At 38.0% G+C, this 57,671-nt stretch carries 54 protein-coding genes and 1 riboswitch (1 of these 55 running past the window's edge); of the genes, 42 read left to right on the top strand and 12 right to left on the bottom strand.

Features of this window, described 5'->3' with window-relative positions:
- A protein-coding gene (locus GYA49_02420; GenBank protein NMC35878.1) for a hypothetical protein crosses the window boundary here: on the top strand, positions 1-2,044 show its final stretch. 3,314 nt of this gene lie to the left of the window's left edge; the window shows 2,044 of its 5,358 coding nt (coding positions 3,315-5,358); the start codon falls outside the window, past its left edge; its stop codon occupies positions 2,042-2,044.
- Positions 2,045-2,104: 60 nt separating this feature from the next.
- On the opposite strand, the gene GYA49_02415 is transcribed toward GYA49_02420, so the two are convergent.
- Positions 2,105-3,364: a hypothetical protein gene (locus GYA49_02415; protein NMC35877.1), complete on the bottom strand. Its 1,260-nt coding sequence runs from the start codon at positions 3,362-3,364 to the stop codon at positions 2,105-2,107.
- Positions 3,365-3,395: 31 nt separating this feature from the next.
- A riboswitch (cobalamin riboswitch) is annotated at positions 3,396-3,551 on the bottom strand.
- Between the two features lie 113 nt (positions 3,552-3,664).
- Here GYA49_02415 and GYA49_02410 point away from each other — a divergent pair.
- Positions 3,665-6,619, top strand: coding sequence for a hypothetical protein (locus tag GYA49_02410; GenBank protein NMC35876.1), 2,955 nt, complete (start codon positions 3,665-3,667; stop codon positions 6,617-6,619).
- Between the two features lie 66 nt (positions 6,620-6,685).
- Here GYA49_02410 and GYA49_02405 read toward each other — a convergent pair whose 3' ends face one another.
- From GYA49_02405 to GYA49_02365, 9 genes are all read right to left on the bottom strand, one after another.
- Complete coding sequence (locus GYA49_02405; GenBank protein ID NMC35875.1) at positions 6,686-8,587, bottom strand: hypothetical protein; 1,902 nt, start codon at positions 8,585-8,587, stop codon at positions 6,686-6,688.
- Positions 8,588-8,647: 60 nt separating this feature from the next.
- Complete coding sequence (locus GYA49_02400) at positions 8,648-11,893, bottom strand: hypothetical protein (GenBank protein NMC35874.1); 3,246 nt, start codon at positions 11,891-11,893, stop codon at positions 8,648-8,650.
- 202 nt (positions 11,894-12,095) lie between these two features.
- Entirely contained in the window at positions 12,096-12,521 is a 426-nt protein-coding gene (locus tag GYA49_02395; protein NMC35873.1) for a hypothetical protein, read from the bottom strand.
- Between the two features lie 87 nt (positions 12,522-12,608).
- Positions 12,609-13,001 (bottom strand): hypothetical protein, encoded by a 393-nt coding sequence (locus GYA49_02390; GenBank protein NMC35872.1) that lies wholly within the window; start codon positions 12,999-13,001, stop codon positions 12,609-12,611.
- A 154-nt stretch (positions 13,002-13,155) separates the two neighbouring features.
- Entirely contained in the window at positions 13,156-13,617 is a 462-nt protein-coding gene (locus GYA49_02385; protein ID NMC35871.1) for a hypothetical protein, read from the bottom strand.
- Entirely contained in the window at positions 13,614-13,973 is a 360-nt protein-coding gene (locus GYA49_02380) for a hypothetical protein (GenBank protein ID NMC35870.1), read from the bottom strand. Before GYA49_02380 ends, GYA49_02385 begins: the two co-directional genes overlap by 4 nt.
- Before the next feature lie 5 nt (positions 13,974-13,978).
- Positions 13,979-14,428 carry a hypothetical protein gene (locus GYA49_02375; GenBank protein ID NMC35869.1) on the bottom strand — a complete coding sequence of 150 codons (450 nt, stop codon included), beginning with the start codon at positions 14,426-14,428 and terminating at the stop codon, positions 13,979-13,981.
- Between the two features lie 6 nt (positions 14,429-14,434).
- Entirely contained in the window at positions 14,435-14,797 is a 363-nt protein-coding gene (locus GYA49_02370; GenBank protein ID NMC35868.1) for a hypothetical protein, read from the bottom strand.
- A 9-nt stretch (positions 14,798-14,806) separates the two neighbouring features.
- On the bottom strand, positions 14,807-15,136 hold the full coding sequence (locus tag GYA49_02365; GenBank protein NMC35867.1) for a hypothetical protein: 330 nt from the start codon (positions 15,134-15,136) through the stop codon (positions 14,807-14,809).
- 63 nt (positions 15,137-15,199) lie between these two features.
- Between GYA49_02365 and GYA49_02360 the strand changes: the two genes are divergently transcribed.
- From GYA49_02360 to mvaD, 11 genes are read left to right on the top strand one after another with little or no spacing between them, the layout of a single operon-like run.
- Positions 15,200-16,246, top strand: coding sequence for a hypothetical protein (locus tag GYA49_02360; protein NMC35866.1), 1,047 nt, complete (start codon positions 15,200-15,202; stop codon positions 16,244-16,246).
- A gap of 1 nt (position 16,247) precedes the next feature.
- Positions 16,248-16,814 (top strand): RNA polymerase sigma factor, encoded by a 567-nt coding sequence (locus tag GYA49_02355; GenBank protein ID NMC35865.1) that lies wholly within the window; start codon positions 16,248-16,250, stop codon positions 16,812-16,814.
- Positions 16,765-17,142 (top strand): hypothetical protein, encoded by a 378-nt coding sequence (locus GYA49_02350; GenBank protein ID NMC35864.1) that lies wholly within the window; start codon positions 16,765-16,767, stop codon positions 17,140-17,142. The genes GYA49_02355 and GYA49_02350 overlap by 50 nt, the downstream gene beginning before the upstream one ends.
- Complete coding sequence (locus GYA49_02345; protein ID NMC35863.1) at positions 17,139-18,287, top strand: hydroxymethylglutaryl-CoA reductase; 1,149 nt, start codon at positions 17,139-17,141, stop codon at positions 18,285-18,287. Before GYA49_02350 ends, GYA49_02345 begins: the two co-directional genes overlap by 4 nt.
- Positions 18,280-19,335: a hydroxymethylglutaryl-CoA synthase gene (locus tag GYA49_02340; GenBank protein NMC35862.1), complete on the top strand. Its 1,056-nt coding sequence runs from the start codon at positions 18,280-18,282 to the stop codon at positions 19,333-19,335. Before GYA49_02345 ends, GYA49_02340 begins: the two co-directional genes overlap by 8 nt.
- Positions 19,332-20,486, top strand: coding sequence for a thiolase domain-containing protein (locus GYA49_02335; GenBank protein NMC35861.1), 1,155 nt, complete (start codon positions 19,332-19,334; stop codon positions 20,484-20,486). The genes GYA49_02340 and GYA49_02335 overlap by 4 nt, the downstream gene beginning before the upstream one ends.
- A 5-nt stretch (positions 20,487-20,491) precedes the next feature.
- Positions 20,492-20,770: a hypothetical protein gene (locus tag GYA49_02330; GenBank protein ID NMC35860.1), complete on the top strand. Its 279-nt coding sequence runs from the start codon at positions 20,492-20,494 to the stop codon at positions 20,768-20,770.
- Positions 20,767-21,834, top strand: a complete 1,068-nt coding sequence (gene idi / locus GYA49_02325; GenBank protein NMC35859.1) for an isopentenyl-diphosphate Delta-isomerase — start codon at positions 20,767-20,769, stop codon at positions 21,832-21,834. The genes GYA49_02330 and idi overlap by 4 nt, the downstream gene beginning before the upstream one ends.
- Positions 21,831-22,922: a mevalonate kinase gene (mvk, locus tag GYA49_02320; protein NMC35858.1), complete on the top strand. Its 1,092-nt coding sequence runs from the start codon at positions 21,831-21,833 to the stop codon at positions 22,920-22,922. The genes idi and mvk (GYA49_02320) overlap by 4 nt, the downstream gene beginning before the upstream one ends.
- Positions 22,923-22,931: 9 nt before the next feature.
- On the top strand, positions 22,932-23,915 hold the full coding sequence (gene mvk / locus GYA49_02315; protein ID NMC35857.1) for a mevalonate kinase: 984 nt from the start codon (positions 22,932-22,934) through the stop codon (positions 23,913-23,915).
- Positions 23,916-23,930: 15 nt separating this feature from the next.
- Positions 23,931-24,938, top strand: coding sequence for a diphosphomevalonate decarboxylase (gene mvaD, locus GYA49_02310; GenBank protein ID NMC35856.1), 1,008 nt, complete (start codon positions 23,931-23,933; stop codon positions 24,936-24,938).
- Here the strand turns inward: mvaD and GYA49_02305 are convergent.
- Positions 24,930-25,610, bottom strand: coding sequence for an HAD-IB family hydrolase (locus GYA49_02305; protein ID NMC35855.1), 681 nt, complete (start codon positions 25,608-25,610; stop codon positions 24,930-24,932). The two genes, mvaD and GYA49_02305, sit on opposite strands and share 9 nt — an antisense overlap.
- Positions 25,611-25,648: 38 nt before the next feature.
- On the opposite strand from GYA49_02305, the gene GYA49_02300 reads away from it, so the two are divergent.
- From GYA49_02300 to GYA49_02225, 16 genes are all read left to right on the top strand, one after another.
- Positions 25,649-25,891: a hypothetical protein gene (locus GYA49_02300; GenBank protein ID NMC35854.1), complete on the top strand. Its 243-nt coding sequence runs from the start codon at positions 25,649-25,651 to the stop codon at positions 25,889-25,891.
- A 15-nt stretch (positions 25,892-25,906) separates the two neighbouring features.
- A complete protein-coding gene (locus GYA49_02295) occupies positions 25,907-26,902 on the top strand; it encodes a MiaB/RimO family radical SAM methylthiotransferase (protein ID NMC35853.1) in 996 nt (331 codons plus the stop codon).
- Between the two features lie 113 nt (positions 26,903-27,015).
- A complete protein-coding gene (nusA, locus tag GYA49_02290) occupies positions 27,016-28,248 on the top strand; it encodes a transcription termination/antitermination protein NusA (protein ID NMC35852.1) in 1,233 nt (410 codons plus the stop codon).
- A 99-nt stretch (positions 28,249-28,347) separates the two neighbouring features.
- Positions 28,348-29,820 carry a translation initiation factor IF-2 gene (gene infB, locus GYA49_02285; protein NMC35851.1) on the top strand — a complete coding sequence of 491 codons (1,473 nt, stop codon included), beginning with the start codon at positions 28,348-28,350 and terminating at the stop codon, positions 29,818-29,820.
- Between the two features lie 60 nt (positions 29,821-29,880).
- Complete coding sequence (locus tag GYA49_02280) at positions 29,881-30,909, top strand: hypothetical protein (protein NMC35850.1); 1,029 nt, start codon at positions 29,881-29,883, stop codon at positions 30,907-30,909.
- Between the two features lie 2 nt (positions 30,910-30,911).
- Positions 30,912-31,424, top strand: coding sequence for a hypothetical protein (locus GYA49_02275; protein ID NMC35849.1), 513 nt, complete (start codon positions 30,912-30,914; stop codon positions 31,422-31,424).
- Positions 31,425-31,515: 91 nt separating this feature from the next.
- Entirely contained in the window at positions 31,516-31,785 is a 270-nt protein-coding gene (gene rpsO / locus GYA49_02270) for a 30S ribosomal protein S15 (GenBank protein ID NMC35848.1), read from the top strand.
- 228 nt (positions 31,786-32,013) lie between these two features.
- The gene (gene pnp / locus GYA49_02265) at positions 32,014-34,419 is read left to right on the top strand and encodes a polyribonucleotide nucleotidyltransferase (protein NMC35847.1); all 2,406 of its coding nucleotides are present in this window, start codon (positions 32,014-32,016) and stop codon (positions 34,417-34,419) included.
- A 239-nt stretch (positions 34,420-34,658) separates the two neighbouring features.
- A complete protein-coding gene (locus tag GYA49_02260) occupies positions 34,659-35,516 on the top strand; it encodes an aminoglycoside 6-adenylyltransferase (protein NMC35846.1) in 858 nt (285 codons plus the stop codon).
- A 60-nt stretch (positions 35,517-35,576) separates the two neighbouring features.
- Entirely contained in the window at positions 35,577-37,133 is a 1,557-nt protein-coding gene (locus GYA49_02255) for a hypothetical protein (GenBank protein ID NMC35845.1), read from the top strand.
- A 13-nt stretch (positions 37,134-37,146) separates the two neighbouring features.
- Positions 37,147-37,719 (top strand): methyltransferase domain-containing protein, encoded by a 573-nt coding sequence (locus tag GYA49_02250; GenBank protein NMC35844.1) that lies wholly within the window; start codon positions 37,147-37,149, stop codon positions 37,717-37,719.
- A complete protein-coding gene (locus GYA49_02245) occupies positions 37,716-39,746 on the top strand; it encodes a hypothetical protein (GenBank protein ID NMC35843.1) in 2,031 nt (676 codons plus the stop codon). Before GYA49_02250 ends, GYA49_02245 begins: the two co-directional genes overlap by 4 nt.
- Entirely contained in the window at positions 39,746-41,218 is a 1,473-nt protein-coding gene (locus tag GYA49_02240; GenBank protein NMC35842.1) for a hypothetical protein, read from the top strand. The genes GYA49_02245 and GYA49_02240 overlap by 1 nt, the downstream gene beginning before the upstream one ends.
- A gap of 66 nt (positions 41,219-41,284) precedes the next feature.
- Positions 41,285-41,746, top strand: coding sequence for a PH domain-containing protein (locus GYA49_02235; GenBank protein NMC35841.1), 462 nt, complete (start codon positions 41,285-41,287; stop codon positions 41,744-41,746).
- 5 nt (positions 41,747-41,751) lie between these two features.
- Positions 41,752-42,837 (top strand): AAA family ATPase, encoded by a 1,086-nt coding sequence (locus GYA49_02230; protein NMC35840.1) that lies wholly within the window; start codon positions 41,752-41,754, stop codon positions 42,835-42,837.
- 155 nt (positions 42,838-42,992) lie between these two features.
- Positions 42,993-44,651 carry a ribonuclease J gene (locus GYA49_02225; protein NMC35839.1) on the top strand — a complete coding sequence of 553 codons (1,659 nt, stop codon included), beginning with the start codon at positions 42,993-42,995 and terminating at the stop codon, positions 44,649-44,651.
- Between the two features lie 11 nt (positions 44,652-44,662).
- Here the strand turns inward: GYA49_02225 and GYA49_02220 are convergent, their stop codons facing one another.
- Positions 44,663-45,181: a class I SAM-dependent methyltransferase gene (locus GYA49_02220; protein NMC35838.1), complete on the bottom strand. Its 519-nt coding sequence runs from the start codon at positions 45,179-45,181 to the stop codon at positions 44,663-44,665.
- 198 nt (positions 45,182-45,379) lie between these two features.
- Here GYA49_02220 and GYA49_02215 point away from each other — a divergent pair, with 198 nt between their 5' ends.
- The 13 genes from GYA49_02215 to mltG all read left to right on the top strand — a co-directional run bounded on the left by GYA49_02215 (position 45,380) and on the right by mltG (position 57,371).
- Positions 45,380-47,557, top strand: a complete 2,178-nt coding sequence (locus tag GYA49_02215) for a DNA translocase FtsK (protein NMC35837.1) — start codon at positions 45,380-45,382, stop codon at positions 47,555-47,557.
- Between the two features lie 30 nt (positions 47,558-47,587).
- Positions 47,588-48,226, top strand: coding sequence for a hypothetical protein (locus GYA49_02210; protein NMC35836.1), 639 nt, complete (start codon positions 47,588-47,590; stop codon positions 48,224-48,226).
- 59 nt (positions 48,227-48,285) lie between these two features.
- On the top strand, positions 48,286-48,570 hold the full coding sequence (locus GYA49_02205; protein ID NMC35835.1) for a hypothetical protein: 285 nt from the start codon (positions 48,286-48,288) through the stop codon (positions 48,568-48,570).
- Between the two features lie 6 nt (positions 48,571-48,576).
- Positions 48,577-49,002: a hypothetical protein gene (locus tag GYA49_02200; GenBank protein NMC35834.1), complete on the top strand. Its 426-nt coding sequence runs from the start codon at positions 48,577-48,579 to the stop codon at positions 49,000-49,002.
- Between the two features lie 103 nt (positions 49,003-49,105).
- A complete protein-coding gene (locus GYA49_02195) occupies positions 49,106-49,348 on the top strand; it encodes a hypothetical protein (GenBank protein NMC35833.1) in 243 nt (80 codons plus the stop codon).
- A gap of 218 nt (positions 49,349-49,566) precedes the next feature.
- A complete protein-coding gene (locus GYA49_02190; protein NMC35832.1) occupies positions 49,567-51,441 on the top strand; it encodes an alanine--tRNA ligase in 1,875 nt (624 codons plus the stop codon).
- 11 nt (positions 51,442-51,452) lie between these two features.
- Complete coding sequence (locus tag GYA49_02185) at positions 51,453-51,671, top strand: hypothetical protein (protein NMC35831.1); 219 nt, start codon at positions 51,453-51,455, stop codon at positions 51,669-51,671.
- A gap of 131 nt (positions 51,672-51,802) precedes the next feature.
- Positions 51,803-54,091 (top strand): hypothetical protein, encoded by a 2,289-nt coding sequence (locus GYA49_02180; GenBank protein NMC35830.1) that lies wholly within the window; start codon positions 51,803-51,805, stop codon positions 54,089-54,091.
- Positions 54,092-54,096: 5 nt separating this feature from the next.
- Complete coding sequence (locus GYA49_02175) at positions 54,097-54,909, top strand: sortase (GenBank protein ID NMC35829.1); 813 nt, start codon at positions 54,097-54,099, stop codon at positions 54,907-54,909.
- Between the two features lie 3 nt (positions 54,910-54,912).
- Entirely contained in the window at positions 54,913-55,371 is a 459-nt protein-coding gene (locus GYA49_02170) for an HIT family protein (GenBank protein ID NMC35828.1), read from the top strand.
- A gap of 6 nt (positions 55,372-55,377) precedes the next feature.
- A complete protein-coding gene (gene ruvX, locus GYA49_02165; GenBank protein ID NMC35827.1) occupies positions 55,378-55,761 on the top strand; it encodes a Holliday junction resolvase RuvX in 384 nt (127 codons plus the stop codon).
- Positions 55,762-56,077: 316 nt separating this feature from the next.
- Positions 56,078-56,269 carry a hypothetical protein gene (locus tag GYA49_02160; GenBank protein ID NMC35826.1) on the top strand — a complete coding sequence of 64 codons (192 nt, stop codon included), beginning with the start codon at positions 56,078-56,080 and terminating at the stop codon, positions 56,267-56,269.
- A gap of 79 nt (positions 56,270-56,348) precedes the next feature.
- Positions 56,349-57,371: an endolytic transglycosylase MltG gene (gene mltG / locus GYA49_02155; GenBank protein NMC35825.1), complete on the top strand. Its 1,023-nt coding sequence runs from the start codon at positions 56,349-56,351 to the stop codon at positions 57,369-57,371.
- The last annotated feature ends 300 nt before the right edge of the window (positions 57,372-57,671 follow it).

Here is a 57,671-nt window from a genome sequence, read left to right as displayed (position 1 = left end):
ATTATTATGGCATTTCAATAATACTCCAATGCACTATAACGAAGCAGGAAAATTGGTTGGAGCAGATGGTAAAGAACTCTTAACCTACTTTCATGCTCTTAAAGATGGTTCAGCAGAGGTGGATATGTCCAAAATGGTATCTAATTTAGTACCCGAAGGAGGACTAAATTGGGATAGCTCAATTGATCCAGAATACGCGCGATTGGCTGGGGATATTATCACCAAGCCTGATGGGAGTCGAATCTATCAAAATTTTGAAGTTTTATTTACTCCATTTAAAGGAGCCAAAGAAGTGATAGTAGCTCAAATGTCTCCAGATGGCCATCTTATAGTTCCTCCCGGAACAGATCTAAGTCAACTTATTAAAGTAGTTGATAATAAAGTTTCTTTAGAAGCAGCTTTTTTGGAAATTGCCCACCGTCAAGCTGATGGGAGGAGAACAATTTTATCAACCGTAGTTGGTAAGGGATTGGAAACTATCAGAACTACAGCAGAAACTCCAGGTGAAACCATTTTGACTGCGATACCTCATGGTGAATCAGCAGTTCAAGAAGTATTTAATTTGGAAGCCAAACTGCCAACTGCATTTGAACTAACTCCACCTTTTGAATCTGCTCCACTTATCCCGACACCATTAGAATGGAGATATCCACTAGAAGATTTGCTGAGAAAAGACTTGTTAATTTATTATCAAGGTTATGAAGTTAGTCAAGAAAGAAAGGATTTTTATAAATCAAGACGTTCTCCTAGGTTAAGTAGGAATCCAGAAATTATCCTGAATCCCAACCAAGAAATAGGATGGTATTTTAGACAACAAGAAAGAAGTTATCTGGAAGAGCTTAATAATATGGATTCGGCAATAAATGAACCAATGAGTAATTCGTGTAGAGTGGCTATTTGTATTGCTGCAGCCTCGCATCAAGAAGGGGAAAACATATATAATACTCTTCTTCAATATGCAGATCAAACAGATCTAGCTGGGGATGAATTAAATCCTAATGATTTTGAAATAATATTATTTTTAAATAGACCGTCAAGTTCTACTCCAGACAAAACTAAGGATGAAGTAGAAAGATTCAAAAGAGATCATCCAGAGGTAAAAATTAGAGTAATCGAGAAAATATTTCCAGAAAAAAGGCCTAATATGGGGGTTATTTCTAAATATGTATCAGACATGGCATTATTACGTTCGCAAAAACGGGATAACCCATTAAATAATGATCTCCTATTAGTTGCAAATGATGCGGATGCAGAACTTATTTCTAGGAGCTATGTTAGTTCAATTATTAATAATTTTGACAACCCATCTAAAAAACATCAAGATGGAGCTCTTGGAAAAATTGAATGGAATCCAGAAGCTTATATCAAATACCCCGGTTTTCATGTTGCTAATCGTTTTTATCAATTTCTTGAAGCTGTAGCCAGACATGATAAACAGAGAAAAATAGTTGGTTCTTCTGGTGCTAATTTTGCCATAAAATCTTCTATTTATGCTGCTGTGGGTGGTTATAATACCGAAACAGATGTGGCTCAGGATGTAGAATTAGGCAATATGATCAAAGAGGCTAGAAAAAAAGCAGATGGAACACTCACAAATAAAACTTATCCTATAGGATATATTGGAGGAGCTTCGATAATAACAAATCCAAGAAGAGGTTTGAGTTACTATACTTCTTATAATGGTGCCGATCCAGATCGAGATAGAAGAAGACGCAATTCTGCCATTGTACATCAATGGAGTGATTTTGCATCGAGGGATAATATTAGAGATATTAATTGGTTAGCTACTGAAAATCTTTTGTCAGAAGATGTAGATTCTCTTAGTATTGAACATTTAGAAGATGATATTAATGCTATTATAGGAGTGTATGGTTATACACCCGACTCTCCAATTGTTAAAAGAATATTGAATAATTTTCTAGGAATAAATTTTACAGTTATTGAAAGAAGAAACTCTGATAATATGTTAGTTAGAGAAGTAAAAATTACAGACATTGAAAAATTAAAAAGAGATTTAATAGACTATAAGAATGAAAAAAGTTAAAAAAAACATTTTTATATTAAAAGCTAGAGCTATCTCATTTAAAATCTAATTTAAAAACAATTACCCGCACCTCTCCCCACTAACTGCTGCGTGTTCATTTTTAGTATAGCCGCAGCTAGGGCAAGCATCGCCACTGCCCATTTTAATCCAACCCCCACAGCGAGGACAAGGGAAACCAGGCACAAATGATTCTAAGAGCCCAGCCAGACCACAGCCACCACCACGACCTAAAAATTTTAAAGCACTCTTAATAAAATTATTCTTTAGTTCGGTTGTAGAAGAGCCATGCTCTTCAAGGTATTGTCTGAATAATTTATTAAAGGTTTTAAGTACTTCTTGTTCAAGCTGAGCTTTGGAGCTAATAATCTGAGGAAGGCCAACTTTTTGCTTCATCAATTCTAATGTTGTCCGTAAGGTAGTTTGAACTTTAAGGTCAGCCAAGGCCCGATCATACAGCTCTAAAAATTGGGAGTCTTGATTGATATGAAGAGCTGCTAAGATTTGTTCAGGATTAGCAGTAGTTACAATCGGGTGACTGACAATATCCTGAACCGTTGTATATATGGGATTTGGTTGAGCAAATTGAACATATGCTTTGATAAATTCCTCATCGGAAACATCACTGCGAACATAGGTTGCTATAATTTGTTCTCCTTGTTTTTCATATATTCGGACCCAATGATGAATAATTGGAGTAGGTCTTAGTTTGGCTGAGCCAGGACTAAACTCAACAATCCGTTGACCATCTCCAATAGTGGCCAACTGTTGCTGTAGTCTTAAAATACCGGTAAACTCAGCCCATTCAAGCCCTAGTTTAGTTTGATAATATACATCATCAGATATTAAGCTTCTGAATATATCAGGATTGCTAGTAACGAATTCCAATTGTTGACTAGTAGGGATATAGCCAAATTTTCGTAGCCAGTACGGCTCTATTCTTTTGAAAATACTATTTGGATGAATGCTGGTGAGTGTTTGGTGAACAAAAGATTCAGCATGGTTATTAAAAAAAAGCTGGTTATCTCGAAAACAGATCGTACACTTGGTAAGTAATGGTTGACCTAAAACATGTTCTCGTAACTGAGCCACCAGCTGTGCTTCCTGTTCTAAACTGGTTTGACCAATATCTTGCTCTATCACAAATTGATTGCGACTTTGATTAAAATAAGCTACAAGCTCTGGAGTTAAAAATGGGTCACGCCGATCTTGTGTTAGTAGTTGATCAGAAGAAAATCTTGGAAATAAGCCAATGATCAATTCAGGAGGGATACGTATTTTTTCTTGAGTAATTGTTGGAGACTGCTCAATGGCAAATGACAATGCGGTACGGCTTCTACAGGTAGCTCGCCTGTAAAATGGAGCCTCAGATAACAGGGTTCCGGCTGCCTCCCTAATAATGCTTTGATTTTTAATCAAACAAAAGGGATTTTCACGGTTGCGGCACAGCTGAGGATTTTTACCTCATTCACCTGTTTTATTTTTAAAAATTCTAACTTCTCAGAATGCCTTTGATAAGATAGAATAGAACCACAATAACGCAAACACTTTATGGTGTCAAGAGATTTAAATTATCCTATAAAATTTGGTATAATACAGCTAATAAAAAACTACTAATCATATATGCCTTCAGATCCAGAAAATGAACGCAACCAAAGAAGAAACAGACGAGAACGGCGTCCACGTCGTGATCAGGACCAGGAACGTAATCCCCAAAATGAACTACGCCAAAATCAACAAGAAGAAGAAAATACTATTTTAAACAGAGATGAACAAATGCAAGCTGATATGTATTATCAGTTTTTAGTTCAAGAACACACTCCACAAAAAGAATTACGTCGTCGTTTAATCATTTTTCAATTAGCAGTTGCTCTCAATTTAAAACTAATCAATGTAGAAGGAGTAGAAAATAAACCAGCTATTCGAGCAATTGAAAAAAGACTTACAGAGTTGGAACGAGAAGAAGGAACAATCAATCTTAGCGAAGAAGAAACAGAGCAAATGCGACAAGCGCAAAGTTTAGAACAGCTTCAAAAATTAATTGAACTAGGTAATGGGGAGAATGGTATGGGAGGGTTTCAGACTGATTTGTGGAAAAAAATGCGACTTGACCAACTAAAAGCTGTCACAGGTGAACTACAAGAAAAATACGATGAACTTGATAAAGCATTAAGTGATTATTTGCCCAATCCTAGGAATCCAGATGGAACTATAGATCCGACAAAACAACAAAAACGAATTGGGCAAGTTTTATCCCTGCTACATCTGGAAGTTTTAAAATCAGGTTCTCATATCGAGCATCAAGCCTTACAGATGATCCTAAGCTCCAACCAACTGAGCTCAGAACAGGGCTCAATGTGGTTGGCAGGTGATTTTATCCGAAAAGCTGGACAAGCAATGACCCAAAAAGATATCAAAGCGATGTCTTCAATTTTAGGTAATCCTGGCATTAAGCTTTTTGAAGGTTTGCATGAGATAGCACCTGAGGTAGAGGTTACAGCTGTAGATAGGAATGGTCGGGAACAAACATATCGAGGCACTATCAGAATTGACCACTATAAAGATTTACTTGATGACCCGGACACAGCCTATAGGATCTTGACTGAAAGTCCGGGTGAAAATTGGAAAGGTTCACTGCTTGATGAAAATGGTCATCCTAAGGATATCGGTTACAATAAAGTCAGAGCAGCAATTTTTGACGATTTGTTTGAACATCGATTAGTAAATGATCAAGGAGAAGGTCTACCTAAGGATGCGGTTATCATTGATACCAATTTGTACGACTTTGGTTTTGGTAAAAGAATTTCAGTTAAAGAGTTGGCGCCTGAAAAACGCCAGGACCTAAGAGGATTAATGACAGGGGCACTTTGGGGAGTATATGAATCTGCTTGGAATTTATGGAATATCCAGTTTGAAAACTATCGACACGATCCCTTAATGGGAGCTCGAGAGACCTATTCAGCTTCTAGAAAAGGTGTGATTCCAGCGGGATTTGAACGGGTTTATAAGAATTCGCCAGAGATGCTACGTCGAGTGCAAAGATTGATTGGTTGGGGACCAATGTCTAGCGAAGGAGCTTCCGGAGCGATGATGTTGCCTGAGATGACTTATATTAACTGGGAAACAGAAGCATATAAGGCAGCTGATAAAGAAGCTGCGAGACGGGGTAAACCAAGTGCAAAAGAAGTGCTTCTACAAAAATTAACCCGCCAAGGTATTATGCCCCACTTAGAAGAAATAGAAAGTTTGATTGCTTTTGGAATGGGGAAAGATGGCAAATCAGGAGTAAAAGGTGAATCAACTCAATGGCGAGGAAATGGAACTAGTTTAGATTTTAGTGAAGATAACTGGGAAGAATTAGCAGATAAGTGGTTAATTCTTCGCAGAACAAAGAAAGATGAGCATGGAAAAGTAATAGTAAAAGGTAATGAAAGCAATTTTGTCCAACGTGCAGATTTTAAATCACTTCAGGAAGTAATTGCTGGTTTTGAATCCTGGACGCAGGATGAAAAAGACGCTATAGCCCATATTGACTTTGGCCCAGCTTTTGCCAAGTTACAACGAATTGAAGAAACAGTAGTATTTGATGCCAATAGAACCAAAGGCTTTGAAGGTTTAAGGCAGATAAAACAATTGCAGCAAAGACATCTGCTATTTTTTGATTCTTTAGCCTGGAATGAGTCCCTTCAACACAAAGTCCTAGAATCTCATGCTAGTTACACAGCAGCAGCAAATGATTCATACGAGGTAGTTAATGGCTATCATAACCAAGTTATGGATAATGAGGGTTTAACCGGAAAGATTGAAAGTGAGAAAGATCTCAAACTGGCTGTTATTGAAAATGCAGCCAAAAAAACCAGTCAAGCTACAGGAGAGCTGAAAGCTAAAGGGGTAATGGGTTTTAGAAACAATAAATGGATGGAAGAATTTGCTCAAGAAGAAATGATTGCTCAAGCCTACCAGATGGGAATACGAACAGAATGTTGGGTGGCAGATTTGAAAAGAGAAGGTGGGAATTTTGTCGAACAACATTATAGTAAAGAAGATTTTCTTAAAGAACTTGTAGAGATAAATAGAGAAAGAGACCCTAATTTAAGCGAAGAGCAGGCGCTTGAAGCTGCTAAAAAACGGTGGGAGGTTTTGCAAAAACGTTATGGATATCGAGAAGTTAGAGTTAATGACAATAAAGATGGAAACCTTATTATTGGTCCAAGCAATACTCCAATTAGGAAGATTAAATATATCCCCAAGAATTATGTGGATGAAAATGGAGACAGAGGCTATTGTCCTGGTAGGCAATATCACGGGGCTCGGGTGGTGGGTGGTCGTTATTTTGAGACCATGGCTAAAGCTTTTGAAAAAGACGGTATGGTAGCTAATGCTGAAGAATTTGAACAAAGAGTCCTACCTTTGATAGATAAAATCTTGGACAATAATGATATTGGCATGTTGCCGAATGAAGGAAAATACTTGCGACATATCAGATTTGAAGGAAATTTTGAATTGGGACTTGGTCTGATTGACTTCTTGCGTAAATGGTTTAAAGTTTCAGTACTTAATAAACCTGCAGATAAATAAAATACTTAAAATTCAAGGATATAAAAATATAAAGTATAGAATGTGTTTGTTTGAAATCTAGAAAGATTAACTAGTAGTTCCTGTTCTCGTACCTGTTCCATTTCCGGTATCTGTAGTACCACTTCCCGAATTCCATCGTTGATTTACAAATCCAGGTTTAACTTTCATACCCATTCCCAGCATATGTCTAAGTGTATTACTTAAACCTCTTTCATAAACATTTGGTCCATACATGGCTTCTGCTCTACCGATTTCGCTGCCAGTAGTAGCAGCTCGATACCCAGCTCCACCTAGCATACCAGCAGTTCCAAAGACTCGGCCAGCTCCTCCAGACAAAGGTTCGGCAATAGAACCCATCATGCCAGCCAAACCACCCTCAACACCAAGGGATTTTTGGACTAGCTCAACTACTTTAGGTAGCATCATCAAGACCCCAATACCAATGAGAGCTTGGATAGCATTAGTGTCAAAACCACCACTAATAAAAGGTACTCCTAAGACTTTAGTAGTACCACTAAATTGATAGCCAATATCGTCAGCAATTCCAAATTTTTGACTATTAGTCAATGCTCCAGCTATCAGAATCATTACGGCAGTAACTGGGAAAACTAAAGCATTAGCTAGCAAACCTTTAATCCATTTACCAAAACTATCACTACCAGGAATAGCATTGAAGAGTAAGATCATAGGAGCAAAAATAACACTAAATACCAAACCAATGTAGGCCATAAGTAACTGGAAGAAAAGCTTAAAAACAGCAATTAAAATTGCTACTGCTATTATAAGATAGCCTAAGGGAGCACTAATGAAAGCTAGGCCTGAACCAATAATACCTGGAAAAGCTTGTTGGATCATGTCTCCTAAAGCATATGAGGCACTTCCTGCAGCTTGATCAGTCCCCCAAGATAGTAAGTCTTGAAGTGCAATAGTCAAAATGTTTTTCTCAAAAAAGATATTTTCAACAACATTAACATAGTTTGATGAACTAGGTGCATTTAAAATCCCAAAAGCTTCAAAAGCTCCCACTGCTAAGTAAATCAGAAAGAAAATTAAATCAATCATAAAAGCAGCAATAGCATATGAAAATGTAACTAAAAGCAAGGTAATGACAATTTGGGGTAGAGCTTGTTGAATAGTGAGCGCTGCTTGTTGACCAATTTTAGCTCTAAACATAATCATAAACCCAATAACTACAAATATGAGAACAAACCCCACGTAAGAGATATTACGAAAAGCCTTCCATAATTCCAACACTGGTTCTAAAGCCTGAAAACCAGTACCCTGAGCATAAGCTGGAGTGACTAAATTCATTTGTCTGCCCAGATCAGCTAAATAGGCACTAGTTTTGACTGGCGGTTTAGAAGCCATAAAAGTAACACCTTTTGTAAAAGCTCCAATAGCTCCAGAATCCTCTGGTAAACCAAAAGCTAATGTTACTTCAGGTTCTGGCCCAACAATTTCTGATGTAATTGCATTGATAGTTAGTCTGTATTGTCGTCTTGCAAATTGGGAATCACCTATGCTTGTACTCCCAAAAGCTTCTGTGTCATAACTTAATTTATTCTGATCAAGCCAATAGTTGTTCCATTGGGAAGCAGCATTATTTTGTAAAGAAGCAGCAGTTTCTTGATCATAAGAGGCGTAATAACTACTTTCACATTTACCTTCCCCATCAACTAATGCACAGTAATATCCAGTAGGACAACTGGTTCCTGTTGTCCCGTCAGAGTTTGGAGTACAAGGAGCTCCAGTATGTTCCATGTGAGACATATCCTTGTAAGGATTACCTTCATATGTGCAAGTATTATCTCCAGCACATTCATAACCACTAGGACAAGGACTGGTATCACTACAAGCTTGTCCTTCTTGAGCTCTTGCTATAGCAGGAGCAACAGAAACTAATAATCCTATACCGACAATAATAGAAAAAAATAAAGATAGTATTTTTTCTGAGAAAGATAAAGACATATAAGCTTACAAGGTTAGATATATGATACAACAGCCAATGCTTACAAACAACCAGAACTACTATTTAACTAGTGCTTCATAGACGCTGATAATCCCTCCTGGAAAATTAGGATTATTACAAAATTTGTCCGGATCCTGCCGACCTTCTCTGGCACCTTCGGCATAAGTGAGTGCAAATTCTTCCCAAGGCAAAGTAGCATAGTCTTTTTCAAATAAACATTCAAGCTGTAGGGCAATATTATTTTTAGGCATTAACATGCTACCAGTACTAGTTTTGCCATATTTGCATCCTAAATCCCAAGCAGTAACTGCTGAACCTCCTGATTCCTCGATCCATAGAGCAACTACGAACGCAGGATTCCAGCCAGCTGCTATCGCAGAATCGTAAACCATATCAAAATTCTTAGTAAATTCATCAGAACTCCAATAGCCATTAGCATTAATTCTAGTCAAACCATTAGCTCTTATAGATTCTTTATTAAAACCAGTAGAATTTCGATAATCAATTGTGCCTTCCATAGACGTGCAGCCTTTGGTCAATAAATCTAAGGCTGATGTACTTCCTAAATATCGATTCCATGACCAAAAACCACACTGCTCCTGCCCATTTTGGAGTTCTCTAGGAACCAAAAACTGTTCAGATAGACACTTTTTGGTTTCCTGGATTCCACCTAAATAAGGGTAATAAAGATTGCCGCTATCAGGAACAATACTAACTCCATCTCCTGATACAAGCTCATAGGTAATACCAGATAAAGCATCATTGTCTGGATATTCTGAAAAATTTTGAGGTCGGAAGATATTAAAAACCCCTGCTTCAGAGCCTGTTGTTAAAGCATAGATTTTTTCTAAATAAGGAATTTTTAGCCTAACTTCAACTTGTCGAGTCATTAATTCTGAACCTCCTCCATCTAGGTCACAATCCGGGTTGCTAGCTGGGCATACACAAGCACCTTTGTAAGTACCTTCACTCACAAAAATTTTATAATCTTCTATAGTAGCTTTGGCAGTAGCATTACAGCAAACTTCATCGTTTGGATTATAATCAGAAATCGGATCATTTCCAGAACAATTTTTATCTATACTCGAACCATTTTTACGACAATTGGTTTGTTGAGGTTCTGGTATTTTCATCAATACCCCGTCACAAGCAATACTGCCATCAGTCTGGACAGTACAATTTGAAATAAAAGTTTTGCCTACTATATCTTCTTTAATAGCATTGATAGCTTGAGCTCCATTGTTAATAAAAACAGAAACTTCGAGTTGTTCGCCAGGTGTCAACTGTATAGAATCTGGAATATGTTCAGAGTAATGAAGCCCTTGTTCGACACTAGGACTATCATGATACGCTGCTACTTGTTCACCATTAACATAAACAAAAAACTCCATATGGACCATATCATAACTACCTTCATCAGCAAAATTATTATTTTTAGTTAGATCAAAAAACCAACTAGTAGTACCATCTTCATTGGGTCGCAAACCAGTTGAAGTTTGGTACCAGGTTTCTGGTACAGGTTCAGTAGTATTATCTGAACTAGCTTGTGCTAAATACATCTCTGATCCAATAGTGTCATCCAAAGTTTGGGCCTGAGCTAGAAGTATATTTTGGCTAGGTTTACTAACCAAAGAAGAGGAGCTGTTATTACTAGCTATCTTATCTTGCAACATAGTTGGTAATAGTAATTTATTTAAGTTAAGAGAAGCTTCATATAAGCCAGCTAAATGAGGGAAAGCCATAGGGAATTCAGCAGCATACTTTCCTTTATTTGATCCAACCCCGGCAGTTTCTAGTTCCCCTGGTTTATGTTCAATAGTCAAAGTAACTGAGCCTGGAGCGTCTTCTCTTGTAAAAAGAGGAATATAAGACCAAAGTAAACCCCAAGGAGTATCAGACCAATTTTTATATGCATTAGCGTATGTTTGATCAGCCTGATTAACACAATTAAAAACAGCCCAATACTCAGTAATAGTATTGCATTCTTGGTAATCTGGTGAAGTTGGTGGATAATATCCATCTGGCCAAGGTTTTGCTTTAGCCAGCCATTCATTCATTGTTTTGTAATATCTAGTGCTTTTTCCATCCGCACAAGTATCTTTATTTGGACCTTGCTGGCAGTTAGTAATTTCATAGTTATATCTCTTTTTAATCATAGCTTTTCTTAGTTCGTCCTGAACATAGGTAGGAGCTAATTTTCTAAAAACACCAGCTTCTAGATTTAAATTTCGTATATCCTCAGCATTTGAAAAACTGATTGGATTTTTTTCATCAATTCGATCATAAAGTAATGTGCCTTCAAAATAATCACGTAAATAATTGTTAAGATTAGTCGATCTTTCATCTTTTTTTTCGATATTACGATAACCAGCAAAAGGAACCTTCGTAGTATTTTTAGTATTAATTTTAAACACTGCTGCCCAATCTTTAAGAAAAACATAATCACCATCATGATCAAGTCCACCTTCATCATTTTCGCCTTCGCAACGATAAGCCTGTTCACCACAGCCCCAGGTACCTGTTTTTTGTAAAACTGGTTGAGTAGCGCAAGAGTTAGTAGGATCTGGTACTAATAATGTACAGTTTTGACAAGGATTTGGGCGCAGTATGCCATCAGGTGGTAAAGAATCACCTACAGTACATTGATTGTCTAATTTTGGTAAAGGAGGCTTTGTTGGGTCAAGAAGTTTTGGATTTAATGGATCAAGTGGATCATAAACGTACTGCCACCAATCCCCAAGCCAACGAGGATCCATTAGAGCTCCAGTGTCTCTAATTGCAACTAGCACTTCTGAGCTTAGAGCAGTTCCTAGCTCTTGAAAAGCAGATACTGCAAGTAATTTCCCCTCAGCTACAGCTTGTTGATATGAAGCCAATAATTCTGAATTAGCTTGGATTCCAGAAATATGAATAGTATATCCTGTCTGGAACTCTCCAACATTGCCGTAATTAATAGTTACACTATTATTATCATAATAAAGAATAGTAGCAGTTCGTCCCTCACCAATATCGTAGCCTGATGGTGGCACTTGAACCGATTGTCCGCTTTGACTACTAAAACCAGCTACTGTAGCTCCAACCCCTGGAAGACGATTATTAGCCCAGGAACTGTCATAGTCAACTCCAGTAATAGGAGTAGTTTGGTATACAGAAGTAACTGATGGGGAAGTATTTCCTTCAAGAAGACCTGTAAGTTGAGGAGCCTGACTGTCTAGGGGATGACCTTCGCTTGTCCCTGGGTGATCATAGAGTGATAAAGATGCATTAGTAACTTGAGTAAATTCATGTGTGTTGAAAAAATCCACATTTGGATCAATAGCTCTTGCTAATTGAGGATAAATGATTTGTAGATAAGTTAATAAAATTGCAATAAAAAAAAGGATTACAAGAAGTTTCCGACTAGGGTGTAGGCATGGGTTAAATACCAGTAATTTGTGGAAAGGTAACATATCTACATTATAACAAGAGAGAAAGCTTAGAGTAGAGGGAAGTATCTAAGATAAAAAACTAAAAACCCATCTGACTATAAGGATTAGGGGTTGAAGCGGGAGCAGGAATAGTAAAGATAGTCACATCAACACCAGTAAAGTTGCTAATAAAACGGAGGATAAACCAACCACCTAAAAGAAATAAAAGTCCGACTACTGCCCAGGTTAAAGTGGTTCCTGCTTTAGCATTTGCTTCGGGATTGCCGCCAGAAGTCATATAGGTAAATCCACCAATAATGATCATAATAAAAACAGCGGCTCCAGCCAAAGGAATAAATAAACCTAAAATATTACTAAAGACAATTTCTAAATCTTTAAAGGTAGCTGGTTTACTACCATCTTGGGAGCTATACCAATTAGATTGAGCAAAAGCCTCACTAGCAGTGAACAGTAAAAAGTAAGTAATAAAAAAAGGAGAAGCTAGTAGAGTTTTGCTCAATTTCATATATTCACTATTTTCTCATGATAGTTATATTAACGCAACAAAAAACCCGGCAAAGCCGGGTTTTTAAATTTATGCATTTAGAATAAACTAACTTCCTGATGCAGTTGGAATTTCAAAATCAAAAACGTTAACTCCAAAGAAATAACCAACTAGTTTCATAACAGCCCAAGCTGCGGCTACAATAGCAAGCCCTACTAAAGCTGCAGTAATTCGACCTCTTGCAGCTTCATAAGCAGCTTTATCGCCTCCGGATGTAATCCATTGAATACCTCCCCAAATCAAGAAAGCAAAGGTTAGAATGGCTGCAAGAATAATAGCAGTTTGAATACCAGCAGATAAGAGTTTTCCAAAATCTTTAACTCCACCAGTGGGCTCCTCGATGGTTATGTTCCCCTGAGCCAGTATTGGGCTGACAGTAGTGAAAATAACAGCACCAGCTGTCAATGCTGCTTGAATGATTTTTTGTGTAACTTGTTTCATACTGTCACCGCCTTTCAAAAGAATTGTAAATTATTTATTAAAATATTAATAATACTTTTTATATTCTATCTTACTATTATTATACTATGACTTTAAGATTTTGCTAAGTCAAGAGAGATATTTATTCACACTAACTCCTAAAAGTTATCAGAGATTAGCAAGAACCAGGATAACTAATCCCATCATGATTCAATAGTGAACTTACATTTGAAAAATTGTGTTTTAGATTACTGCCAATATTAAAATTAGAAATCTTATCAATACCAAAGAAATACAATACTAAGACCCATAAGGCATAAATACAAGCCATAACCCCTAAACCGACTACTGCAGCAGTAATTCTTTTTCGAGCTGATTCATTTTTATTTTGATCACCTTCAGAGGTAATCCATTCAATAGCTCCAATAATAAGATAAAACAGACAAAGAATAGCACCTAAAATAAGACCAGTATTAATGATTTGTGTAATAAAAGTACCGATATTATCTTTAAAAAATCCATGTTGGGATACAGCTGAACCAATATCGGTGTTTACCTGAGCAAAAACCAGCTCACTTTGAAAAAGAAAGGCAAAAAAAGCAGCAATACATGAAATGATTAGGGTTTTAATTTTCATGGAGTTGGCCAAGAAATATTTAATATATCAAATCCAAATATCCATTCTAAAAATTTCACAATAGCAAACGAAGCTACTAATATTCCCAAACCAACAACAGCATCAACGATTTTATTACGAGCCTTTTTAATTTTTTCAGGATCTCCATCGCTCGAAATCCAATCTATGGCTCCCATGACTAGAAATAATATTACAGCCAGTGAGCCTAGGATAACAGCTACTAACCACAATCTAGCAATCAGGGCAGCTAAAGGACTTGAATTATCAACTCCGCTATACGTTCCTTCACTGGAATTGATAACGCTATTTTTAATACCTGAAAGACCAGGAATCTGGATAAATTGCAAAAAAGCCATAAATATTAACTAGGACGTAAATATGTATAAATCAAACTGCCAACATTAAGTATATCCAAACCAAGTACTTTGCCAATAATATAAATAATCGAATAAGAGGCAATTACAATAATCAACCCAATAGCAGCATTAGTCATTTTAGTTTTAGCTGTTTCTACTTTTTGACTATCTCCACCAGCTGTAGACCAGGTAAACCCACCAATTACAAAATGAATAATAAAAAATAAGCCAGTCAAAATAGTCATAAAACTGACTACTATGGAAAAAATTGACTCCAATTTTGATAGATAAGCTATATCACCCGAACCAATGGGGACATTATAAGGACCAATGCCACCATCAAGACCCTTGCCAGGATTTAAAGGAGTGGCGTACTGAGCTAAAGCAGTTGTGCTCAATAAAAATAATAGTATTGGTAAAACAAAAAATATTGAAATTTGTTTTAGATATTTCATACCTTTTTATGGATTTGGTCCATATACCTGTGGGTTTAAAATAAAACTTGGATCGCCATATAAAATAAAGCTGATAATTCCAGTTAATACTACTGCGCTTACCATGACTACTAAGCCAATAATCGACATATACATTTTAGTATGAATTCGGGAAAGTTCATCCGGTTTGTCTCCTTGGGTAATATATTGAAAACCAGCCAATAGAAAATTGACAAATGCAGCTAAACCACCCAGAATGATAAAAAATTTAACCAAATTACTAATAAGCATGATCAAACCACTTGGATCAGCTGCGTATCCATTCGGGTTTAAAAGTCCTTTAAATTGAGGAGGCGGAGTAAATTGACCGATTAATGGTGAAAGTAACATACGTATATTTTACAATTGGCTATTAAGTAAATCAAAGCCAGTAATGATTTTAAGAATTTGCATAATCCAATAAGCTCCAAAAATAATCAAAAAACCAACAAAAGCCCAAGTTAATGTTTTGGTTCCTTCAGCTTGCTTGTCAGGATTGCCGGCATTTGTAATGATAGTAAATCCACCAAATAAAATAAAGAAAAACAAAATAATATTAGCAATAACTAAAATATTAGGAACTAAATTTGATATCACTATACCCAGGGTGTCATAGCCACTATTGCTGGTTCCTATGCCTACCCCTCCTTCACCTAAAATAAACTTTTCACCGATATTTACTTGAAACATATAATAAAGTTATTTTAAACAATTTTACTATACCAATTATACCAGGCCTGATACAATCAGCATATGCAAATTGAAGATTTTCTGCAAGACTATCAAAGTAAAGTTAAACCATATTGGCAAAATTTTTTTAGCTCTTGGCAAAAACAAGCTAAACAAACAGGAGTTATTCCAGAGCAAATTTTAGAAAAATTTGTAGAGCTTTATCCTAAAGGCAAGCAGTTTCGAGGAGCATTAGTTGTTTTAGCGTATCATTTATCAGGAGGTAAACGTCAAGCTTGTATCTATAAAGCTTCGATGATGGTGGAGCTACTCCAGACCGCAGGACTGATTGCTGATGATGTTTATGATAATGATGAGGTAAGACGTGGTCAGCCGACTATTCATATACAGTGGGCCCAAGATAAACCTTTGCATTATGGTTATAGCATGGCTTTTAATACGGCCAACATTGGTTTTTACTTAGCTCCCTTAGCTTTAGAACACACCAATTTTGAACCAGATGTAAAAATCAAAGCTTTAAACTATTTTTTCAAAAAGGCTGTAGAAGTCGGTTGGGGGCAAGGTTGGGATATGAGTACACCATATATATCACTTGCTGCCAAGCAAAGCTCGGCCCAATATATCCATGATTTTAAAACGGTCAGCTATTCGGGAGTTTTACCGCTGATGTTGGGGGCAATACTAGCGGGACAACAAGACAAAAAGTGGCTGGCAACATTAGAGCAATATGGTCAATGCTTAGGTCGGATTTTCCAAATCCAGGATGATATTATTGGTAGTTTTGGTGATGAAAGCCAAACTGGTAAAACTAATAGTGGTGATATTAGAGAAGCTAAGTGGACGGTTCTTATTGAAATTTTATACCAAAAACTTAAAGAGGCTGATAAAAAAACTTTTGAAAGATTATTTGCAAAAAAAGTTCGTAACGACCAAAATATTGCTACTATTAAACAATTCATGCGAACATATAAAGTAGTAGAAGCGGCTCAGTCTCAAGCTCAAGACTATTTTGAAGAAGGGTTGAAACTCATCCCAGAACTCACAGATAATAAAAAGCATCAGGATACGCTGAAAAATTTGTTAGAATTTATGCTAAGTAGAAATAAATAATATGGAATTTAATGAGCAGCAACTTACCAATGTCATTTTGGAAAAACCACGCTCTGTGCTGCAATTTTACCGAAAATTAAAACCGTATTTAGCTACGTATTTTGATCATAAAATCAGCAACAGCCGAGATAGAGAAGAAATAATTCAAGATACTATCTTAGCTGTTTTTGATAGCTTGCCTACCTATAAAGGTCAAAGCAGTTTCAAAACCTGGGTCAGAGCTATTGCCCATCACGAGTTGGTTGATTACTACCGGCGTAAAAAGATTAAAACTTTGCTGTTTTCCAAATTCCCATTTTTAGAGCAAATTGTTGATAAAGCTTTGGGACCACAACTGGCTTTAGAAGAAAAAGAGGCAAAACTTAAGATTTTTGCCACCTTTAAAAAACTGAGCGAAGGAAATGCTAAGATTTTACGACTAAGATATATGGAAGGTTTGAGCGTGCATGCTATTGCTGCCCAGCTACAGATCAGTTATAAAGCTGCAGAATCGAGATTGTCTCGAGCCCGTTTAGCCTTTGCTAAAGCTTATCTTTACCAGTCAAGCTACTTCGACCAGGATAGTTAAATACTCCATTTTACTTTCTATTAAAGAAGGCTATCTTTTTGTCCGCAACTGGTTGGGACTAGTTACACATCCGTTCCAGACGGTGCGAGCTATGTTTCGGGAACAGGATTTTTCGCAAATTATTTTAATTTTTGGTTTTCCAGCCTATGTGTTTGCTGGTGGTTTAGCAACTATTTGGCTTGGTCGCAGACTCATTGATGCACCGCCAGGGCAATGGGGTTTTTTAACTAAAGCCTCGATTAGTCTGGTTTTACTCCTGTCTTTTCTGAGCTTTCTCTATTTAGGATTTTGGCTATGGCAAGTTATTAAGATCAAAAAAAGTAAATGAACCGTACTACTATAAATCCTCAAGATAGACGAGCTAGTCTAGAAACTAAGTTATCAAAAAAACTACCCCACATTGGCGGAGCAGTTATTGACTTAAACTTAGCTCAAAATCGCAACTGCGAGCAAATGATTGGTATTGCTCAAGTACCGATGGGAATAGCTGGTCCACTCCTTTTAAACTCAGATCAGTTTGGGCAAAAAGAGCTGGATATTCCTTTGGCAACTACCGAAGGAGCTTTGCTTGCCAGTATTAATCGAGGTTTAAAAGCGACTCGTTTGTCTGGTGGTATTACCAGTTTTCATGAAAATGTGGGGGCTTCCAGAGGTCCTCACCTCAAACTCACCAACATTGCTCAAGGTAGACAAATTATTGCTTTTATTGATACGCATTGGGAAGAACTGAAAACCTTGGCTCATGAAACCGAGTCACATCTTGCCTTACAAAACTGGCAATACCAGCTGGCTGGCAAACATCTGTATCTGCGTTTTAGTTTTGATACGGCCGAAGCTATGGGTATGAATATGGTTACCATGGCCACTCAGGCAATGTTAGATTTTATCAGCAAAAAATTTGAAGTGACCACAATTTTATCAGGCAATGCTTGTGTTGATAAAAAACCAGCTTGGTCAACATTTTTATCAGGTCGAGGCAAAAAAGTCTGGGCTGAAACTATTATTGCCAAAGAAATTGTCGAAACAGTTTTAAAAACCTCACCACAAAACATAGTGGAAACTGTGCAATCAAAACAGCTTTTGGGTTCGGCTCTGCACGGCTCTTTAGGCTATAACGGCCATTTTGCCAATATCGTTGCGGCTACCTATCTGGCAACTGGTCAGGATTTAGCTCATATAGTTGAAGGTAGTCTGGGTGTAACCAGTGCGGAACTAGATGGAGATAAGCTTTATTTTTCAGTTTACCTGCCCAGTCTTATGGTGGGTACCGTGGGTGGAGGAACTCATTTGCCCACTCAGCAGGAGGCCTTGACTATTTTAGGAATTGATAAGCCTTTTACAGGTAGTGCTTCATATTTGGCTGAAATTATTGGGGCTGTGGTTTTGGCAGGAGAATTATCTTTGACTGCAGCTTTAGCTAGTAACCAACTGGCTTGTGCTCACCAAAGTTTAGGCAGAGGGAAACATGATTAAGAAATTACAACACGTTTATCTAGATACAATTGCCAGCTATATTCCTTCGGGCCGAATTACAGTCGATACTATTGCTCAAACTTATCAGGAAGATGGAGCTAGTATTAGTAGCTCTTTAGGACTTTATCAAAAGTCGATAGCAAACTGGGATGAAGATGCCATTACGATGGCTATCATGGCAGCTGGTCGGGCTTTAGCTGGCTCAAATTATGCCAAAAATCAAATTGGAGCAGTGTTGATGGGTAGTGAATCCCATCCTTATGCGGTCAAACCTTCGGGTAGTATTGTGGCTTCCTGGTTAGGATTATCACCTCATTACTTTTGTGCAGACTTGGAATTTGCCTGCAAAGCTGGAACCAGTGGTTTACAAATTGGCAGTGGTTTAGTCGAAGCTCAAATGATTAAAGCTGCCCTGATTATCGGCAGCGATAAAGCCCAAAGCCAACCCAGTGACGTTTTAGAATACGCGGCTGCCAGTGCCGCTGTAGCCCTCATTATTGGCTGCCGACCAGGTCGAGCCAAAGTGGTAGCGACCTCTTCTTATGCCACTGACACGCCTGATTTTTGGCGCCGTCCAGAGCAGATTTTTCCCCAACATGCCGGTCGTTTTAGTGGTGAACCAGGCTATTTCCACCATATCGAAAGCAACTTGGCTTATTTTTTGCAAAAAACTAAAGCCAAACTAGACGACTTTGATCACATTGTTTTTCATATGCCCAATGGTAAATTTCCTCTGAAATTAGCCCAAAAACTCAAAATCAACTCCAAACAGCTTGAGGCTGGTTTTACGGTCAAAGATATTGGCAATCCTTATTCAGCCTCATCGCTACTGGGTCTGTGCCGGACATTAGCTTTTGCCAAAAAAGGCCAAAACATTCTGCTGGCCTCCTATGGTTCAGGAGCAGGTTCAGATATCATCTGGTTTAACGTTCTTAAAAATGGAACCAAGCAGGAACAAGAAGCTTTTACAAAACAAATTAACCAAACTAAGCAACTAAGTTATGACCAGTATTTACAAGCAATGGGCATACTAGAAAGAAATCTATGAACAAAGTCGCAGTCTGTGGAGCCTACCAAACGCAATTTGGGGAACTGTGGGATCAAAGTTTAACTGATCTGATGCATGAGGCAGCTATAGGGTGTTTGGCTGATGCTGGAGCTACAACTGCTTCAGTTGAAGCTGTGTATATAGGTAACATGCTGGGTGGTAATGGCTTTGGGCAAAAACATTTAGGAGCGCAGCTAGCTCAGGAGCTTGGTATTAGTGCTCCGGTGACTCGGGTTGAAGGAGCTTGTGCTTCGGGAGGAATGGCGGTTTTCCAAGCTGTTCAGGCCATTGCTAGTGGAGCTATTGCCAATGCTTTAGTAATAGGAGTAGAGAAAATGACGGATGCTGATAGTGAGCAGATTAGCCAAGCCATCATGGCAGCGGCGGATCAAGATGAGTACTTAGCAGGTCTTAATTTTCCAGGACTTTATGCTTTGATAGCTCAGGCTTATATTGCCAAATTTGGGGCTAGCGAAGCTGATTTGGCTCAAGTAGCCGTCAAAAATCACTACCATGGTTATTTAAACCAAAAGGCTCATTTTCAAAATCAAATTAGTTTAGAGCAAGTGATTAAAAGTTCAAAAGTAGCTGACCCGCTCAAAGTTTTGGACTGTTCGCCTATTAGCGATGGGGCAGCAGCCGTATTTTTGGCGGCTCCTTCCTGGGCTAAGAAAAAACAGCTCAAAAATGGAGTCTATATCAATGGTTCAGCTCAAGCCCAAGACAGCTTATCGCTGGCCAGCCGCCAAAGTTTAACCAGCTTATCAGCCAGTAAACAAGCTGCCAAAACTGCCTACGCCCAGGCTGGTATTACTGCTGCTGATATTAATTGTGTTGAAGTTCATGATTGTTTTACCATTGCCGAAATTGTAGCCATGGAAGATTTAGGGCTTTATAGACAAGGCGAAGCGTATGGCCATATCACCAAGCAAGAAACCTGGTTAGGAGGAAAACAACCTATCAATACTTCTGGTGGCTTGAAAGCCTGTGGCCACCCCTTGGGAGCAACTGGTGTAAAACAAATCGTAGAAGCTACTACTCAACTGCGTCAAGTAGCTGGCCAACGCCAAGTTGATGAAGCCCTGGTGGCAGTTACTCATAATGTGGGAGGAACAGGGGGCACAGCTGTGGTCCATGTTTTAATCCGTTAAAACCTATGGAACCAGCACTATATTGGCGTAAAGCAAAGCAGCAACATGAACTCTTAGGTAAAAAAGGCATTATTATGAGCATTACTCATAATCAAGCTAATAAACAATGGATTGGGATTGTTGACTTGGGTAGCAAGAAAATAACAGCGCCTATTGCAGCGACTCTATTAGAACCCAAAATCGGAGACCAAGTAGTCGGAGTAGTTCGCATCTTATCAAGCGTAGGCCCCAAAGATTTGATACCATACGGCATTAAATTTCAACTAGCCCAAGAATTACTATGATTCAAACTACTGACAAACAATCAGAACTATTTGACCTTGTTGACCAACATGACCAAGTGATTGGTCAAGCTACTAGGGGAGAGTGTCATCAAAATCCCAAGTTAAGACATCGGGCAGCTGTAGTTTTTCTTCTTAATCAAAAAGGCCAGATATTTTTACAACATCGAAGCTTAAGTAAAGATCTGTACCCTGGTTATTGGGTTTTTTCGGCTTCAGGCCATGTTGATGCTGGCTCGAATTACCTAGATACTGTGGATCGGGAAACTCAAGAAGAATTGGGAGTTATTGTCCCTAAAGATCAATTTGTACAAATCGGTACAGTCTCTTATCAAACGCAGCGTGAAGCAGAGCTAGTCACTGTTTACAAAGCTAATTTTGAGGGTGATTTTAATTTTAATACAGATGAAGTGGCTGGAGGGCAGTGGTACTTTTTGAGCGATATTTTGAAAAAATACCAACAAGGAGATATAAAAGTAACCCCCTGTTTGGCTAAAGCTTTAGAAGATAAAACAATTCTTGCCAAGCTTCAGGAGTTACTGATTTTGGTTGATGAGCATGATCAGGAATTAGGCCAGATTGAAAAATATGCAGCTCACCAGGGAGTAGGTCAGCATCACCGGGCTTTTACTGCCATTATTGTCAATGATCACCAGCAAATTTTACTCACCAAAAGATCAGAGTTTAAACCACTGTGGCCGCAGTATTGGGATATGAGTTTTTCTTCACATCCTTGGTTTGGAGAAGATATTACTAAAGCTTGCCAGCGCCGTGTCAAACAGGAACTTGGCATTACCATTGCCAATTTTACGCCTTTACTAACTTATAACTACCAAAAACAATGGACAAAAGCTTTAGCGGAAAATGAACATAATTATTTGATGATAGCCAAATATTCTGGTGCAATTGTTCCAGATAAAAATGAGCTTAGTAATTATCAATGGCTTTCTTGGGATCAGCTTTTGCAATTTAGCCAAAAACACCAAGATATTGCCTTTTGGGCAGAACTAGCTATTCAAAAATTACAAGCAAATCCTACATTATTAGAAACCTTACTAACAATATGAAAAGCATAACTGTTTCGGTACCAGGCAAAATTATTCTGATGGGTGAACATAGTGTGGTGTATGGCAAACCGGCTTTGTTAGCGGCCATTGATAAAAGGCTCCAAGTTACAATCACACCCACTAATGACAATAAGATTGTTTTAATAGATAAAAAACTCAATCTTTCTGAGGAGACTTCAATTAATCAAATGGTAGTTTCAACTCAAAAAGCTCGAAAAAACTTAAAACAATTTGAGCAGGACAATCAAATTAAATACCTTGATTTTAGTCGTAGTACGGAGCTGACTTATGTCAAAATTGCCATCATTGAAACGTTTGCATTTTACCGCAAACAGCTCAAAAACGGTTTTACTCTCACTATTGATTCTGATTTAGAGACTGGTTCTGGTTTGGGTTCTTCGGCAGCTTTGGCTGTGGCTACTACTGGAGCCTTGACTGCAACTCTTGGTTTACCGCTTGATAAAACGGTGATTAGCTCTATTGCCCATACAATTGAAAAACATATGCATGGCAATCCGTCTGGAGCTGATACAGCCATCACCTGTTTTGGAGGACTTTTGTGGTACCGCAAGGAAATCTCGATTTTAAAAACTATCACTCCAATTAACTTTGCTATCCCTAAAAAACTAGCTCAAAATTTTATTTTGATACATACAGGTAAGCCAGCGGAATCAACTGGAGAAATGGTTCATAAGGTTAAATTATTTTCCCAGAAAAAACCTGCTTTATTTACCAAATTTTTAAAAGATCAAGAAGAAGTGAGTCGTCAGCTTCTTACTGCTTTGCATGATGGAGATGAAGTGACGGTCAAAAAACTCATCAACCAGGGTGAAATTAATTTAGAAAAAATTGGGGTGGTCTCGCTAACAGCTCAAACACTTATTGCCCAAATCCAAAAAGCAGGAGGAGCTGCCAAGATTTGTGGCGGCGGCGGAGCCAAAAAAGGTTCAGGTATTGTACTGGCTTACCACAAGGATAAAACAAAAATTACAGAAATTTGTCAAAAACATAAACTAGCAACTTTTACTACCACGCTTGGTAGTGAAGGTTTGCGCATCGAAAGGGCAAACCCTATTACCAAACACTAAGGAGATTTTATGGCTAAAATTACCGTTTCGGCTCCAGGGAAATTAATGCTGCTGGGCGAACATAGTGTGGTTTATGATCGACCTTGTTTAGTAACAGCAGTCGATTCTCGGGTTCATGTACAAATTAAAACCACTAAAGTTCCAACTTTGACTATTAATGCTCCAGAAGTGGAAATCAAAAACTACAAGCGTTCTATCACTGATTTTAAACCGTCTAAGAAACTGCCTCGAGGAGTTCAATTTATTGAAGCAGTATTGCAAATTTTATACGAAAAATACAAACTTAATTCTGGGCTTTCAATTCGGACTAGAAATGGCTTTTCATCTAAATATGGTTTAGGTAGCTCTTCAGCAGTGAGTGTCTGTACGGCCAAAGGTATTTCCGAACTTTTCAATCTAAAATTAAGCAATCAAGAAATTTTTGAAATTGCATACCAAGCTGTACTTGAAGTGCAGGGTGTAGGGTCTGGTTTTGATGTAGCTGCAGCCATTTGGGGTGGGACTTTATATTTTGAAACTGGTGGTAAAGTTATCGAACCTTTAGAAATTAAAAAACTTCCTCTTATTGTAGTTTATTCTGGTGTTAAAGCTGACACGGCTACCATTGTTAAAAAATTAGCCAAAATGCGGACTCTTAAACCCAATTATGTTAACAGTCGTTTTGATCTTATTACTAAACTGGTAAAAAAAGCTAGAGATTTAATTGAAACCAAACGGTGGGAAGAATTAGGAGAGCTATTTAATAAAAACCAAAAAATTCTTCATGATCTAGGAGTAAGTACCGACATTTTGCACAAACTTTGTGTGACCTCAATTTTGCATGGGGCTGAAGGAGCTAAACTCTCTGGATCAGGTGGAGGAGATTGCTTAATTGTTATGTCTGCCAATGGCCATAAACATGTAATTGAGCAACGTTTAGTAGAAGCAGGAGGAACATTGGTACCAGTCGAAACTGGAGCCAAAGGAGTTAGTATTGATGAGAAAAGTAATTAATTACATATGCAAACTATGAAAAAACATCTAAAAGCCACTGCTCATGCCAATATTAGCATGGCTTTGGTTAAGTATTGGGGTAAACGAGATGAAACCTTAATCCTGCCTCAAAATAGTAACTTAGCGATTACTTGGGACCAGTACGGTTCAACCACAACTGTTGAATTTAACTCTAGCTATAAACGAGACATTTTTACACTTGATGGTCAGGAATTTAAAGAAGGAGAAGAATATGATCGAGTGATTGGTCAACTAAATCTAGCTCGTAAACTAGCAAAAATCAAATTAAAAGCCAAGGTAGTTTCCCAAAACGAAGTTGAAACTCAAGCCGGACTGGCTTCTTCAGCTTCAGGAGCTGCAGCACTGGCAGCCGCTTCAGCTAAAGCAGCTGGGTTAAATTTAAACTCTAAACAGCTCTCAATTTTAAGCCGTCAAGGTTCAGGATCTTCTTGTCGAAGTATTTTGGGTGGTTTTGTGGAGTGGCAAAAAGGCTCAAAAGCAGATGGCAGTGATAGTTATGCAGTTCAACTTTATGATGAGAACTATTGGCCTCAGTTGTGTATGTTAACGGTAGTAGTTAGTACCAAGAAAAAAGAGCTTAAAACTCGAGCTGGCATGAAACAAACCGTAGCTACCTGTCCGTTTTATCCTTGTTGGCTTGCAACTGTTGAACAGGATTTAAAGGAAATAAAACAAGCTATCAAAGCTAAAAATTTTACTAAAATGGGAGAAATTTCTGAACATAATGCACTAAAACTACACGCATTAATGTTAACTACCAAACCGTCTATTATTTATTGGCTACCCGAAACAGTCGAGCTAATACATCAAGTTCAAAATTGGCGGGACGAAGGCTTAGAAGCTTATTTTACGATTGATGCAGGACCACAAATCAAAATTTTAGCTTTGGAAAAAAATGTTTCTAAAATTAAACAACGTTTGAATAAACTCCAAGGAGTAAAGAAAGTGGTAACTTTAAAACCCGGTAAGGGAGTGGAATACTTATCAAGACATTTATTTTAATATCGAAACATCAAATGTTTCCGGATCAATCACTGACCAGGCTTTTTTAAGAGCTATTTTTTCCAAATCAGCACCAGGATTGACGCAAATAGGATGTTCAACCAAAGACAGCATTTGAATATCAGCTTCGGAATCACCGAAAGCATATGAGTTTTTGAAAGAGTATTTCTGAAACAATCCATCTAAAGCCTCTTTTTTATCTTTTTTAGTAGCTAGATACTGACTGACTTTACCAGTAAAGAGACCTTGTTGATTAAGCTCAAATTGGGAAGCTAAGTAACCTTTAACATTAAACATTTTAGCAATGCTGGCAGCCAGAAAGTCAGGTTCACCAGTTACTAAAAAGATATCGTGAGTTTGGCTACAATTTTTGACAACTTTACTAAAATAACTAAAGAAATGTTTTTTATGTTTTTTAAAAAAACTAAAGCTATGATCAAAGACTGCCTGATACGATTGACCAGCTAAACCCTTAGCCCAATGATCTAAAAGCACAGCTACAAACTTTTCATAATCATACAGCCCTACTTTATATTCGGCCAGATCTTGAGTAAAAAGCTCCATGGTTTTAAAATCAATAAATTTGTCCTGAAATTGAGCCTTGGTAAGAGGAAAAATAGTGTAGCCATCAAAAATGGTTTGGTCGATATCAAATAACATGAGCTGTTTCATAAGCAGTATTATAACCTGGCTTTTGTTACAATTTCCCCATGAAATTTATTATCAAAACTTTTGGGTGTCGGCTTAATATTGCGGAAAGTACAGAAATTGCCAGGCAGCTTCAGGAGCAAGGTTTTTCATTAGCTAAAAATGAAATACCAGATTTAGTAATTGTAAATACCTGTGCAGTCACAGCTCGGGCTGAGCAGCAAATTAGACAATATGTACGCAAGGCAAAAAAACTATATCCAAAAGCTTTTATAGTAGCTTGTGGTTGCTGGGTAGATAACTAAAAATTTCATAAGAAAATAATTGATTTACCAATTGACCTACTTATTACTAATAAAAATAAAGATAAAACAGTTGATCTTATTTTGTCATTTTTATCAAAGGAAAATTATCCAGCAATTCAAAAAATTACAGACAGTTTAATGTATGAGGCTTCGGGTCGGGCTTTTATCAAAATCCAAACCGGTTGCAACAAATTTTGTAGTTACTGTTTGATTCCCTATTTGCGCGGCCGCAGCCAAAGCGTACCGGTTTCTCAGGTAGTTCGACAAATCAAAACTGCCCAGAAGCAAAGCGTTAAAGAAGTAGTTTTAACCGGAATTGATATTTCCCAATACCAAGATGGCAAAGCAATACTGACAGATCTGCTCAAACAAGTTTTAACCGAGACTTCAGTTGAGCGAATTAGGTTAGGTTCAGTTTACCCGGAAGTTTTTACTAAAGACTTTTTAGACCTTTATAGTCAAAATGTAGTTAGTAATGTTAAAAATGGCCGGCTGTGCCGGCACTTCCACATTTCCTTACAATCAGCCTGTGATCAAACGCTTAAGCGAATGAACCGGCATTACACTATTAAACAATTTAAAAAAACAGTTGCTCAGGTTAAAAAAGCTATTCCAGGTGTTAGTATTACTACTGATGTGATTGTGGGTTTTCCTGGTGAAACAGATCAAGATTTTATGGAAAGCTTACAAAACATACAAGAAATTGGTTTTAGTAAAATCCACGTTTTTCCTTATTCAAACCGACCAGGAACCTTAGCTGGGCAAAAGGAAAAAAAATGGGGAGAGGTTTTTAAAAAAACTAAGCTAGCTAGAGCCAAAAAATTACGGGATTTAAGCAAGCAATTAGAAGAAAATTTTAGAAAACAATTTATCAACCAGACATTGGGAGTTTTAATTGAAGCGAAAAATAAACAAGGAGAATGGGTGGGATGGAGTGATAACTATATAAAATTCCAAATTTCAAATCCTAACTTGAAAAGAAATCAAATCTTTAAAATTTGCTTAAGCTGAAAGATACTGCTATAATTTCCTTATTGTTACGAAGTTATTTGTTTAAGGTGGAGCTGTCCACCTTTTTGTATATCTAGGGTAGATACAATCTAAAAATTGTCTCTACAAAAATTATGGCTACTCAAAATGTTTTGACTGCTCGAACCGAATTTGCTTCAGCTTTAAATCAAATCTGTAGTGAAAGGGGCATTGAGCCAGCAATTGTTATTGCTACTATTGAATCAGCAATTTTAGCAGCATATCGTAAAGACTATGGTTTAGATGAAGCGTATGTTTATAAAGCTCAAATCGATCCTGATAATGGCGAAGCTAAAATTTTCCGTTATCCAAAACTTGAGACAGAAGAAGAAACAGTAGAAGAGCCAGAAGAAGGAGCTCCTGAAGTCGAAGCTGCTTATGATGAAACCAAACAAGAAGAAGTGACGCCTCCTGGTTTTGGCCGGATTGCTTCTCAGACTGCCAAGCAGGTTATTTTACAAAAAATCCGCGAAGCTGAAAAAGATGCTATTTTGAAAGAATATCAAGATCGGATTGGCACGCTAGTTTCTGGTATGGTATTACGTCATGATGGCCAATTTGTCATTGTTGATATTGGTCGCGGTCAGGCTCAAATGCCTCCTCAAGAACAAATTCCTGGTGAACATTACACACTCAATAAACGCATGACGTTTTATATCCAAGATATCCGAGAAACCATGAAAGGTCGACAAATTATTGTCTCCAGGGCTGCTTCCGAACTGGTAGCTAAACTCTTTGAGCGGGAAGTACCAGAGGTAGCTTCTGGAGCTGTTGAAATCCGTACTATTGCCCGAGAAGCTGGGGGTCGGACCAAACTAGCTGTATTTTCAGCTCAATCTGGTGTTGATCCAGTTGGTTCCTGTGTGGGCCAAAAAGGAGTTCGAGTCCAGACTGTTATTGATGAGCTTAACCGTGAAAAAATTGATATTATTCAATATTCTGACGATCCAATCCGATTTTTGACTGCTGCCTTGGCTCCGGCTGAAAATCTGCAAATTGAACTTAATGAAAAAGACAAATCAGCAGTTGTGACTGTGCCTGAAGACCAACTCTCTTTAGCTATTGGCCGAGATGGTCAAAACGTTCGACTAGCCGCTAAGCTGACCGGCTATAAAATTGATATCAAAGGTCCAGGTGGCACATTGACCGAATCTGAAAAGAAAAAAATGGCTGAGGCTAAAAAAGCTGAAGAAGCTAAGGAAAAAGAAAGTTCAGATGATGAGCAGGAAAAAACAACAAAAAAGACCAAAAAAGAAGCAAAAACTGAAGCTAAAGCAACAAAAGCTAAAGAAGACAAAAAAGAAGATAAAACTGAAAGTGAAGCATAGTTTTGATAAATTAAACTGTCATTTTGAGCTTGTTTCAGAATCCTTGCAGCCAATATTGCTATAACAGGATTCCGGATCAAGTCCGGAATGATCATAGTCTTGGCTAAGAAAAAAACTACTCCAGCTCAATCTCAAAAAAAACATCCACCAGTAGTGGTAGTGTTAGGTCATGTTGATCATGGCAAAACCACCCTTTTGGATGCTATCCGGGAATCTAATGTGACTGCTTCTGAAGCCGGTGGCATTACCCAGCATATTGGAGCTTATCAAACCCAACTGCGAGCCAATGATCCTAGTTCCATTATTACCTTCATTGATACCCCAGGCCATGAAGCTTTTTCTAAAATGCGTAGTCGTGGAGCCCAAGTTGCCGATATTGCTATTTTAGTAGTGGCAGCCAATGATGGGGTCAAACCCCAAACTAAAGAAGCTATTGCCCATATTAAAAAAGCTCAAATTCCTTTTGTTGTGGCTATTAATAAGGTAGATTTGCCAGAAGCTAGCCTAGAAATGGTCAAAGCCCAGTTAGCCGAACAAGAAATCTTTGTCGAAGGGTATGGTGGCGATATTGTGGCAGTTCCAATTTCGGCTAAAGCTAAACAAGGCATTGATCAACTACTGGAAATGATTGAACTGATTTGGGAGCTTCAAGAGATTTCACCTGATACTCAAGACTTAAAAGCTGTAGTTTTAGATTCATTTTTAGACTCAAAAAAAGGTGTAGTGGCTAATCTGCTTATTCGCAGTGGCGAAATTGTAGTTGGTCAAACAGTTTTTTGTAAAAATCAAGAAACTAAAGTTCGCTGTCTTATCACTCCAAATAATGAACAGGTCAAAAAGGCTACTATTAGCCAGCCAATCCAGCTTTTGGGCTTTAAACACGTTTTAGATACTGGAGAGTTAGTCACTGCCAAATCTCAAGAGCATGAGACTGCTCAGTCAGAAACTGGAACCACAGAACTTGTTCCAGAAGAAAGCAAAAACGAAGAGCAGAAACGACTTAAGATTATTATTAAAGCCGACCAGGCCGGAACACTGGAAGCTATTACTGCTAATTTAACTGAGGAAATTGAATTGGTTGGTCACGGAGTAGGGGATATTAACGAATCAGATGTACTACTCGCTCAATCAACGGAAGCACGCCTCATCGGCTTTCATGTTAAAGTTCCTACTTTAGTTAAAAAACTGGCTGAAATGGAAAAGGTCAAAATCGAAACCTTTGACATCATTTATCATTTGCTTGAGGATTTACAAGCACGAGTTTTGAAGCTTTTAGAACCGACTATCAATGAAGAAGTTCTAGGCAAAGCTGAGGTGATTGCTGAATTTAAAATCAAAGGTAGCCATATTGCTGGCTGTAAAGTGCTTGAAGGTAAAATTGTTCGTTCGGAAAAAGTTCGGATTATAAGAGGGGAGCAGATTGTAGCTGAACCTCGGATTGGAGCTTTGCAAGTTGAACGCAAAGATGAAACCGAAGCTAAAAAAGGGCAGGAGGTAGCTTTAGTTTTCCGTCCTGATTTAAGCTTTAAAATTGGTGACCAAGTTGTGTCCTATAAAATTATTGACGACTAGCCAGTTTTGCGTATAATAAAGGGACTATTAAATTATCTCCCTGCTCAAATCTTATAGATCATGTCAGCTCAAAACCAACTCCCCTTTTCTCAAACTGCTCAAAAAATTGCTAAAGCCAAATCTATTCTCATTCTTCTACCTCAGCAGCTAAGTGTTGATAGTGTAGCTACTGGTTTGGCTTTGTATTTAAGCCTTAAAGACGGCTTTAACCAACTAGATGGGGAAAGTAAAAAGAGCAAATCAGTCTCAATTGTTTCCAGCGGGGACGTGACAGTAGCCTATCAAAGGCTTTATGGAGTAGGTAGTATTGCTAAAAAATCCGGCTCTAAAAACTTAGTCATTACTTTAAATACGGAGTATGACAATGTGGAAAAAGTTTCTTCTGATAATGAAAATAGTAAGTTCAATTTGAGCATTGAAATGAAGGAAGGTATAGAAAGACTTGAGAAAAAAGATGTTGAATTTTCTTATCGAGGCATTGATGCTGATCTAATTATCACTATGGGTATGAGTAGCACCAACCAAATTGGTGAGCTGATTACTCAAGAACCAACTCTATTTGCTGATCGGGACAGTATTAGTTTTAGTATAAATGGTCAGGTTCCTAACCTTGGCAATATAAAACTATATGATCCGGAAGCTTCAAGCCTAGCTGAGTTGATGGTTAGTTTGCTACGGACAGCTAAAATTAGGATTAATCCTGATATTGCGACTAATCTACTAGCTGCCATTGAGGCTGCTACCAATAATTTTACTTACAAAGCTACAGCCAATACCTTTTCAGCAATTGCCTGGTGCATGCGAGTTGGGGGAAAGCGAAATCATTTGAGCTCCCCTGCTCCAGCTCAGGTTCAAGTTCCACAAAGTAGTTTTAGTACTCCAACTACTCAACCAGTAGTGCAAGCACCCTTTCCACAAGTTCAAAACCCAGTTCAAAACCAAACAGCTTCACAAATGCCGGTAGTACCAGAACCACAAACTACTAATCAAACACCCAGTCAAGCTAGTCAAGAATCAAGTGATCAAGACAGTGAAACACCTCAGCAAGATTGGTTTGAACCTAAGATTTATAGGGGTGGACAGGTATAAATATGTCACAAGAAGCAAAAAAAGACATGGTTGCAGCTTTTTCCAACGAACAAGGAGAAGGATTAGAGCAACTATCTGATAGGTTAAAAAAAATTGAAGAATGGTTATTGGGGCAATCTGATATAGATAGTAGTGAAATTAAGAAAATTTTTGAAAAATTAGGAACTGATAGTTTTCCTTATTCTATAATTTTTATTTTGAGAGAAATTGAGGGTCAAAAAGAAATCCTATGTTTGCCTTTACCAGTGAAAGAAACTAAAGGACTTTATCCTTATGGTATTATCGGTGAAAAGGAGCTTGTTTATTGCTTAAGTCCTCACCCAACTTTAAAAGAAAATATATGGGCTAATTTGTCTGATGACCATGAAATGTCAAGTTTTCTATCTCATTGCCTGATTCTCATGAAAAACTCCAATAGTCGCTCTGATACTATCTTGTGTTGGATATCAGGAAAATTTGCTGATCAAATTGCCTTGAGTGATGTGATAACAAGTTTGGAGGAAGAACAGATTTAGATAGTTATTTTCATCGAGATTGCATTTTTAGATTTTCCTGATAAAATAGCAAGAGTTGTAAGGTTATTTGTGTAAGTTTTAAATTATTTTTATGTCTTTACCAGTTGACGAAAAACAAAAAATCATTAAAAAATTTGCTATCAAAGATGGTGATACCGGTAGTCCTGAAGTTCAGATTGCCCTGTTAACTCACCAAATCAAAAGTCTAACTGACCATTTGAAACAGCATCGTAAAGATGTTCATTCCCGCAAAGGTTTACTTTCTATGGTAAGTAAGCGGCGCAGACTCCTAAACTACCTTAGTGTCAAAGAAAATGCCCGCTACAAAGATATTTTGAAAAAATTGAAATTGAAGAACTAATAGACTTCAAATATAGTTATTTGATACCTGCATTTCAAAATTTATAAAAATGTATATCTACCATATAGTAGATATTTGTACGTTATTAATTATTTAAAAAAAGCCTTATTTTACTTGGAAAAATATATTTAAAGGACAATGTTGAGAGGGAATAAGAATAAACCTTCACGACTGTTTATTGTTACTTCTTCTCAACTATTTTCTCCAAGATACAATAAGCAAATTGTTATGAACAAAACAAATGAATTTGTGACTAAAAAAGCCACAATTATGGGTAAGGAAATTACCTTTGAAATTGGCCGCTTTGCTGGTCAAGCTACTGCTGCTGTGGTTGCTCGGATCGGTGATTCTATGGTACTAGCAACAGTAGTAGGTGGTGGAGCTCGTGAAGATTTAGGCTATTTTCCCCTGCAAGTTGAGTTTCAAGAAAAACTTTATGCTGGTGGAAAAATCAAAGGTTCCCGTTGGGTTAAACGCGAAGGCCGACCTTCTGATGAATCAATTTTAACTGGTCGAGTCATTGACCGCTCCATCCGGCCCTTATTTGCTCATAATTTTAGTAATGAGGTTCAAGTAGTAATTACTCCTCTATCTACTGATGAGCAAAATGAAGTTGATGTTTTAAGTATTTGTGCAGTTTCAGCTGCCCTATCAATTTCCGGTCTACCCTGGAATGGACCTATTGGCGGTATTCGAGTTGGTATGGATAAAGATGGTAAATACTTGGCATATCCAACCTATGAAGAACGGGAAAGCTCAGCTATGGATCTGATTGTGTCTTCTTCTAAAGATGCCATCGTAATGGTTGAAGCTGGGGCTAAAGAAGTTTCTGAAGACCAAATGGTAGGAGCTTTAGATTTTGCTAAAACCCAAAATCTAGAAATTATTACAGCTATTGAAGAGCTGGTAAAAGAAGTAGGCAAACCCAGAATGGAGCTAGCAGAATCTGAACCTTTGGATAAAGCAATTACTGATGAACTGCAAAAACAGGCCAAACCAGTTATTGAAGAGCTGCTTAAATCTGAAGCTGCTGGCAAGATCAATAAAGAACCTCTGTATGAAATTGCGGAAACGATTCATGAAACTTACCCTGATAGCCGCAAAAATGAGCTAAAAGATTATTTAGACAAACTCTTTAAACAAGCGGCTCGAAATAAAATCATTGATACTCAAGTGAGACTAGATGGTCGTAAGATGGATCAAATTAGGCCTTTAACTATTGATGTTGGGATGATCCCCCGGACTCATGGTAGCGGGATGTTTAAACGAGGTGAAACCCAAGCTTTAACCTTAACTACTCTGGGTTCACCCAGTTTTGGTCAAACTATTGAGTTGATGGATCAGGAAATCCAAAAACGCTACATTCATCACTACAATATGCCTCCTTACTCGGTTGGTGAAACTGGCCGGATTGGTTCCCCTTCCCGTAGGGAAATTGGGCATGGGGCTTTGGCTGAACGGGCTTTAATTCCGGTTTTACCAGATGAAGATGACTTTCCTTATGCGATTCGAGTGGTTTCAGAATGTGTATCTTCCAATGGTTCAACCTCCATGGCTTCGACCTGTGGTTCAACCTTATCTCTAATGGATGCCGGAGTACCTATCAAAAAACCGGTAGCCGGCATTGCTATGGGTCTGATGGTTAAAGACGAGAATAAACCAATTACTGAAGGCGAATATGTGGTTTTAACCGATATTCAAGGTCTAGAAGATCATATTGGTGATATGGATTTTAAAGTGACTGGTACTAGAGATGGTATTACCGCTATCCAAATGGATATCAAAGTCACTGGGGTAACTACCGAGCTTTTGACCAAAGCTTTGGATGCAGCTAAAAAAGCCAGACTCTTTATTCTGGATGAAATGGCTAAAATTATTGCCGAACCTCGGCAGCAAGTTTCTCAATTTGCACCCAAGATCAAAGTTTTACACATCAAAAAGGAACAAATTGGCGAAGTTATTGGTTCAGGTGGCAAGATCATCCGTAACATCATTGAAACTACCGGAGCTGAAGTTGATATCAACGATGAAGGTCGAGTGGTAGTTACTGCCGTTGACCCAGAAGCAGTCCAAAAAGCCGCCGACTGGATTGAAGGTATTACCCGCGAAATCCAGGTTGGTGAAGTTTTTGAAGCTGCTACTGTAGTTAAGATCACTGATTTTGGAGCTTTTGTAGAGTATTTGCCCGGACGGGAAGGTCTAGTCCATGTATCTAAAATGTCAGCCGACTATGTGTCTGATCCTCATCAGGTAGTAGCTGAAGGAGATAAGGTCAAAGTCCGAGTTGATGATATGGACGAAATGGGTAGAGTGAGATTATCAATGCTGTTTGGAGAAGATATTGAAAAAGCTAAACAGCGAAATGGTAATGGCGGCGGCGACCGAGGCGATCGTGGTGGTCGTTCTGGTGGAGGCTTTAGGTCAGGCGGCAGTGATCGAGGTGGTTTTAGATCTGGTGGTAGCGATCGGGGCGGATTCCGTTCCGGTGGTAATCGCCGTGATTTTGGTCGAAGAGATCAACGAAGTGGTGAACGCCGTGATTTTTCACAAAACCGCTACTCAAATCAAAGTAGTAGTAGACGGGAAAAAACCACTTCTACGCCTAAAACCATGGCTGATTGGAATGACCGGTAAGATTTGGCCCGCCTGCAAAAGCTATCGCTTTAGCGATTGCGGACAGGTAACTAAAAGTTTGTAACTAGTAACTAGAAAAGCCCCGAGCAATCGGGGCTTTTGTTTTTGTCCCCCTTGAAAAGAGGGAGTAAGGGGGTTCTCTATCCACTTTCCTTTACTTGTTTAAAACTATTAAAGCCTATTTCTTTATGCCGACAAAGCTATATTCCTATTTTTTGAACTTTTGGTATACTTTTCTCATGAATTCAGATAAAGTAGTCAATCAACTTAGAAAATGGGCAAAGTTTAATGATGTTGTCAGAGCGGTGGTTTTGACTAGTTCACGGAGTGATAACACAAATGCAACTGTTGATCAATTCTCCGATTACGATGTGGTCGTTTATGTAAACTCTCTAGATGATTTCCGCAATGATGATTGGTTACCTTTTTTTGGTAAGATCTTAGTTAAATGGCCTTTAAAGCCAGAAAGCGAATTTGGAGAAAATTGGCTAACCAGATTAGTTATTTTTGAAAACCGAACTAGGATTGATTTCCAAATTACTACTGATACCCACACACCTCCTTTTGATTACGATTTGGGTTATTTGGTAATTATTGACAAAGATGGTTTTACAAAAAATTTTCCAAAAGCAACTAAAACGAAGCATCTTATCCAGAAACCAACTCAGCAAGAATTTTTAGAGATGGTAAATGCTTTTTTCTGGGATGCTACCTATATTCCCAAATATTTATATCGGGAAGATTTATTCTATACAAACTATATGTTTGAGGTTGATTTACGTTTTAGTCATTTTGAAAAAATGATTGAATGGTACATAGGCAGTCAACATAATTGGACAGTTAATACCAACGTTCATGGAAGATTATTTCCAAAATATCTTGATAATGTGACTTGGAATAATATTAAAGAAACATTTGCTGGAGCCAATACAAAGGATGTATGGAATGCATTTTTTAAACTAGTCAAAGTTTTTACATCTCTTGCAAGAGTGGTAGCTGAAAAATGTGAGTATCCGTATCCGAAAGCTCAAGAGAAAAAAATGTTGCATTACTTTCAAAAGTCAAAAGAAATGTTTGATAATAAAACTTCTCTATAAATTAGTCGGAGCAGGTAGTCTCAACTTGCTCTGTCTGTTTCCTCATGCCAGAATAAAGAAGTGAAAAAAGTAAAAGATTCTTTCTGGCAAAATACATGGTTTTGGGCGAGCTTTATTTTCATTTTGGCAGCAGCTTTTCGCTTGACTAACCTATCTCTAATTGAATTTAAAGCCGACGAAGCCCTGGCCATGCTTTCAGCGGCTTCTTTTTACCAAAAACCATTTATTGCCAGTAATTCCGGAGTTTCCAGTATTGGGATTCTGTACCCACCATTATCCTACTTTATAATTACGATCCTTAGCTTGTTTTCAAGTAGCCCGGTGTTTGTCAGTTTTTTAATAGCTCTTATTAACTCGGCTTTAGTAGTTTTATTTTATTTACTGCTGAGAAAATATTATGGCAAGTTGGTGGCAATCGTAGCTTCAGTTTGGATGGCCAGCTCACCATGGAGTATTTTATTTTCCCGTAAAATCTGGAATCCGGATCTGGTTCTCATTTTAGTCTTACCCATTCTCTATTTTTTACTTCAAATCTTAAAAAAGCCAAACAAAAAAGCGTACTTGTGGTTATTTTTATGCCTGGCATTACTTACCCAATTGCACTTTTCCGGGCTATATTTACTATTAATTATTGGAGGGATTTTTTTCTACTACAAAGTAAAACCAGGCTACCAACAAGCTGGACTTGGTTTTGCTCTAGGAATTATCCCGGCTTTGCCATTATTTTTTTACAATATAAATTCCCAACCATTTTGTCGGGATTGTTTAGCTTTTGGGGAGTATCTCAAACTGCCCAAACAGTTTCAGCTGGCCAACTTGATTCGGCCATGGCAGTTTGCGACAGGACTCAATTTTACTGATGTGCTGGGACAGGATTATCAGCTCTTTTTACAGCAGTACCCAGTTGTTGCCTATATAAGTGGGATATTTTTGCTCAGTTTTATTTTGGCTCTTTTGGGAGCTTATCTTCTTTATAAAGATAAAAAACAGCATTGGCTGCTGCTGATTGTTGGTTTGGTGCCGGTTTTGTACTTTATTTTGAGACTACCTGCTTATATGTACTATTTTGTCATCTTAAGTCCATTTATTTATTTGTTTTTAGCTTTGACTTTTAAAAACATCCTCCAGTTTAATAAATCAAAGTTATGGCAGAGTTTTATCATCTTTATTTTTATTACCATCCAAATTGCTAACATGCTTTTTGCCTATTCATTTTTCAGTTTCGTTAAAGCCAAACAGGTGATTGCTGGCGATTATGGGCCAACTTATGTGTATACAAAAAAAGAGCTCGAACCCCAGATTGCCCAGTACCAAAGTCTGCCTTTTTACCCGCAGCTTAGAGCCTATGTCTATGTTTTTAAAAACCCTCAACACTTGCACCAAAAGCTAGGGGAGTATTTAGCGCAAAAAAGATTGTGGGAAGGAGCTGAAAACGAGTTTGCTAAAGCGTTAGAAACTAACTCTTCGGATGTGGCGGCTCGGGCTAATTTGATTCAAATTTTGGCCATGCGCGGTAAAATCGAAGAAAGCCAGGTCCAACTGGAAGTTTTAAAGGCGTATGATAGTACGGTGGCTGCTCGTCTTGAGCAAATATTGCTACCAAAATATCAACAGTAAGAAAAATAAGTGTATGCTGGATAAACCAATTTCAGAGTATATCTTGAGTTATTTCCGGTTTCGCAAAGCCTCAAATGAAATAAAGCAAGATGAGGCTATAGCTTTACTTGATTTAGGTTGTGGGCCAACTTGCCAGCTGTTTACTTGGCTACAAAATCACAATTATATTATTGGTAAATATGTGGGAATTGATCCTTTAGTACAAGTAAAAAATACTAATAAACAAGTTAAAGTTATCAAACAAAAATTGAACGGCAAGTTGCCGTTTAAAACTAGTACTTTTGACTACGTAGTTGGCCTAGCATTTTTAGAGCATATTGATAATCCTGAAAACTTACTGGCAGAAAGTTTTCGGGTGCTAAAACCAGGAGGCAAACTGATTTTTACTGCCCCTTCCAAAACCCTACAGCCTTATTTAGAGTTTTTAGCCAGGGTGGGGTTGGTTTCCCGAAGAGAGATTGCCGAACATAAACAGTACTTTGATAGAAAGTCACTACTCAACTTGGTCCCTAAGGAGTATCAAAAAAAAGCTGCGCACCACTATTTTCAATTTGGCTTAAATAACATGCTTACTATCATAAAATGAAATTGACAGCTCAGCCACTTGCCAATTACACACTTCTAATTGTTTTGGCCATTGTAGTTACGATCATTTTTACCTGGAACTTTTCAACCCACATTTTCAGCTACTACACTGATGATGGCGATTACGTTTTGAGTGCTTCAATTTCCTGGTATGTGCAAAACGCTATTAAAACAGGTAAAATTTTTCACCAGACTGATTTTTTTAATGGCTACCAATTTTATCCCCAACCGCTAACCCTAGCTTACTCTGACCACCGGCTCTTTTACGGTTTGCTCCTGCTGCCCATATACCCTTTGGTTACCAGCTTAGGTACGGCTATGAATCTTGTGCAATTTGTGTCTATAGTGGGCACGTTGCTGGCAGCCTATGTTACCTTTGTGTACTTTTTAAAAAGTAAAGTTGCCAGTGGAATTGCCAGTTTGGTTTATACCTTTAATCCTCTTTTTTACGCCCACTTTCCGCAGCACTTGGATTTTACCAATAGGGCTTTGCTGCCTTTGCTATTTTTAACTGCTTACAAATACATTCAAAAACCGAGCTGGAAGCGGTCAGGAGTTTTTACCCTGACTTTGATTTTGAGCAGCTTTACGGCAGTATATTTTTTTAGTTTTAGCCTGCTAGTCTTGCCAATATTTATTGCGCCTTTGCTGTGGAAAAAATGGAAAGATAAAAAATACCTAATAAAACTAGGAACTACCAGCTTGCTGATACTTTTGTCTTTACCAATAATTTTTTACATTTACCAACCGTATGGTCAGTTTAGCCGCCAGGAAATGATCGAGCGGACCATAGGGCAAAACATCTTTTTCTCAGCAAGATTAATTGATTGGATCAGTCCTCATCCCCAAAACTGGCTCTACGGCAGCTTAGCTCAAAAGCTGGACCCGTATCGGGCACCTAAAGACCAAAACGGTATTTTTAACTATGAAGAACACACCATGTTTTTAAACCTTATGCCAATGTTACTTTTTGGTATTGCCTTCGTAGTTAGTCTGGGGAAATTTAAACAGCTTAGCTTTAAAAGCAAGACTACCTACATAGCTTTTGGTCTGGTTTTGGGCCTAGCTTTTATCCTGACCTTTGGGCCGTATAGTCAGTGGTGGAACAGCTTTGCCAGCACAGCTCTGCCCCTGCCGTTTTTTTACCTGCGCAAAATTATACCTTTGCTTTCAGGAATCAGAGTTACTAGCCGTTTCCAGTTTTTGTTTTACTTACCGTTTGCTTTAGGAGTTGGTTATGGTCTAAAAATAATTTTGCAGTACTTACCAGCCAAAGTCATGAAAGTAGGATTTATCGTGGCGGTAGTTAGTTTACTGCTTTTGGAGAACTGGAACACTAAAACCTATCAGGACAACTCATATATCCTTAAGCAGTTACCGAACAAACAACTGCAGTTTTTACGCAACAAGAGTGTTTTGCATTACCCTACCAAAATCCATGACTTGGGTTCAGAAAGTAACTATTACTTAAATTGGCTAACTCAAACAGGTGAAAAAACCGTCAACGGCAACAGCGGCTATTTGCCGGCAGACCATATTAAACTGCTGGAAAACTTGGAAGCAAACTTGGATGAAGCGGCTTTGACTAAGCTCAAAGCTTTGACCGTTGATTACGTTATTATCCACCAAGATTTGCTGGCAACCAGAGAGCAACAAGCCATGATTGCTGCCAATAAAAACCTATATCAAAACCTGGTAATTTGGGAAAATAATAATCTTCAAATTTTGGATCTACATAAACTGGCAGTTCAACCAAAGCTTTGTGATTGGCAAAGTTTGAACAAAAATTTGCAACTAGCCACGGTCAAAAATTACCCCAAGCAAATTTACGTTCTGTTTTTAAAAAATTCCCAGGATTGCTACGTAGTCAGTCCTTTTGAGCAAAAATACCAGAGTTTAGCGTTTACGACCTATGATTTGTTTGGCCAGGAAATTGAGCGTCATGTTCAACTGAGATTACCAGCTATACTAGAACCAGATCAGGAAATTATGCTCAGTGAGCTGACTAATGATTTAAAAATTTACTAATGAAAAGCAAAAAAGCAAACATTGATCCCGAACTTTTGGAAATTGGCTACTGGATTTTACCGATCCTGCTGTTTGTACTGCAAGCTATTTTTACCTTTAGTTCATTTAATCAAATTAGATATGAAGAGTTGGCTGAGTCGATCCGCAACGTTTTTTGGTTGGAAAAAGGCTTAGTCTATGATGGGGTTTCTAGTAACCTGGGTTGGTATTTGCCACTGCTGGGTATATATAAACTCTTTGGCTTCAGCCTTTTTGCTGCCAAGTATCTGCGTTTGGGTATAGCCTTTTTTTCACTTTTGAGCTTGGCTGCGGTTTTTAAAAAATTACTAGGTCTAAAAGCCTGGTTGCCGCTACTGGTAATTGGCTTATCACCCACTTTAATTTTTTTCAGCTGCCTTGAAGCCCAGTTTGGAATAGAGCTGCAAGTTTTACCGATTTTAATTTGGCTACTTTTATACGTCTCGCCTCAAAAAACGTGGCAATCAGTGCTAGCGCTGCTGGGAATTGGAGTGATAGCAATGATAACCTGGCTTTCGTACCCGGCCTTTATTATTTATATTCCTGTTTTAGGCTTTTGGATTGTTTACAGATTAGGGCAAAAAAAACTGGTTCAGTTATCAGCTTTAGTGATTGGTGGTTTAATTCCATTTTTATTAGCAATTAGTTTAGTTACCAACAAAAACGTACTTTGGCATGATCCCAAAACTGGAGGAGGCTTATTTCGGGGAGCAGGTCAGCTGAGTTTTTCTTTAACCCATATATGGAACAACGTTATTGGTTTGATTTCGGATTTACTGAGTAAAGGTACCAGCTATTACTATGAAGTGGCGGCTGGTGATTTTTCCTACCTATTTCCCTTGGTCAGTTTAGGTTTTGTTACTTACACTTGTTACCAGGTTTGGCAGCAAAAAGATAAGAAACGTCTCATTATTTTTTCAGCAATTATAGTGATGGTCTTAAGTTTGTTTTTATCAAGCATGACAAGTGATCCCAGCGGTTTGCCCGGGATGCGGCGTAACACTGGAGTTTTAGTTGGCATTTATACTTTATTCACTCTAATCTGGGATTGGATTTTTAATAAAAAATGGGTTGATCGGCAAGTTAAACAAATAGTAATAGGAGTTTGTATTTTGCTTTTAGTCCATCATGGTTTGGCATACATTGTAAATATAAGTAGTCTATCCAAGCCCAGTCTATTTCAGGCCGGATTATGGTTTGGAATTTATGAAAACCCGCAAAAATCCATTGACTTTTGGGCGACAAAGGCCCAAAAAGAACCGCTTGAGCTAGCTTGTAAAAATGAAGCAGGTGAGAACGTATATTGTCGTTATCCGGAAATATATGCAACACTGGCCGGTTCATGTGAATGGAATAAACTTAACTGTCGAGAAATCTATGGCTTTGATAATAAAACTCAAAAATTTATTCCTCTATCGGTTGAGCTGTGGAGAGATTACTATTGGGAACATTAAAAGGCTATTATTGAGTTTTAAGCTGTAATTAATTACACTAAAAGAGATTATAAATTTCTTGAAAATATGGAACACTTTAACAGTAAAGCACTACTATATCGAATTATTAACAAATTAATTATTGGAATTATAATTGGTTTGATTTTGGGGTTTTTTGCCTTAGTAGTATTTTCAGCCGACAAATTAAATGCAATAGGAATAGTAATTTCTCTACTTTTTTTATTTGGACCAATTGTGCTTATGTATGTTTTAGCGAAACTAGAATACAAAAATCTGACATACGCCTTAGATGCAAGTGCCTTGAATTTAAAAAAAGGTGTTTTTAGTACTTTTTCAACCACTATCCCATTTTCAAAAATTACCAACATTGACTTTAATCAAACTTTTTTACAAAAAATATTTGGAGTAGGAAATATAGTAATCGACCAGGAAGATGCGCAAACTGTATGGTCAGGAATCGATAGTGAAAGCAGCCAGAGGATTATGAAAACAATTGGTGAGAAAAGTAATGTACAACAAATGAAATAGTAGCTATGGAACCAACTGCCCAAACTCCTTATAACCAAACCCAAGCGGCTTTTGACGAGCTATTTCAGGAAGTTGATCAGCTGCGAGAAAGAGTCGAACAAGCTGATATCCCAGACGAACTCAAAGATAAAATTCGCGAAATGCTAGTACGGCTCAAACGAATGGCCCGTTTTGGTGGTTATAGTGAAGAATATGAAAAAATTTCTCACTATGTAGAATGGGTGTTATCACTACCTTGGAATTATCAAACTGAAGATAATCTTGACTTGGAGCGGGCTAAAGACATTATGGATAAACACCACTACGGTATGGATCATGTTAAAAACCGGATTTTGGAGTACATGGCAGTTTTGAAATTAAATAGAGACAAAGACAAAGTCAGCCGGGCACCAATTTTATTTTTAGTGGGTCTAGTCGGAACTGGGAAAACTACTTTTGGACCAGCACTATCTGAAGCCATGGGTCGTAAATATGCCCGGATCCCGTTTGGTGGTATGGGCTCGGCTCTTGATCTTCGAGGCCAGTCACGGCTTCATGCTGATAATGAACCAGGCAAGATTATTAAAGCTCTCCGCCAAGCCCAAAGTCGCAACCCCGTGATTCTGCTTGATGAAATTGACCGGGTTTCTGAAGAAGCCCGCAACGATATTATGGGGGTACTAGTTGAGATTTTAGATCCGGGTCAAAATCACCGTTTTATTGATCACTACCTTGATTACCCTTTTGATTTATCTGATGTGCTATTTATTGCTACGGCCAACAATACCCGTAATGTAGCTACGGCAGTACTGGACAGAATGGAAGTAATTGATATGCCTTCCTATACTGATGATGAAAAAATTGTGATTGGTAAACAATATATTTTGCCAAAAATTATAGAAGAAGCAGGGCTTACTCCAGACCAAGTTCATATTGATGAACAGCTATGGACAAAAATTGTCCGGCCACTTGGCTTTGATTCCGGTATCCGAACATTAGAAAGAACTATTCGCCGAATTGTCCACAGAGTAGCCCGTTTGGTGGTAGCTGGCAAAGGAGATACTTTCCATTTAGACGAAACCAATATTAAAGGCTTTTTGCCAGACTATTAAAGACCAATACCTTTTTCTCCATTTTTATCTCGTTAAAGTTAAGTTTTGCATGGTACACTAAATCAGTAAATTTAAATAAATCATGTGTCATTCTGAGCAAAGCGAAGAATCTTTTAAGATCCTTCACTGCGTTCAGGATGACACATACTAAACTTATGCTAAGAATTATCCCCCTTGGAGGTATTGGTCATGTGACCAATAACATGTTTGTCTATGAATATGGTGAAGGCCAAAATGTAGAGCGCTTGATTGTTGACTGCGGCATTGGCTTTCCAGAAGAAGAAATGTTGGGAGCTGATTTACTTGTCCCCGACATTTCTTATTTGCAAGGCAAAGAAAACTCGATTGTTGGTATCGTTTTAACTCACGGTCATGATGACCATATTGCCGGACTGCCCTATATTTTGCCACAGCTTAATATGGATATTCCGGTTTTTGCCAGCCCCTTAACAGCTGGCTTTGCCCAAGAAAATTTTAAAGAATTTGGTTTAAAAACCCAAATCCAAACCTTTCCCCGGGATCAAATTTTACAATTAGGCAGCTTTGGAATTGACCCAGTTGCCATTACCCACTCAGTGCCTGATACCAAGCACTTAGCTATTACGACTCCAGAAGGAGTTATTTATCATGGTAGTGATTTTAAATTTGACTGGACTCCAATTGATGGTCATCGACCTGATGTCCAAAAAATTGCCTACTATGGCCATAAAGGCGTTTTAGCTTTGTTATCAGATTGTTTACGGATTGAAAATGAAGGTTACACTTTGTCGGAAAGTAAGGTGGGTGAAAATTTAAGTCGGGAAATCAGAGATGTTAAAGGTAAAGTCATTGTGACCACGATGTCCTCCAATATTCACCGAATTCAACAAGCAATTGATGCAGCCGTAGAACATCACCGCAAAATTGCCTTTATCGGTCGATCGGTTGAAGAAAATATCCGCATTTCTCAACAGCTTGGCTTTTTACAAATTCCTGAAAAAGTAGTTATCAATAAGCGTCGGATCAAACAGTTTAAAGATAATCAACTGTGTTTGATTGTGGCTGGCAGTCAGGGACAAATAGGTTCCACTTTAGCGCGAATTGCCACCAATCAACATCAGCTAGTTTCTATTAAAACTGGTGATCATGTAGTCTTTAGTGCTGATCCAATTCCAGGTAACGAACGTAATGCGTATCGGGCAGTGGATAATTTAGCTAAATTAGGAGCCACCGTGTCTTACCGTGAAGTCCAAGATACTTTACATGTGTCTGGTCATGCTTCAGCTGATGAATTGCGGCTATTGCTAACTTTAACAAAGCCGAAATATACCATTCCAATCGGGGGAACTTTCCGGCATATGACCCAGTACCGGTTGCTAGCAACTGGTATGGGTTGGCGAGATGAGCAAGTTTTACTACTTAATGATGGAGAGATAGCCGGTATTAGCCGAGATAAAATCTGGGTTGATAACAAAATTAAACTCAAAACTATTATTGTTGATGGTTTGGGAATTGGCGATGTGGGACCTTTAGTATTGTCTGACCGCAAAAAAATGTCCCAAAGCGGTATGATGGTCATTGCCATTCCAGTTGATCAAAATAAAAACCAAATTAAAGGCCGACCAGAAGTCATTACTCGAGGTTTTGTCTTTGCCCGACAATCACAGGAACTCTTAGAAGCTATCGCAGACGAAACTCAAAAACACCTGCTAGCTGGCATGCAAATCAGAGATTGGAAAGATAAGCGAGATGAAGTCACCGAAGAACTGGAAAAATTTGTGTTTTTAGAAACCCAGCGAGAACCATTGGTGCTGATAACGTTGGTAAAAAGTTAATTTGAGATTTTTTAGCTACAAAACAAACAATATCCTTTTTGATGGCCAAAGCTTTTTCTCTTTAAGGTAATTTTTTTAAAACCAGATTTTTTCAAAGAAATCATAATTTCTTCAGGCTTTCTTAGAATAAAATGCGAGCCCGAAATAATAGTTGGGTATACAAAATATAAAACAAACAAACCAGAAGGTTTTAAAATTCTTCTAATTTCTCTAAATACCTTTTCTAAATCTGGCCAGAAGTAGATTACATGAACAGAGATTACCGTATCAAAAAAATTAGCTACAAAAGGTAATTGTTCAGCTGGAGCTAGTTGTAGTTGAAGTTTTCCAGAATCAATCAAAGCTTTATTTTTTTTCTGAGCTATTTGAAGCATGGTTTTAGAAATTTCAACTCCCCAAACTTTATTTGTAAGTGCAATTTTTTGTAAATTTAAGCCCGGACCAAATCCAATTTCTAAAACCTTATCATCTTTTTGTAAATCCAAAAGAGATAAAACCCATTGATTTTGCTTTTGATTAAGCTTAGCCATATCTTTAGCAACATATGTACCTAAAATACCTCGAGGATATTTAAATTGGCCAGCAAGAAGGCGAAAAAGTAGTCTATGCATCTAGCTTTTATTATGTCATATCCAAAGTGAGTTTTTAAAATAAAATAAAGAATCGATCTTTCGCTTTTTAGATATTTCTGTTAATCTTATGGTGTAAAATAAGGGTAAATACTGCCTATGCTAGGACTAAATAAAAAAACCAAAAAGAAGCGTAGCAAAAAACGCTCATCCTCAAAAAAATCCAAGAAGCAGCAGCAAAATGAACTGCAACTTAATCCTAAAGTGGTTCGGTCAATTGCGGCCCTTGTTTTCTATTTTGTAGCTATTCTGATTGTTTTATCGTTTTTTCAAAACGGAGCTTTACTGGAAGCAATTAGACGAATTTTTTCAAGCTTACTGGGTTGGGGCATGATTTTTGTACCTGTTATTCTTATCTTTGGAGGCAATATTTTGTTTCGCCCTCAAGCTTGGTTTTCCCGACCCACATTATTTTTGGGTAGTATTATTCTGACAATTTCTATTGTCAGCATGATGCAAACTGGATCTTTAGGGGTTGAGCTTTGGCAAAGTCTAGCTATTTTGATCTCTAATTTAGGAGCGTTTTTTATTTTTCTCTTTGGCTTTATTATTGGTTTTATGGTTTTTTTCGAAGTTTCTCTTTCTGATATGTATAAATTTTTAAAAGCAGTTTTATCTAAATTCAATATTGTTCACTTATTTACCGTGCCAGCGGAAGAACTATCATTTGAAGACAAACTAGCTCAGGCTTCTACAGATAAACAATCTTGGGAGCAAGAATCACTGCTTGATAAAGAAGAAGAAAAAACTATTCCAACTACTCCTGATGAGACTAAATCAACTCCTGAGGAAGGTAAAGGAGAAATTAAACCGCCAGTACCGGGAGCTACTACTCAAGTTTGGCGATTACCACCGCTGTCACTTTTATCAGCCAATAATAGTAAAGCCGAGCGGGGAGATATTAAGCGCAATGCTCAGGTGATTGAGGAAACTTTACAAAGCTTTGGAGTCCAGGCTAAAGTAGTTGATTTTAGCCCTGGTCCAACTGTGACCCAGTATGCTATCCAACTAGCAACTGGCACAAAGCTGACTAAAATTACTTCGCTGGCTAATGATTTAGCTCTGGCTTTAGCGGCCCGAACCGGCCAAATCCGGATCGAAGCCCCTATTCCTGGTAGGCCCTTGGTCGGGATTGAAGTGCCAAACTTAAGTTCAGCCTTAGTCTCTCTAAAAACTGTTTTGGCGGATGGGGAAATGAAAGCCAATAAAGCCAAATTACTGGTTGGTTTAGGGCTGGATGTATCTGGAAAACATGTTTTGTTAGACATTGCAAAAATGCCGCATATGCTGATTGCTGGACAAACTGGTTCAGGTAAATCAGTCTGTATTAATACTATTTTAAGCTCCATTTTATTCAGATCTACGCCGAATGATGTCAAAATGATTTTGGTTGATCCCAAGCGGGTTGAGTTATCAACTTACAATGGGATTCCTCACTTGCTAACCCCAGTGATTGTGGAGCCGGAAAAAGTAGTTTCGGCTTTAAAATGGGCTATTGCCGAAATGGAAAGCCGCTATAAAACCTTTGCTGAAATCGGAGCTCGTAATATTGAATCGTACAATGAAATGTCTGGTTTTCAGGCTATGCCTTATATTTTGATTGTGATTGATGAACTGGCTGATATTATGCTCTATGCCCCATCCGATGTTGAGGATAGTATCAACCGCCTGGCTCAAATGGCTCGGGCTACTGGTATTCATTTAGTCTTAGCGACCCAACGACCTTCGGTTGATGTTATTACTGGACTTATCAAAGCCAATATCCCAGCCCGGATTGCTTTTTCAGTTTCATCTATGATGGATTCGAGGGTAATTCTTGATTCGCCAGGAGCTGAAAAACTGCTAGGTCGGGGAGATATGCTCTTTATTCCGCCTGATCAAGCCAAGCCTCGAAGAATTCAAGGAGCATATGTCACTGATGGTGATATTAAAAATATGACCGACTTCTTGAAAAATAGCGGAGCACCAGTGCAATACACTGAAGAAGTCACTTCCAAATTTAAAGGTAAAAGTAGTAAAGGTGGGGGAACCAGTGAAGAAGGTGGCGGAACTGAAGATCTTGATGAAAATTTTGAAGAAGCAGTGCGGATTGTTTGCGGTTATGATAAAGCTTCAGCTTCACTGCTGCAGCGTAAGCTTTCCATTGGCTATAATCGAGCTGCTCGGATTCTAGACCAACTTTATGCGGCTGGAGCTATTTCAGCTCCTGATGGTTCTAAACCTCGGGAAGTTCTCATCAAAAACGCGGAAGAATTTTTAGCTAAATTAAATCAGTAAAAGCAAATTTTCATTTAGAGGTCGATAAACATGGAAAGCATTGGTCGATTACTTCAATCTCTGCGTCTCAAAAAAAACCTAACTCTTGAGCATGTCAGTAAACAAACTAATATTGCTACATATTTATTGGAAGCCTTAGAGGCAGATGATTTTACCAAACTGCCAGCTAGTACCTTTACTAAGGGTTTTATTACTTCTTATGCCAAAGTAGTAGGCCTATCACCACAACGGGCTTTAGCAATTTTTAGAAGAGATTTTGCAGTAAGTCAATCAGGTAAAATTATGCCTAAAGGGTTAGCCAAACCTTTAGATAAAGAAACGGTGGTAACTTCTAAATGGTTGGTAGTTTTGGGTATTGTAATTTTATTACTAGGTTTTGGTGGCTATATTTTTTTCCAACTACGTAACTATAGTTTGCCACCAAGTATTGATATGACTAGGCCAAAACCAAACACAGTTGTTAAAGGTCCAATTGTGCCGGTGAAAGGTTTTGTTTCGGCTGATAGTAGTGTTTATGTTAATAGCCAAGTGGTAGAAGTTTTTCCAACTGGCGAGTTTCAAGCTACGGTACAACTTTCACCTGGAAACCAAACTATTACTGTCAAGGCAATTGATAGTAATAGTAAACAAAGCGAACTTCTTATTCCTGTCTATGTGGTTGACAAATAGGAGGTAAAAACGAGACAATGAAGATATAAAATTGTACATAATAAAAAGAGGAGAACTATATGACAGACCCTATCCAGATACTGCTAGCAGTCGTAGTGACGGCTCTGACAATCATGCTGATTATTGTTGGCATTGAATTGCTGCGAGTTTTAAAAGAAGCTCGTAAAACCATGAAACGAACCAATCGAATTTTGGATGATGTGGAAACCATCAGTTCTTCAGTATCTGGACCGGTTAGTAAGTTTTCTAATTTGATTCAAGGCATGCAACAAGGAGCTTCGGTTATCAATACTATCACCCGAATTCTGGATAAACGCTTTGGTAAAAGTGAAAAAAGTGAATAAGTACTTATGAATAAAGCAAATGACACAGAGCAACAGCCAATGATGCCTCATGGTGGTGGTTTTTTTGATGGCATGGTTCTAGGAATAGTAGTGGGCGCAGCTGGCTATTTTCTGTTTGGGACTGATGAAGGCAAGAAAATAAAAGATGAACTATGGATTGAGCTAAAAAAGCAGTGGGAAGATTTAGATATCAATAAAGAAACTGTGGCCACAGCGACCCAGCAAGTAGTGGTTAAAGCTAAACAGCTTAAAGATCAAGTGGAAGAAAACCTGCCAGAAGTGAAGCAAAAACTTCAAGAAGAGCTTAAGGAACTGGAAAAATCAACTCAAGCAGCTCGTAAACAAGCTGATGCTATGGAGAAAAAGCTGCAAAAAACCGCCTCCACTATAGAAAAAAAGTTTTTTATGCGTAAAGGGAGAAAACTGGGATAATAATAATTCAGGATTAATCTTATAATTTACAACTTGTACAACTAAAGTAATAACTTTATGATGATTATCATAAAGTTATAAAATCGTCAATTAAGGAGGTAGTATGGCAATTATTGATAATGGAGAAAGCAAAGTAATAAGATTAAAAGCAGGTTATCCTGAGGGTTCAGAAGAAGGGCAGGCAGGGAACATGTTTCCTCGTAGTATGAGTACATCTACAGAACTTTCTGAAAATGGAGATATGTTAAGAGATTCACAAGGTGAATTAAGGAAAGAAATAGAAAATAGTGGTGAAAATCCTATTATTCCAGAAACCACACCATTAGAAGATAAATTAAGAAGGTAATCAAAATAAATACCAAGTAGTTCTGTTAAAAACAAAGAAATTGCTATATCCAAAGGTCGGAAGTTGGGGAGGTAAATAAATTTTCCGTGTTATCATATATTCATCATTATTTATGTCATCCTGAGGGAAGTATGGCCGAAGGATCTTTTTTAAAATAAAAAGACCCTTCTCTCGTAAATGTGTGATCAGAATGACACTATTACTATTTGTATATTGCTATGAATGCCGATCAAGTCAGATCAAGCTATTTAGATTTTTTTAAAAGCCAGGGACATGTGATCGTGCCATCAACTTCTCTAGTTCCTCAAAACGATCCGACAACCCTATTTACCGGCTCAGGAATGCAGCCGATGATCCCTTATTTTTTTGGTCAAACTCATCCGCTAGGAGTTAGAATTACTAATTCGCAACGTTGTTTTCGTAGTCAGGATATTGAAGCTGTAGGTGATAATCGGCATACCACTTTCTTTGAAATGTTGGGTAATTGGTCGTTTGGTGATTATTTTAAGACGCAGCAACTGCCTTGGTTTTGGCAGTTTTTAACTCAAACTATTGGCCTTGATCCCAAGCGGCTCTATGTCACGGTTTTTGCTGGTGATTCTAAGATTAATATTCCTCAAGACGATGAGTCTGTTGAAATTTGGCAAAAACTTTTTTCAGAAACTGGTATTAAAGCTAAGGCTGTTTCAGATGCGGCTCAAAGTGGCATGGCTGATGGTCGAATCTTTTTTTATGGAAACAATAACTGGTGGTCTCGATCGGGTAAACCTAATGAGATGCCAGCTGGTGAACCAGGCGGTCCGGATAGCGAAGTCTTTTATGATTTTGATCCTGAAGGAAAATTAGGTCTACACCAAAACTCTCCATTCAAAGATCAGTCTTGTCATGTCAATTGTGATTGCGGTCGTTTCCTTGAAATCGGTAATTCGGTTTTTATGCAATACCAAAAACAGGAAGATGGTAGCTTTAAGCCTTTACCTAAGAAAAATGTAGATTTTGGCGGCGGCTTGGAGCGAATTGTAGCAGCTGCACAGGATCAAATTGATATTTTTAAAACTGATTTATTTTGGCCAGTTATTACCAAAATCGAAACCTTGACTTCTCAAAAATACGATCAGCATCCAGCCAGCTACCGTGTCATTGCTGACCATATTAGAGGAGCAGTGATGCTAGCTTGGGATGGGGTGGAACCATCCAATAAGCAACAAGGTTATTTTGCTAGGCGCTTGCTGCGGCGAGCTATGAGACACGCCAAAATGATTGGTATTAATCAAGCTTTTTTGGGCGAGTTGGTTCCTATTGTGGCGCAAATTTACCAAAAGCCATATCCTGAGCTTTTAAAAAAACAAGATCAAATTAAACAAATTATCGAGGATGAAGAAAGCCGTTTTGCTAAAACGTTGGATAAAGGTTTAAAAGAATTGGATAAACTGATTGAAGCCAAAGAGCTTAATGGCGACAAAGCTTTTTACCTTTATGAAACCTTTGGTTTCCCCTTTGAAATTACTAAAGAGTTGGCGGCTGAAAAAGGCATTGTTTTGCAAGAAAACGATTTTATGATCGCTAAGACAACCCATGCCGAGGCTTCCAGAACTGCCTCTAAAGGTATGTTTAAAGGGGGACTAGCTGACCAGTCAGAAACTATCACTAAATTACATACTACCACCCACTTGCTCCATCAAGCACTACGACAGGTGTTAGGAGACCATGTTTCCCAAGTTGGTTCCAATATTACGGCTGAGCGCCTGCGCTTTGATTTTACCCATCAGGAAAAGTTAACGGATGAACAGATGACTCAAGTGGAACAGATTGTAAACGAGCAAATCGAAAAAGACCTACCTGTTACCGTTGAAACCATGACTCCTGAAGAAGCTAAAAAATCAGGAGCTTTGGCTTTTTTTGCCGATCGTTATGGAGAAAAGGTTAAGGTCTATAGCGTTGGCGACTCTTCGACAGGCTCAGGGCAATTGTTTTCCAAAGAAATCTGTGGCGGACCGCATGTTGCCCATACCGGAGTTTTGGGGAAATTTGAGCTATTTAAACAGGAAGCGGTGGGGGCGGGGAAACGACGGGTATATGGGAGATTGATATAAATTTTGTATATATGTCAGAAGAAATACTTTGGAATAATGACTCAAGTACTAAACCAGCGTATGATTGGTGGAAAATAGTTCTAGAAGGAGAAACGATTGCTTCTTTTAAAAAAGATGTTGATAACAATGAACCCCTACAACCTGGTCAAATTTATCGAGATTTTATCTCTGCAAGAATTTTATATTTTGTAGAAAATTCTAATGAATTTAACTCTGATTCACTTAGATAAAATCAGGAAATGAAAAGATTTATTAATCTCGTAAGTAAAAGGTAAAGGGTTCTGTATATAACTTCTATTTCTGCTTTTAAAACTTCTCTTTTTGCTGCATAATAAAGCTTAGGACCACCTGCTGGTTTTTTATGAACTTGGGAAATTTACTGCCACTAAAAAAAGATAGCAATCAAAACTTAACTGCCTACTTTGCGCTGGAGATTGGCACAGGTTGGGTAAAAGTAGCAGTGTGGCATGTGGTAGAGGGTCAGGTCAAAGTTTTATCTACTAGTGATGCTATTTCTGTTGAAGGTAAAGGTGATGAAGCTTTGCTGCGGGCCACAGATATGGCTATGGCTTCAGCCATTGAAACTATCTCAGCTGATCCCAGTAGTGTTATCTTTGGTTTGCCTGAAGATTGGGTTGATGAAAATGGTATTAAAGCTGAGCGTCGAGACACTCTCAAATTTCTTTGCGGTAAACTTGAGCTTAAACCTCTAGGCTACGTTTTGTCTATTGATGCCTTGATTACTTACCTTAAACAAGAACAAGGCACACCACCCTCAGCTATTTTTATCCGCTTTAATGAGTTATTGCTTTTGGTTAGTTTAGTTGAGCTGGGTAAAGTGGTTGGCCAAGAAAATGTGGGTCGGAGTGAAGATGTGGTAGCTGATGTTCAAGAAGGTTTAATGCGTTTTAAAAAAACTGATCAACTGCCATCACGAATGGTTTTATATGACAGCCATACTGATTTTGAAGATATTAAACAGCAGCTTTTAAGCTTTCCTTGGGAAAAAGAACTGAATTTTTTGCATACTCCTAAAATTGATATCCTAGAGCCAGAAGCTTCAGTCAAAGCCGTAGCCATTGCTGGTGGCAAAGAAGTAGCTAAGTCACTTGGTCTAGATGTGTCGCTGCCAGAGGAAAAACAAGTTGAAATAGAGTCTTCAGCTCAGCCACAGACTGCAACAGTAGCCGAACAAACTCCAGAACTAGAAGTGCAAGCTGAACCTGAAATAAGCCAAGAACTTCCAGTTGGATTTAGTGTAGGTCAGCAAGCTACTGTCCCAATTTCTGCTCAAACTAGCGAGACTATTCCGGTTGCTCAAGAGACAGAAGAAATAGAACAAACTGCCAAGCAAGAAATGAGTCAAAAAGCAAAACTAGCCTTGCCAGCTTTACCCAACCCTTTTTCTCTTTTTAAGAAATTGCCTAAACTACCATTACCAGTAAGTAAAAAAGCTGAAACAGCTTTGTCACATAAACCAAAACGTAAATTAAGAGTATGGTTGGTTATTGTTGTAGCTGTGTTGTTGCTGGGAGGTGTTGGTGGTGGATTGGCTTGGTTTTACTGGAACGTGCCTAAAGCGGAAGTCACTATCTATCTCAAGCCAAAAGTGATTAGTAAAAAAATTGACCTCACAGTTGATACCGAGATTACCTCAGTTAATACTGAAGATTTTATAGTTCCAGGTAAAATTGAAGAAGTTACTATTGAAGGTAGTGAAACTATTGCTACAACCGGTAGTGTTAAAACTGGAGAAAAAGCCAAGGGGAAAGTGACTATTTACAACAAAACTGATAAAGTTAGAACCCTAACCGAAGATACTATTTTAATTGGGCCAGAAAGTCTGCGCTACGTTTTGACCGAAAGTGTCACAATTGCCTCAAGGAGTGCCCAAACAAGTGACGATAGTGTGACCTACTCATTTGGTAAAGCTGATGCCAGTATTGAGGCAGCTGAGGTTGGAGCTGAATATAACGCGGCCAAAGATAGTGATTTTGGTGTCAAAGATTTTAGCTCAGATCAATTAACGGCCACTGCTAATGAAGCCATTAGTGGCGGTACCAGTAAATCGCTACAAGCAGTTTCTAAACAGGATCGGACAGATGGTCTAGAGGCTGTGACTAAAAAACTCGAATCTCAGGCTAAAGAAAAACTGGCTGGTCAAAATGGAGATGAGTTGGTAGTATTTCCCGATACATCAGAATCTGATATTGGTGACTATTCATTTAATCATGAAACTGGTGAGGAGGCAGATACACTAACCGCTACCGCTACTGTCACAGTCACAATCCTAACAGCTAAAAAATCTGACTTTGAATTGGTTATGGTCAAAGCACTCCAAAGTCAAATTCCGGATAATTTTTCTATTACTGAAAATGGTATTGAAAGCCAAATTGATAAAGTCAAAACTGAAGATGATATCAATACTGTTTCCGTGCAAGCTCAAGCCAAACTTTTGCCCAAGGTTGATATTAATCAAATTAAAGAAAATATCAAAGGTAAATATCCTAATGTAGTCGAGCAATATTTCAAAACCTTACCGAATTTTTCTCGGACTAAAATCACTGTCAATCCTTCCCTTCCTGGTTCTCTGGGAACTTTGCCTCGGAAAACTACTAATATTTCAATTGATGTTAAACAAGATGAGTAATCGTCATGCCATATTTTTACTATAAAGCCTATCCCAAAGTTCAATCTCAAGATACACATATTCGCCAAACCTGGTTGAGGCGTGTGGGTCGAATTTTACCCAATGTTTTTATTGTAGTGGGTGCTACAGCTATGACTACGGTTTTGTATCCTTTACTGTCTTATCAAATGGTCAATGTAAAATGGGCTCAACGGTCTTTGGCTAAACCTGTCCCTCAAGAAGAATGGGATGTGATGCGAGGCATTGCTCAAAATACACAGCAAACTCTGCCTAGTGATCCGGCTCAGCCGGTTATGGCTCATCAAGAAACCCAACCAGTTATAGTTGATCTTGATTACACGAAAGTCAGCAACTGGTTTCCTCAAGCTGATATTGCTTCTGGCCAAACCTCATTGCCTAGCACAGTCAAAAGCTATACATTATCTATTCCTAAATTAAATATTGATACTATGGAGGTGGTAATCGGTGGCGATAGTTTAGATGAGCACCTTATTCATTATTCTGGCACTGCCTTGCCAGGGCAATATGGCAATCCAGTGATTTTTGGCCATAGTGTTTTGCCGGTATTTTATAATCCTAAAAATTACATGACTGTTTTTTCCAAGATTCCAACCTTGGAAAAAGGTGATGAAATTTTTGTAAAATATGACGGGGTTGAATATAAATATCTGGTAGAGTCATATCACGAAATTGAACCAAGCCAGGTAGAAGTATTGGAACAGCGTTATGATCGGCAAACTTTAACATTGATAACTTGCGTGCCGCCAGGGACATATTTGCGAAGAGGGGTAGTTATGGCAGTTTTGTCAAAGTATTAAAATATGTATAACCATGAACCATCAGATTATAATTGCCCTTTTTGCAAATTAATTCGAGGTGAAGATGGATATTGGAATAGGCAAGAAGATATTATTTACGAAAATGAAGATATTTTAGTTTTTATCTCTCCGAAATGGTGGCCTAAAAATCCTGGTGGAGTGATTGTCATTTCAAGAAATCATGTTGAAAATATTTACGACATACCAGATGATTTGCTAGGAAAACTATATATTGTTGCCAAAAGGATTGCTCTAGCTATGAAACAAAGTTATTCCTGCGATGGTATTTCTTTTCGTCAGCATAATGAGCCAGCTGGAAATCAAGATGTATGGCATTTTCATATTCACATCCTTCCTAGATGGGAAAATGACAATTTGTATATTAATCATAAAAAATCTAGACATTTTGGTCTAGAAAGCCGACAACCGTATGCTGAAAAATTAAAAATTTTTTTTAAATAAAAAATTATGAAATATCTTGGTATTGATTACGGTTTATCTCATATTGGTTTAGCTATCTCCGATGGTTATTTAGCTGAACCGCATAGTCAACTTCCCAATCTTTCCGACGAACAAAGCGCTGAGTATCTAGCCAAGCTTTGTCAGGAAGAAGGAGTGGGCAAGGTGATAGTAGGAATTTCGGAAAGTAAAATGGCAGAGCGAACCAATGATTTTATAGCTACTCTTAAAGCTCATGTTAAAATTCCAGTTTTACTTACTGATGAAACCTTGTCTTCTCAAGAAGCATTGCAAAAACTAATTCAAGCCGGAGCTAAACGTAAAAAACGGCAAAGCAAAACTCATCAGACTGCAGCTGCTATCATTTTGCAAAATTGGCTGGAAAGTGAATAGTTTAATTAAAGCCTTCTTATTTTTTTGCCTATTTAAAACTTAAGCCTATTTCTTTGTACCGACAAAGAAATAGGCAAAGAAAGCTCTCGCTTATACATCGGTCTTCATGAAGCTGTTTTATTCATATTATTATCTTCTAAGCTTCCCTCAGAGGAATGCAGAAGATATTTTTTAAGGTATTCACAAAACAGCTTCTTGATAGCTGCGATGTAAAAAGCGATTAATAAAACAAAAAGCAAAGAATTCTTCTTGCTCACCTCAGGTAAAAACAGTATAGTAAATTCATTAAGAATAGATCTGCCTAGGGAGATATTTCATGCTCAAACATATTATCAAACCTGTCCAGCAATGGCTTTTAAAAAATAAACAATGTGTGGGTTGTGGCAGGCCTCTAACTTTGGCTAAAACTAAAAAGCTAAAAGGCAAAACTTTAGTTTTTTGTGCCTGTGGCCGGATTTTTATCAAGGAAAAAGACGGCTACCGCAGAGCTCTATTTGAAGAAGTATAGATAATTTTTCAGCTAAAGGCTGATCCGCCTTTGGCGGACAATTTTCAAATTTATTTTTTTCATCTACAATGTGTAAGCTATGCCTAGAAAACGTCGCATTCACCCTTTGATTTTCATTATTTTATTTTTACTCTTATTGGCAGGTGGAATAGTTGGTGGAGCTATGTATTGGTGGAACGATGTCCAAAAACCCGTTGATTTGCAGAATCAAGAAGTTGTCAAAATTATTATTCCTAAAGGCTCTGGGGTCATTAATATTGCTCAAATTTTAAAAGACAACAATTTAATTAAAAATGAATGGGGTTTTCGGCTTTATGTAACTAAGAAGAATATGGAAGGTGAGCTGCAGGCTGGTAGTTATTCTCTCAATCAATCAATGGATTTAGCTCAGATTGCTCAAAAGCTGACTGAAGGCAAAGAAGATTTTTGGGTGACAATCCCTGAGGGTAAAAGGCGAGAAGAAATAGCTCAAATTTTGAGCGAAGCTTTTGCTGACAATGGTGTAGAATTTTCTGTCTCTGAGTTTATGTCTGCCTCAGAAGGATTAGAAGGTTATTTATTTCCAGAAACCTATTTATTTCCTAAATACATTACTACGCCTGAAGTTGTAGAAATATTACGCAGTACTTTTGATGAGAAAATTCCTGATGAACTTAAAATTAAGGCCAATGATATGGGCTTAACATTTCAGGAGGTTATGATTTTAGCCTCCTTAGTTGAGCGAGAAGCTAAGTATGAAGTTGACAGACCAAAAATTGCTCGAGTGCTGTTAAACCGTTTAGATATTGGCATGGCTTTACAAGTTGATGCTACTATTCAGTATGCTTTAGGTTCAGTTGCTTGTGCTGGGCAAGTTGGCCAAGATTGTAATTGGTGGCCAGTTGTCACTGATACAAAGTTTAAATCTCCATACAACACCTATTTGACCAATGAGTTACCGCCAGCTCCAATTTGCAATCCAGGTCAATCAGTCATAGAGGCAGTGTTAAATGCACCAGATCACGATTATATGTATTATCTAGCTGAGCCATCAGGAAAAACGCATTATGCCAAAACTAAAGCTGAACATGATGCTAATATTGAGGAATATTTGAATTATTAAAAAACTGAACATAAAATCAGCAAAGCAATTTGAAATTTCCCCTCTTTTCCCCCTTGACACGCCTTGATTTTCTGGTATAGTTGCATACATCGCTTCAGCCTAAAAGCGTAGGTTTTTTTGTTGTTTAAATAAAAAAGAGGTCGCCTTGATTTTTCTAATCTGTTACTACTAGTCTCATAAAATATTGATTCAGGTTTATCCTACCTGAATTTTTTATTTTTAAAACTATGAAACCAGCAACTCACATTGATAATCGTTTGTATTTAGGAAAAACCGATTTACCCCTTCCCAAGATAGATT

Source organism: Candidatus Beckwithbacteria bacterium (assembly GCA_012797845.1).
GTDB lineage: Bacteria > Patescibacteriota > Microgenomatia > UBA1400 > UBA1449 > JAAZOH01.
The sequence above is the reverse complement of the archived record's forward strand: the minus strand, read 5'-3'. Positions and strand labels throughout refer to the sequence as shown.

Excerpts from the sequence above, each read along its gene's own strand:
- GYA49_02230 (NMC35840.1), top strand. The coding sequence starts at position 41,752 with ATGGAACCAACTGCCCAAACTCCTTATAACCAAACCCAAGCGGCTTTT.
- nusA (NMC35852.1), top strand. The coding sequence starts at position 27,016 with ATGGCTACTCAAAATGTTTTGACTGCTCGAACCGAATTTGCTTCAGCT.
- rpsO (NMC35848.1), top strand. The coding sequence starts at position 31,516 with ATGTCTTTACCAGTTGACGAAAAACAAAAAATCATTAAAAAATTTGCT.
- GYA49_02205 (NMC35835.1), top strand. The coding sequence starts at position 48,286 with ATGACAGACCCTATCCAGATACTGCTAGCAGTCGTAGTGACGGCTCTG.
- GYA49_02360 (NMC35866.1), top strand. The coding sequence starts at position 15,200 with ATGCAAATTGAAGATTTTCTGCAAGACTATCAAAGTAAAGTTAAACCA.
- GYA49_02390 (NMC35872.1), bottom strand. The coding sequence starts at position 13,001 with ATGAAACAAGTTACACAAAAAATCATTCAAGCAGCATTGACAGCTGGT.
- GYA49_02260 (NMC35846.1), top strand. The coding sequence starts at position 34,659 with ATGAATTCAGATAAAGTAGTCAATCAACTTAGAAAATGGGCAAAGTTT.
- GYA49_02250 (NMC35844.1), top strand. The coding sequence starts at position 37,147 with ATGCTGGATAAACCAATTTCAGAGTATATCTTGAGTTATTTCCGGTTT.
- mvaD (NMC35856.1), top strand. The coding sequence starts at position 23,931 with ATGAAAAAACATCTAAAAGCCACTGCTCATGCCAATATTAGCATGGCT.
- GYA49_02305 (NMC35855.1), bottom strand. The coding sequence starts at position 25,610 with ATGAAACAGCTCATGTTATTTGATATCGACCAAACCATTTTTGATGGC.
- pnp (NMC35847.1), top strand. The coding sequence starts at position 32,014 with ATGAACAAAACAAATGAATTTGTGACTAAAAAAGCCACAATTATGGGT.
- GYA49_02370 (NMC35868.1), bottom strand. The coding sequence starts at position 14,797 with ATGTTACTTTCACCATTAATCGGTCAATTTACTCCGCCTCCTCAATTT.
- GYA49_02240 (NMC35842.1), top strand. The coding sequence starts at position 39,746 with ATGAAAAGCAAAAAAGCAAACATTGATCCCGAACTTTTGGAAATTGGC.
- GYA49_02340 (NMC35862.1), top strand. The coding sequence starts at position 18,280 with ATGATTAAGAAATTACAACACGTTTATCTAGATACAATTGCCAGCTAT.
- GYA49_02200 (NMC35834.1), top strand. The coding sequence starts at position 48,577 with ATGAATAAAGCAAATGACACAGAGCAACAGCCAATGATGCCTCATGGT.
- GYA49_02185 (NMC35831.1), top strand. The coding sequence starts at position 51,453 with ATGTCAGAAGAAATACTTTGGAATAATGACTCAAGTACTAAACCAGCG.
- GYA49_02330 (NMC35860.1), top strand. The coding sequence starts at position 20,492 with ATGGAACCAGCACTATATTGGCGTAAAGCAAAGCAGCAACATGAACTC.
- GYA49_02375 (NMC35869.1), bottom strand. The coding sequence starts at position 14,428 with ATGAAATATCTAAAACAAATTTCAATATTTTTTGTTTTACCAATACTA.
- GYA49_02235 (NMC35841.1), top strand. The coding sequence starts at position 41,285 with ATGGAACACTTTAACAGTAAAGCACTACTATATCGAATTATTAACAAA.
- GYA49_02170 (NMC35828.1), top strand. The coding sequence starts at position 54,913 with ATGTATAACCATGAACCATCAGATTATAATTGCCCTTTTTGCAAATTA.
- mvk (NMC35857.1), top strand. The coding sequence starts at position 22,932 with ATGGCTAAAATTACCGTTTCGGCTCCAGGGAAATTAATGCTGCTGGGC.
- GYA49_02190 (NMC35832.1), top strand. The coding sequence starts at position 49,567 with ATGAATGCCGATCAAGTCAGATCAAGCTATTTAGATTTTTTTAAAAGC.
- idi (NMC35859.1), top strand. The coding sequence starts at position 20,767 with ATGATTCAAACTACTGACAAACAATCAGAACTATTTGACCTTGTTGAC.
- GYA49_02245 (NMC35843.1), top strand. The coding sequence starts at position 37,716 with ATGAAATTGACAGCTCAGCCACTTGCCAATTACACACTTCTAATTGTT.
- GYA49_02180 (NMC35830.1), top strand. The coding sequence starts at position 51,803 with ATGAACTTGGGAAATTTACTGCCACTAAAAAAAGATAGCAATCAAAAC.
- GYA49_02365 (NMC35867.1), bottom strand. The coding sequence starts at position 15,136 with ATGTTTCAAGTAAATATCGGTGAAAAGTTTATTTTAGGTGAAGGAGGG.
- GYA49_02410 (NMC35876.1), top strand. The coding sequence starts at position 3,665 with ATGCCTTCAGATCCAGAAAATGAACGCAACCAAAGAAGAAACAGACGA.
- GYA49_02300 (NMC35854.1), top strand. The coding sequence starts at position 25,649 with ATGAAATTTATTATCAAAACTTTTGGGTGTCGGCTTAATATTGCGGAA.
- GYA49_02225 (NMC35839.1), top strand. The coding sequence starts at position 42,993 with ATGCTAAGAATTATCCCCCTTGGAGGTATTGGTCATGTGACCAATAAC.
- mvk (NMC35858.1), top strand. The coding sequence starts at position 21,831 with ATGAAAAGCATAACTGTTTCGGTACCAGGCAAAATTATTCTGATGGGT.
- GYA49_02195 (NMC35833.1), top strand. The coding sequence starts at position 49,106 with ATGGCAATTATTGATAATGGAGAAAGCAAAGTAATAAGATTAAAAGCA.
- GYA49_02380 (NMC35870.1), bottom strand. The coding sequence starts at position 13,973 with ATGGCTTTTTTGCAATTTATCCAGATTCCTGGTCTTTCAGGTATTAAA.
- GYA49_02345 (NMC35863.1), top strand. The coding sequence starts at position 17,139 with ATGAACCGTACTACTATAAATCCTCAAGATAGACGAGCTAGTCTAGAA.
- GYA49_02160 (NMC35826.1), top strand. The coding sequence starts at position 56,078 with ATGCTCAAACATATTATCAAACCTGTCCAGCAATGGCTTTTAAAAAAT.
- GYA49_02335 (NMC35861.1), top strand. The coding sequence starts at position 19,332 with ATGAACAAAGTCGCAGTCTGTGGAGCCTACCAAACGCAATTTGGGGAA.
- GYA49_02385 (NMC35871.1), bottom strand. The coding sequence starts at position 13,617 with ATGAAAATTAAAACCCTAATCATTTCATGTATTGCTGCTTTTTTTGCC.
- GYA49_02355 (NMC35865.1), top strand. The coding sequence starts at position 16,248 with ATGGAATTTAATGAGCAGCAACTTACCAATGTCATTTTGGAAAAACCA.
- GYA49_02220 (NMC35838.1), bottom strand. The coding sequence starts at position 45,181 with ATGGCTAAGCTTAATCAAAAGCAAAATCAATGGGTTTTATCTCTTTTG.
- GYA49_02395 (NMC35873.1), bottom strand. The coding sequence starts at position 12,521 with ATGAAATTGAGCAAAACTCTACTAGCTTCTCCTTTTTTTATTACTTAC.
- GYA49_02280 (NMC35850.1), top strand. The coding sequence starts at position 29,881 with ATGTCAGCTCAAAACCAACTCCCCTTTTCTCAAACTGCTCAAAAAATT.
- mltG (NMC35825.1), top strand. The coding sequence starts at position 56,349 with ATGCCTAGAAAACGTCGCATTCACCCTTTGATTTTCATTATTTTATTT.
- GYA49_02405 (NMC35875.1), bottom strand. The coding sequence starts at position 8,587 with ATGTCTTTATCTTTCTCAGAAAAAATACTATCTTTATTTTTTTCTATT.
- GYA49_02275 (NMC35849.1), top strand. The coding sequence starts at position 30,912 with ATGTCACAAGAAGCAAAAAAAGACATGGTTGCAGCTTTTTCCAACGAA.
- GYA49_02210 (NMC35836.1), top strand. The coding sequence starts at position 47,588 with ATGGAAAGCATTGGTCGATTACTTCAATCTCTGCGTCTCAAAAAAAAC.
- GYA49_02215 (NMC35837.1), top strand. The coding sequence starts at position 45,380 with ATGCTAGGACTAAATAAAAAAACCAAAAAGAAGCGTAGCAAAAAACGC.
- GYA49_02175 (NMC35829.1), top strand. The coding sequence starts at position 54,097 with ATGCCATATTTTTACTATAAAGCCTATCCCAAAGTTCAATCTCAAGAT.
- ruvX (NMC35827.1), top strand. The coding sequence starts at position 55,378 with ATGAAATATCTTGGTATTGATTACGGTTTATCTCATATTGGTTTAGCT.